Raw genomic sequence first — 43,922 nt, forward strand, 5'->3', positions numbered from 1 at the left:
ATCGCGTGTGCGCTAAGCTCTTTTCGTCCCCCATTGGGACCCCCTTTCAATTCTTAATTAACTCTTGCAGTTGCCAGACCACAAGACGTTTTTATCAAATTGAAAGGGGTTATATAACTGACTTATAGCTGTAAGCTTTACGGAACCCCCAGCCTAGCTGGGGGTTTTCTCGATACAACAAAAAGGGCCATTTCTGGCCCTTTTGAATGTAAATGTTTAGTCTTGATGAGCAATAATTTGGTCATTGCTAACAACTAGCTTAACTTTTTTATCCGGTAGGATTCTTCCTGCCAAGATTTCTTTCGCTAATGGATTTTCAACGCTTTGTTGAATAGCGCGTTTCAATGGTCTTGCTCCGTAAACAGGATCAAACCCAACTTGAGAAATCAGCTCTAACGCTTTTTCAGATACCTCAAGCTGATAACCTTTCTCTTCCATTCGTTTACCAAGACGGGCTAATTGAATAGAAGCGATCGATTTAATTTGTTCTTGCGCCAACGGATGGAATACTACACTTTCATCCACTCGGTTTAAGAACTCTGGTCTAAAATGTTTACCTACAATCTCCATTACCTCTTTTTTAATGCCTTCATAATCCAAGCTTGCGAATTTTTCTTGAATTTGCGAAGACCCTAAGTTTGAGGTCATAATTACCACTGTATTACGAAAATCAACTGTGCGTCCTTGTCCATCAGTTAAGCGCCCATCATCTAATACCTGTAGTAGGATATTAAAGACATCAGGGTGTGCTTTCTCAACTTCATCCAACAAGATAACCGAGTACGGTTTACGACGAATAGCCTCGGTCAAGTAGCCACCCTCTTCGTAGCCCACATAACCTGGAGGCGCGCCGACTAATCGCGCTACTGAGTGTTTTTCCATAAACTCAGACATGTCGATTCGCACCATGGCATCTTCACTATCAAACATAAAGTTTGCGAGTGTTTTACACAATTCAGTTTTACCCACACCAGTTGGCCCTAAGAATAAGAAGGAACCAATCGGTCTATTTGGATCAGATAACCCAGCTCGGCTACGGCGAATCGCATTTGATACCACTTCGACGGCTTCAACTTGTCCGATAACTCGTTGATGCAGCGCATCCTCCATTTGCAGCAGTTTTTCTTTCTCAGCTTCCAGCATTTTAGAAACTGGAATACCAGTTTGCTTTGAAAGCACTTCCGCAATTTCTACATCAGTTACTTTGTTGCGCAGCAAAGTCATCTCTTGCATTTCAGCTTGAGTTGCAAGGTCGAGCTGCTTTTCAAGTTCAGGAATTCGGCCATATTGAAGTTCTGACATACGGTTCAAGTCACCCGCTCTACGTGCGAAATCCATATCCATACGCGCTTGCTCTAATTCGGACTTAATATGCTGTGTACCCGAAAGAGCTGCTTTTTCCGCATTCCAAACTTCTTCCAGCTCGGCAAACTCGCGCTCTTTCACTTTTAACTCTTCGTTTAACACCTGTAAGCGTTTTTCACTCGCTTCATCGTGTTCATTCGTTAGCGCTTGTTGCTCAATTTTCAGCTGAATAATTTTGCGCTCAAGCTTATCTAAAGATTCTGGCTTTGAATCTATTTGCATTCGAATACTTGAAGCGGCTTCATCGATCAAGTCAATCGCTTTATCGGGCAACTGGCGATCAGAAATATAACGGTGCGATAAACTCGCAGCAGCAACAATAGCGGGATCGGTGATCTCCACATGGTGATGGAGCTCATAACGCTCTTTCAAACCACGCAAAATAGCTACTGTGTCTTCTACGCTAGGTTCATCAACCAGTACCTTTTGGAAACGTCGCTCAAGTGCCGGATCTTTCTCTATATATTGACGATATTCGTCTAAAGTGGTCGCACCGACGCAGTGTAGATCTCCTCGAGCCAGAGCGGGCTTAAGCATATTCCCCGCATCCATTGCGCCTTCGCCTCGACCTGCACCGACCATAGTGTGCAACTCATCAATAAAGAGGATGACATTACCCTCTTCTTTCGCTAGCTCGTTAAGCACCGATTTTAAGCGTTCTTCAAATTCACCACGATACTTAGCCCCTGCGACCAAAGACCCCATGTCTAATGACAATACTCGACGACCACGTAGACCTTCTGGTACTTCATTATTAATAATGCGCTGCGCTAACCCTTCCACAATCGCCGTTTTACCTACACCGGGCTCACCAATAATCACGGGGTTGTTTTTGGTCCGGCGTTGCAATACTTGAATGGTGCGACGAATTTCATCATCACGCCCGATGACAGGATCAAGTTTGCCTTGTTCCGCTCGTTCAGTTAGATCTATTGTGAATTTCTCAAGCGCTTGTCTTAGCTCTTCTGCATTTGGATCATTCACTTTCTGACCTCCACGCACTTTTTCTATTGCTTCAGAAACTTTTTTCTCGGTAAGCCCTATTTCTTTGAGTAATTGACCAAGCGCGCCCTTATCTTCTAGTGCGGCTAGCAAAAACACTTCCGAAGAAATGTAGGAATCTTGCCGTTTTTGCGCGAGTTTATCGCACAAATTGAACATAGTACCCATTGCGCTAGAAAGCTGAACATCACCACCGATACCGCTAACTTTTGGCAAACGGTCTAATATCTCACTGAGCTTCGAGCGCAATTGCATAACGTCCACACTTAACATAGTAAGAAGTGGACGAATTGGACTGCCATTTTGATCGAGCAATGCCACCATCAAATGAACAGGCTCGATATATTGATGATCACGGCCTAATGCCAATGATTGAGCATCAGAAATGGCAATTTGAAATTTGCTTGTAAATCGATCAAGACGCATACCAACTTTCCTCACCTTAATTGAGAAACTAATCTTACGTAGCTAAAGATGGCTACGCACTAGTGCTTTTTCAAGGGGCAAGTTAGGGAAGATTGATCTTGCGTAAGTTACTCTTCGATCCAAATAAATGAAGCTTGGCGACCTGTGATTCTGTCGCGTCGATAGGAATAAAACTGATGAGGATTATGGAAGGTACAAAGGCCGCTATCTGATATTTCTGAAACACCGCATTGATGCAACCTTAACGTGGCTAACTGTGCAATATTTGCTAGCCATTTTCCATTCTCTTGAAGAGAAAATGCGGCCTTTGCTTTGGTATTTTGATCAACAAAGGCATGGTATACATCATCACCGACTTCAAATGCCGTAGGACCGATAGCAGGACCGAGCCAAGCAAGGATATCACTAGAAAATTTGGCGAGCGTATTTTCGAGTATCCCATTAGCTAAACCGCGCCAACCAGCATGAACTGCAGCCACTTCGCAGCCTTGGTGATTAGTGAGTAGAACAGGTAAGCAATCAGCGGTCATTACAGAACAAACCACATTATGCTGACGGGTAAAAACACCATCGGCACTCAGAATCTGCTGAGTAGGTTGAGTAACCTCTAGCACTTGTGTTGAATGCGTTTGTTCAAGCCAAATAGGTTCAGAGGGCATCGCCGCTTGCTGCGTTAGCCATTGGCGATTTTTTTCAACGGATAAAGGATCATCCCCAACATGCATGCCTAAATTCAGCCCTTGATAAGGAGCTAACGAAAAGCCACCGACTCTAGTCGAGGAGAAAGCTTTTACATGTTTAGGTGCATTCCAGTTAGGGATGATCTTCTGCATTAGAACTCGTCTTTTTTATTCAACTTAGTATCTACGCGTAAAGCTTCCGCCATAATGATCATATCGTCAGGTACTGGCGCATGAAACTCTAGCATTTCACCAGTCACAGGATGCTCAAGTCGAAGCATAACGGCATGCAAAGCCTGACGATCAAAACCACGGATCATATCGGTCAGCTCTTGCGTTGCCCCTTTCGGAATCCTAGCGCGGCCACCATAGGCGGTATCCCCAAGCAAAGGATGCTGTAAATATGACATATGCACACGAATTTGGTGAGTACGGCCCGTTTCTAAACGCAACCGAAGGCGAGTATGTTCACGGAAATGCTCGGCCACACGATAGTGAGTTACCGCTGGTTTACCCATCGGGCTTACCGCCATCAATGTACGTTTTGTTGAGTGGCGGCCAATCGGCTTATCGATCATCCCACCAGCAGTCATAGTACCGATCACAATCGCTTCATATTCACGCGTAATCTTACGCTTTTGCAACGCTCGAACTAAGTGTGTTTGTGCAGGAACCGTTTTAGCGACCACCATTAGACCAGTCGTATCTTTATCCAAACGATGCACAATCCCCGCACGAGGTACTTCTGCAATAGCTGGATAGTGGAACAACAGTGCATTTAACACTGTGCCATCTGGAGTACCCGCGCCTGGATGAACGACAAAATCTCGTGGTTTGTTGATGACCATAATATCGTCATCTTCATACACGATATTTAAAGGTATATCTTGCGCTTCCCAACGCTCTTCATCTTCAAGCTCGGCTTGGACCGTAATGATTTCTCCCCCCATGACTTTCGTTCTTGGTTTAGTGATCACCTCACCATTGACCTGAACTTTGCCTTCTAAAAGCCACTCTTTTAGACGTGAACGAGAGAAATCTGCGAATAATTCAGCGACAGCTTGGTCTAAACGTTGACCTAACTGGCTATCTTTTACTGTATTTGTTAATTCAATCTGCTGAGCCATATCGAACTTTTTTAAAAACCGTGAGACTAATAGCGTCTAGTATGGATAAAATATGGCGTCATTGTATCTGTTACTGCTAAGAAAGTAACGAAACGATTTGTAAAGCGATTACGCACTCAATTAAGAAGCATTAATTCAAGGAAACGACTCCTGTCATGAAACACCACACTTTATCAGGCTTACTCGCATTATCACTGTTATTTGGCTGTTCAAGCAGCGAAGAGATTGTCCCTGATGTGCCGCCTTCTGAATTATACTCAGAAGCGCAAACCTCACTGCAAAGTGGTAACTGGTTAACGGCCATTCAAAAACTTGAGGCGTTAGATTCACGTTATCCCTTCGGCGCGTATTCAGAACAAGTTCAACTTGACCTTATTTACGCTTACTACAAAAACGATGATCTTGCGTTAGGTTTAGCGACCATTGAACGCTTTACCCGTTTGAATCCAACCCATGAAAAAATGGATTGGGTACTCTACATGCGTGGTTTGACGTATATGGCGCAAGATCGCAACTTCATGCATGACCTATTTAATGTCGATCGCGCGGATCGTGATCCAGAACCGGTAAAAGCTGCGTTTGCTGATTTTAAGAAACTGCTGCAACGCTACCCAACAAGCCCTTATGCAGAAGATGCTCATAAACGCTTATTCGCGTTAAAAAATAGGCTGGCTGAATATGACCTTGCCACAGCTGATTTTTACTTACGCCGTGAATCTTGGATTGCGGCCATCAACCGTGCTCAGGAGCTACAAAAAACGTATCCAGACACTGAAGCGGCTCGCAAATCATTACACATTCAGTTGGAAGCGTATAAACAGCTCAAACTGAACGATGCCATTGCCAGAACTCAAAAGTTAATTGCACTCAATCCACAATAGTTTGCAATAAGCTTAGGTACGCCATGAAAACCACTCACGCTTTGAGTGGTTTTTTTATTTGGAGTCGATGGGAATAATAACACGCCAGCAAAAGACGGCTGGAAAATGAGTGGTGCAGGGAAAACTGAAATAAAAAGGGAGGTGTTCAAAACATCGTTAGAATAAAGATCACAAAAAACACTTGAATAAGAAATGAGCAGCGCTCTTTTTAGGCCGCAAAAACACCCTAAAAATGGGAAATTCTTAGCTTGATCTTTTAACCAATCTATCCAGATTGATAGGAATCACAAGCTTTTTCTTTACTCTTTGTCAGCACTCTTTGCGTGAGATCACGTTTAAACTCGCCCTTTGAAATCACATTCAATAAAGTGATCTATATCACATTACTTTAGTATTAAATCAGTAATCTGAAGTTAACCCATGAGGGATGCAACAGAGGAAAACATCTATGAAAGTAACTATCACTGGTAAAAATATCGACATCACCTCTGCAATCCGCACTCACATTGAGAGCAAATTTAAAAAACTAGAAAAATGGCAAGTGGATATCATAGGATGCCAAGCTAGCTTTAGTGAAGAGCCCAATAAACAAAAAAGATTCGAAGCTATTATCACGGTACCCAAAGGACAATTAGTCGCTTCTGCAACCCATGAAGATCTTTACGCAGCTATCAATGAGGTAGAACAAAAATTAGAACGCCAACTCAACAAACTGCGCCATAAACCGGAAGCTCGTCGTACCGACAAACCGGAAGTAGAAGAAGAAGTTGAATAAAGTTTAATATGATGAAAAATAGCGCTTTCAAGCGCTATTTTTTTGCTTGACGCTCTACGGTTGCTTGCTTATTGTGTCTTTACATTCAAAGAGAAATCACCTTCTTATGCACTTAACCTCACTGTTCTTTTTTGACTTCTTTTTTCTCCAATAACCTTGGAGGCATGGTCGTTGACAGAAGATAAGTCAAAAACGAACAGGAAGCCTCCCACTGGGAGGCTTTTTTACAAGGACATTTTTATGACTGAAAAGCACTATTCACTTGAAGAGATCCGCTTGCGACTGAACGAGCTTGATGATCAACTGCTGAACCTACTGGCAGAGCGTCGAAAGTTCAGCATTGAAGTCGCTAAAAGCAAAGTGGAAACCGCAAAACCAGTGAGAGATGCAATACGTGAACAGCAACTTTTAGTCAAATTGATTAATACTGGTAAAGAAAAATACAATTTAGATGCTCAGTACATTACTAAACTATTTCATACCATCATTGAAGACTCCGTCTTGCTACAGCAAGCATACTTGCAGAATCTAGCCAATCCGCAACTAAGCCGTAAACCGCTGGCAAGGGTTGCTTTTTTAGGTGCTAAAGGTTCTTACTCCCATCTTGCAACCCGTGAGTACTTCAGTCGTAAAAATACAGAGTTGATCGAACTCAATTGCGATCAGTTTAAAGAAGTAACTAAAACAGTTGAATCGGGTCATGCCGACTATGGAGTATTGCCGATTGAAAATACCAGTTCAGGTTCAATTAACGAGGTGTATGATTTGCTACAACATACTACCTTGTACATTGTCGGTGAGCTCACTTTACCGATTGAGCACTGCTTGGTCGCCACCTCTGAATTACGTTTGGAAGAGCTCAAAATTCTTTATTCACACCCACAGCCCCACCAGCAGTGCAGCGAATTTTTAAGCCGCCTAAAAGGCGTTACACTTGAAACCTGTGTGAGCACCGCTGATGCGATGCAAAAAGTACAGCAGCTTAATCGCAACGATGTTGCCGCAATTGGCAATGCCTCCAGCGGTAAACTGTACGGCTTACAATCGATCAAATCTAATATCGCCAATCAAACAGAAAACCAGACTCGCTTTATTGTTGTTGCGCGAAAACCAGTGGAAGTCTCTACTCAAATTCCAGCGAAGACGACATTAATCATGTCGACATCGCAACAAGCTGGTTCACTTGTTGAAAGCTTGTTAGTGCTGCAACGCTACGGCATCAATATGACCAAATTGGAATCGAGACCTATTATGGGTAATCCTTGGGAAGAAATGTTCTATGTTGATCTTGAATCACATCTTGATTCCATTGAAATGCAGCAAGCATTGAATGAGCTAACAAAAATCACTAAGCATTTAAAAGTATTAGGTTGCTACCCAAGCGAAAATGTTAAACCGACCCAAGTAAAACTTCAATAATCACATTTAAGTCAAATATTTGACAGAAGTCAGCTGACAGACATCAACATAGTTCATATAATGCCCAATCATTTCACACATAATTAATCACTATGTTTTGGGCTGTCAGCCTACTTTGAATTCACGGAATATATTCCGCACGTCATAAGATATCTGTGACACTTTCATTGTGAACGATGCCCTTTTCCAATAAATAAGGTTCATCTACTTATATCATGATGAAAATCCATCCTTTGGCTTTAATGCTATTTCTGCTAGGCATTTCAGCGCACATTCGAAGCTCAGAGCTCAATATTTATTTGTGGGAAGACACTATGTCACCGCAAATCGTTGATCAATGGCGGCAAAGCAGCGGCATCGATATTAATCTATATCATTTTGATAATGACGATGAACGCAGTCTATTGATGGTCAAAAGTGTCCAGCTGCCTTTTGATATTGTAGTGTTAGATAACGTATCAGCTCTTATCTACTCTCGGCTCAACACCTTTGAAGATCTTCGTGCTCTACCGAATAGAAAGCATAATGATACGAAATGGAATCAAGCGTGCGGTAGCCACGCCGTTCCCTACTTTTGGGGAACCGTAGGCATCGTCTACAAAAAAAGTAAATTTCCAGCCAAACCCAAAAACTGGGCTGATCTCATCGACATGCCACCAGCACTCCAAGGCCATGTGGGTATGCTTCACGATACAGTTGAAACCCTGCTGCCAGCATTGTATGCCCAACAACAATCGCCAGTTACAAATCACGATAATGCACTGAAACAGGCTTATCAAAAGATGCTATCCGTGAATCGCAATATCTTAACCTATGAATATATATTGAGTTACGTCCGAAGCCATCCTGACAGTGATGGCTTAGATATGGCACTCGCATACAGCGGTGACCAATTTTCATTGAATAAGTATTTTGGCAGCAATGATTGGGATTTTGTCACCCCGCAAGGCCGACCCTATATTTGGGTTGATTGTTTAGCCATCAACAGCAATTCAAAAAATAAAGAACATGCAAAAGAGTTTATAAACCACTTATTGAGCCCAGAAGTTGCCGCAATAAATGCAAAAGATATTAAAGCTGCGACACCAAACTTAAGTGCCCTAAATTTAATGCCAGATAGTTACCGAAATGATGCATCATTATTTCCAAACCCAGCTTTGTTAGAGCAAGGCATTATTGATAGCGAATTGCTCCCTGCCGATATTAGTTTGAGAGCAAAAATCATTAACAGTATTTTGGAACAACATGAAGCTCAACAATAGAATTCTGTTGCTGATAACACCGGTTATTCTTCTCAGTGCAGTGGCATCTAGTTACATTATCTACTCCAATCAGAAAGATGCTTTGCTGAAAAGAGAAGAAAGCTATCTTCAACTGAGTATGGAAAAACTCGCGGGTCACTTTCGTCAGACCCAATACCTGGTGAATAGCTACGCTTACACCCTAACGAAAAGCGATATCATTCGTCACTACGTTGCACATGAGCGCAACCCTTATCGAGAGTTAGAACTGGTTGATAACTTTCAGCAAACATTGGAGATTCTCCAATCACAAGAGAATAATTTTATTGCGTTATCGATTTTGGATGGCAGCAAAAATGTTCTTTATTATGCCGAAAATAGTGGTGATCCCTTCGCCAAAATCGATACAAAAATTCTCAACCACATACAAGACACTTTCGATAGCACACAGAAAACCTCTTATGTTGACTATACGACAAATTCCAGCGGTGAAGGTATTCTAGTTCGGTATGATGTTTTAGATACTCAAACACTTACGACACCGCTTAGCTATAACCGCGATAAAATTTTCTTTGTTGTTGTTTTCGTCGTACTAGAACCCTTTAATCGACTGATGAAGAAAATAGAATTTGATAACCGAAGTACCATTTTTTTCACTGACGCAGCGGATATTAAAAAGGTAGGATTAACGCAAACTGTTGAATTGAAATCAGATCTTTATGCCACGCTTGATCCTGCACAGTATCTAATTAACGACAAACTTTATGCCATTAAAAAACGGTTAGCGTTGTCGTTTGGAATATCGACTCTAGTGACTGTGTTGCTGCTTTTGTATTTATTATACCGGCATGTAATCAAGCCCATATCCCAATTAGATCAACAATTGAAAGAAGTAGAGAATAAGCAGCGTGACAATATCGAAACTCTCAAGAGTAACGATGAAATTGGCCGGCTATCCTCTCGTTTTTACGATATGTATCAGGAACTTGATACCACATATAAGAAAACAAAAGCACTTGCCGAGTACGACCACTTAACAAAACTTGCCAATCGCCACCACTTTCAACAATCGGTAGAAAGAGTGCTAGCAAAAGCAAGACACACAGATAACATCTGGGTTTTGTATATTGATTTAGATAATTTCAAATACGTCAATGATAAATATGGACATCAGATTGGTGATGTATTGTTAGTCAATTTTGCACAGCATATTGGCTCATTGCGCAACTTTTCCTTTGAAAAGTATCAAGTTAAAAGTTTAGCTGCTCGACTCTCTGGGGATGAGTTCTCAATTTTTATCTCTGCCCCTAGTACGTTTAAACAAGCCGCAAGCGAATTTGCAAGCCAGTTACTGGCTCCACTACAAAATCAGCACAATTCACCACTCGGGAACTTCCCAATTACAGCAAGTATCGGCATAGCCACCTACCCAACCGATGGCTATACCTTAGAAAAATTATTATCTAATGCTGATACGGCCATGTATCAAGCAAAAAATGCTGGGAAGAACCAAATAGCTTACTACTCGCCAGAGCTCAATAAGGGTGTTCAGCGCAGAGCCAATATTGAGCAAGCATTACGCCGAGGTGATTTTGATCAGGAATTTAGCTTGGTCTATCAACCTTATTTAAATCGTGCTGGCAATACAGTCTCAGGATTTGAAGTTTTACTTCGTTGGGAATCCAACCTGCTCGGTACGATTTCACCAAAAGAATTTATTCCGATAGCCGAACAAACCGGGTTATTTGGCAACATTGATCGCTGGGTCGTCCGTTCAGCTTTCGAGGAGTTCCATGCACTGCAAGCGATGTTTGAACACCCTGTTCAGTTATCGATTAACCTTTCATCAGCAGAATTAAACTCTTTACAGTTAGCTCATTACATTCATAAACATGCGCAGGAGAATGCAGTTCCTCCCCATTTGATTGATTTTGAAATTACAGAAACTTTTTCTGCCAATTCAAAAGGTTTTCCACTGCTTCACGAACTATCGCATTTAGGCTACGGATTGGCGATTGATGATTTCGGTTCTGGTTACACCTCCATTACTCAATTGGTGCAATATCCAGTACAAAAAATTAAGTTCGATCGGCTTTTTTTAGATACACTCATCACCACTGACAATCACAAGATCATTAAGCCTTTGATCGAACTTTGCCACTCTCAATCAATGCAAGTCACAGCTGAAGGGATTGAAAGTAAAGAGATGCATAATTGGCTTGCTGATTACCAATGTGATTTCATGCAAGGCTATTATTTTGCCAAACCAATGCCATTAAATGCGTTGGTTTCATGGTATCAACAACAAAAAGAGTTAAACGCTGTTTATGAAAAATGTGATCATTGCCTCTCTTAACCCGGCCAAAATCAATGCAGTCAAAAGTGCATTTGAAAGTACCTTTCCGCTGGATACTTTCTCATTTAAAGGGGTGAGTGTGCCCAGTGGTGTCGCGGATCAACCGATGACAGATGAAGAAACCCATCAAGGCGCACTTAACCGAGTACGAAATGCGAAAGAGCAAGATCCCACGGCAGATTATTACGTCGGGTTAGAAGCGGGCATTGAGAATACAGTGACTTTTGCGTGGATGGTGATTGAATCCGCCACTCATCGAGGAGAATCGCGTTCAGCCAGCTTAATGCTACCACCTCAAGTATTGAAGCTGTTAAGCCATGAAAATGAGCTAGGCGATGTGATGGATAAACTGTTTGACTGCCAAAATATCAAACAGAAAGGTGGGGCGATCAGCCTGCTCACTCATAACCAACTCACTCGCAGCTCGGTCTACCATCAAGCATTGATCCTCGCGTTAATCCCTTTTATCAACTCAGAGCATTTCCCTGCTAATTTATAAAAGGTTGGCAAACTCAAGGAACCCTTAAGACACCTTGAGTAGCAGAGCGGCTAATTGCGACTTTTCTTGTTCTGATTTACTTTTGAGCTCATTTGAGCCACGCGTAATGGTCGCAATTCCCACTCCGAGCAATTGGCTAATCTGCCGCTGTGATAACTCCCCTTTAAGTAGCTCACATAAGATGTTCGCACGCGCCACGAGCACATCTCGCTCATCTGGGGTCATCATCATGGTGAGTAGCATTGCGTGCTGCTCTTGCTCTGTGGCTGATTTAACCAATTCCATTAGCTGCTGCCAATCAGTGTACTCAGGTTGGTGTGGCATGAATGTACTCGCAAAGTGATACGTTCCGCTATTGTAGAACTTTCACTTCGTATTGGAATTAATATTTTGTATTGAGCTCATCTTGGTTGAGAAATTCACCTTCAATCCCCATCAAATCTCGATAGTAAGTCTCAAACATCAAAATATTTTGCACATACCCGCGGGTTTCCCGAAAAGGGATCGCTTCAATAAAAGCGTAAGCATCTAACTTGCCTTGTGTTTTCTCTCGCCATTGATTGACGCGATTTGGCCCAGCGTTATAGGCAGCAAATGCAAAAATTCGATTGTCGCCGTATTGCTCTAATAATCCATTTAAGTAATGGCTGCCTATTTCGATATTTTTGCCCACCTCATATAACTCTTGCTCATCGTTATAGGTCAGCTGATATTTTTTAGCCGTATACTTAGCCGTGCTCGGCATAATCTGCATGATACCACGAGCGCCAACGGGCGATTGAGCCTCAACATCCATTCCACTTTCTTGACGAGCAAGTGACATCAGCATAATTGGGTCAATGTCGTGTTTTTGGCCATAGAAGTTAAACCACCATTGATGGGCTAATGGAAAACGCAATTGCATGTTGTCCCACATCCGCGCCGAAATAGAGGCTGTCACAGTTAAACTATACCAACGTTGGGAGTCGGCGTAGGCCGCTAGCATCTCTTTTTCTTTTGTATCTGCACGATCGAGTAACCATTTCCATTCACTTTTTGCAGCCGCGATTTTATCTCGTTCAATCAACTCTTGGATCCGTACTAAGGCTTTTTTATACGGCGTCAATAAATTGGGATTAAGCTTAATCGATGTACTGGGATAATTTACTGACTGTTTCACCATATTAGCGGCCGCGACACTGTAGAAATTACGTTGCCCAATCATCGCATTTAAACGTTGTAATCCTTTGGCTTCATCACCCAACGCAATATCAGCGCGCCCAAGCCAATATTGCCAACGTAAGCTGGCTTTTTCATCAGCGGGGAGCTGCTCTGTCCAGAATTTCACTTCATCCCAACGACCAACGGTCAGTGCCTTGCGGATCCTCTGCTCGAGCAAAAGACTGTTTGAGCTTTGCGCTATCACACTATCTCGCCAGTTTGCGAGTGCTTGCTCCTCGGTATCAAGCAATATTCTGGCTATATATTCTGCAATAGGACGCTGATAAGCATCCGACAGTATTTTCTGATCGAGAAGAGTTTGGTACACACTTTGCGCAAGCTTTGCATCTTGGCGTGCTAGCTTTTCTAACGCAAATTGAATCGACTGCTGATTAAACGTGCCATCGGTGTATTGTTTAGCAAAAGTCAGCACATTTTCTGGCGAGCGGTAGAGATCCATCATCGCTTGCGCTGTCGCCTGTGATTTTGGCTTAACTAATTTTTTCTGTAAGTATTTCATTAGCGTTAAATTACGCCCATCAAACGCCAATAACATTCGTTTAAGCAACCAGTCATCGGTTAACCCGCCTTGCTCACTCCATGCGGTGAAGAGTGGATCACAGGCGTCAGAAATGCTACTGCCACTGAGCCATAGTTTTTGTGCGCCTTTGAACGCAATATCTCGCTGGCCTGTTTGGTAATGCGCATTGTAGTAATGACAGCGATAAGGCTCATCATTCGGCTCCACTTTTTGAAAATCAAGCAAGGTGGCCCATTTTCCTTTCGCCGCCAACGCATCTAGATACGGTGCTCGAATGCGGTTTGAAAACGGGAAATCTTGATGTGTATCGATAAAAACCTGAACCGCTAATGGCGGTTTATTACCAATATCGACCAGCAGAGATCGATAATCCAGATAAGGCGTCAATGGATAGTTTTTGATCTTATTTCTAATTTTTTTAGCTTCATCAACTTTATCTTCATCAAGCCACCTCTGAGCTTGATCGTACAGCTCTCGTTGACTATCCAAATCCTCTATTGCGCCTGAAAACGCGGTGCCGCACACCAAGGAGCTCAACGCTAATATTGATGATAACAATCGCTGCGGTCTTATAAAATGCATGAGCGCCATGTGCTCTCGTCCTATCCAAAGCAAGGGAATTTCCGTTTCATTACGCTGATTCTAGATAAAAAAGTAAAGGCCATAGATGTAAATAATATTAAATTCATAAAAGTGCGACATATGAACTTAGTAACTTAATGTTTCGTTACTTTTTTATCGATGAAAAACACCATCTAAGCTCTAAAAATTAGGTACCTAGTAACAAATGCGATCGCTTTGGTATAAAATGACCACTTTCTTCTGTTACTAAGATTAGGAACAATCGGCAATGGCTGAATACGTATATACCATGTCGCGGGTGAGTAAAATTGTCCCGCCTAAGCGTCAAATTCTCAAAGACATCTCTCTGAGCTTTTTCCCTGGAGCTAAAATTGGTGTTTTAGGTCTCAATGGTTCAGGTAAATCCACCCTGTTACGTATCATGGCTGGCATCGATACTGATATTGATGGGGAAGCACGCCCGCAAGCAGGATTGAAAGTCGGCTACTTGCCTCAAGAACCAGTACTGGATGAATCAAAAACCGTGCGTGAAGTGGTGGAAGAGGCCGTTTCTGATGTGGCTGGCGCACTAACTCGCCTCGATGCTGTTTATGCGGCATATGCAGAACCCGACGCCGATTTTGATGCCTTAGCCAAAGAGCAAGGTGAGCTCGAGGCTCTGATTCAAGCCAAAGATGGCCATAATTTAGAGAACGCTTTAGAACGTGCGGCCAATGCACTTCGTCTACCAGAATGGGATGCTAAAATCGCCGTTTTGTCTGGTGGTGAGCGCCGCCGTGTGGCGATCTGCCGTTTGCTACTTGAAAAACCAGACATGCTGCTGCTTGACGAACCAACCAACCACTTAGACGCGGAATCTGTTGCTTGGCTAGAGCACTTCCTTGTCGACTATTCAGGCACAGTCGTCGCCATCACCCACGACCGTTACTTCCTTGATAATGCTGCTGGTTGGATTTTAGAACTTGACCGCGGTGAAGGCATTCCTTGGCAAGGTAACTATACCTCGTGGCTCGAACAGAAAGATGAACGCTTAAAACAAGAATCATCTCAAGAAAGTGCTCGTCAAAAAACGATTGAAAAAGAGCTGGAATGGGTTCGTAAAAACCCGAAAGGCCGCCAAGCAAAATCCAAAGCACGTATGGCACGCTTTGAAGAACTTAATAATACTGAACATCAAAAACGTAATGAAACCAACGAACTCTTCATACCGCCGGGCGAACGTTTAGGTGACAAAGTATTGGAAGTTCGTAACTTAACCAAATCGTTTGGTGATCGCGTACTGATTGATAATTTATCATTTAGCATGCCGAAAGGAGCGATTGTCGGCATCATCGGTGCTAACGGTGCGGGTAAATCAACGCTGTTTAAAATGCTAAGTGGCGTAGAGCAACCAGATTCTGGTGAAATTGAATTGGGCGCAACCGTGAAATTAGCCTCGGTTGATCAGTTCCGTGACAGCATGAACGACAAAAATACCGTCTTCCAAGAGATCTCTGAAGGGGCGGATATTATCAAGATCAACAATTTTGAAATTCCTGCGCGTGCTTACTGCTCTCGCTTTAACTTCAAAGGCGTCGATCAACAAAAAGTGCTCGGTCAGCTATCGGGCGGTGAGCGCAACCGTGTTCACTTAGCCAAATTGCTTAAAGCTGGCGGCAACGTCCTATTACTCGACGAACCAACCAACGATCTGGATGTTGAAACGCTACGCGCATTGGAAGAGGCGCTGCTGGAATTCCCAGGTTGCGCCATGGTTATCTCGCACGACCGTTGGTTCCTAGACCGTATTGCGACCCACATTCTGGACTACCGTGATGAAGGTGAAGTGAAATTCTATGAAGGCAACTACAGCGAATACACTGAGTGGTTAAAACAGACGTTGGGCGCTCAAGCGGCTGAACCACACCGCATTAAATACAAGCGTATGACCAAATAACTCTGTATTTGAAGTCTTTGGCCGCAATCTATTGCGGCCTTTTTGTTACTTGTACATCACGCATCACACAACAAGATGCAGGATTCGCGACACTGCCTTCAATTAGGTCTAAACTTAATGGGTATAATTTTTCAATGATCGATACAGAGCCGAAGCTGGCACAGGTCAACGCTCAACAAGAGAGAGTACCATGATTGAAAGACGTCGCTTTTCACGCATCATCTATCAGATGCCTGCCACCTTATTGCAAGGTAAACATACCGTCACCACAACGATTCAAGATTTGTCGCTGCATGGGCTATTGCTCTCATGCCCTGACGCGGACAAATTAGTGCTCAATGAAATGGCACAAGTCCATTTCACACTACCAGACAGCGATGTCACTATTAATCTAGTCGCCAAGTTGATCCACATTCAAAACAACATTATTCGTGTCAGCATCAATCACATTGATATTGAAAGTATTGGCCATTTGAAACGTTTAGTTGAATTGAACATGGGTGATGAAAGTTTGCTCCATCGCGAACTGGAATACTTGTCTGATTTAGGGGATGAACCGGAAGAATGAGCGGCGGCCGTATTCACAACAACCGCACTCGCCGTTCAGACAGCCTTAAACACGATGAATGGCATCGTTCGCTTGTTTTAACAAGTTTTGACTTTCAAGCATAAATTGTTGTGAATAACTGCCAAACCAATCACTCACTTTGCTAAAGTTTTCCACAAAAGCTTGCTTCTCACGCCCGTCAAGTAAGGTTAACGCCTCACCAAAACAAGTATGAAAACGTTTTATCATCTCAACGTTCTCTTCCGATGAGAAAATGATATCGCCATACAAGTGAGGGTCTTGACCAAAAAGCCGTCCAACCATCGCCAGTTCTAAACGATAAATCGGTGAACTCAGCTGCAGTAATTTTTGGATATTCGGATTTTCTTTAGAAAGGTGTAAACCGTATACAAATGAAGTGAAGTGACGCAGTGCTTGGATCAAGGTCATGCCGTGATCGTGTTCTGCGGCATCAATCTGGCACAAACTCGCTCCCCATATCGAAAACTGTTTTAGCAACCACTGATAACTCTCTTCTCCTCGCCCATCGCAATAGACGATCACTTGCTTGGCCATACTAGGGACATCTGGGCCAAACATTGGGTGCAATCCAACCACTGGGCCAGAGTGTGTTTTAAGCATCGCCTGTAGCGGCTTAGACTTAATCGATGTGAGGTCGCACAAAATACAATCGGCAGGCAAATGAGCAAGTTTTTCAATCACACCGACGGTTAAGTGAATAGGAACCGTCACTACAACCAAACCGGCATCATGCAGTATCTCATCGGCTTGATGCCAATCTTTACTGCCTAATACTTTCACCTGATAGCCCGACAGTTTGAACATACGGCCAAATAAGCCACCAAGTTGACCATGACCGCCAATAATCACCACAGAGCGCAGCTCTGGGTTTAAGCACTTAAAGCCAGAATCCTTTTCACTGGCATAAGATTCACGCATAGTACGGCGCAAAATATCTTCAATCAGTTGCGGCGGGACGCCTTTTCTTTCCGCTTCAGCGCGGCGAGAAGCCAGCATCGCCGCTTCTCGATCAGGAGCATAAATCGGTAGACCATGTCGGCTCTTGACCTCCCCCACCTTTTCAACCAAAGCTAATCGGCGTGCAAGCAGCTCGACCATTTGTTTATCGACAGCATCAATTTGATCACGTAATTCGTTAAGTTCAACAGCCATGGCACTTCCCTTTATTCACCTTTTTTTAGGCGATTTTCTAAGAACGGAACGAGCTCTTGATGAGCATGTCGTAATAGTGCCTCAGTTGATGACCAATTAATACAGGCATCCGTAATCGATACACCGTATTCCATTTCGTTGCGAGGAAGGTCAGAAGATTGATTACCTTCATTGAGGTGACTTTCAATCATCAAGCCAATAATAGACTGATTTCCTTCACGAATTTGATGAATCACATCTTCAGCGACTAACGGCTGACGACGGTAATCTTTACGTGAATTAGCATGGCTGCAATCCACCATTAACGACGCATCCAATTTATGTTTTGCCATCTCTTGCTCACACTCGGTGACCGACACTGAATCGTAGTTGGTTTGCTTACCGCCACGTAAAATGACATGTCCATTTGGGTTGCCTTGAGTGGTAAGTAAGGCCACTTGCCCTTCACTATTAATGCCCATAAAGCGGTGGCTGGATGACGCCGCCTGCATCGCATTGATTGCCGTTGCTAAATTGCCATCGGTGCCGTTTTTAAACCCAATCGGCATCGACAAACCACTGGCCATTTCCCGGTGTGTTTGGGATTCCGTAGTGCGTGCACCAATCGCCGCCCAACTGAATGTATCAGCTAAATATTGAGGGCTGATCGGATCAAGCGCTTCGGTCGCCAGAGGGATCTCCATCTCCGCTAGCTCAACTAACAATTGACGACCAACGTGTAAACCATGTTCGATATCAAAACTGCCATCAAGATGAGGATCGTTAATCAGCCCTTTCCAGCCAACCGTTGTACGCGGCTTTTCAAAGTAAACACGCATGACAATGTACAGTTGATCACTCAACTGCTCTGAGAGTGATTTCAAGCGCTTTGCGTACTCTTTTGCCGCATCAATATCATGAATAGAGCAAGGACCGCACACCACCAGTAAACGGTGATCTTTTTTATGGATAATATTGGCAATTGTCTGACGAGAGTGTTGAATGAACTGGCGAGCTTGATGACTGAGCGGCAGCTTAGCTTTTAATTGTTCCGGAGTGATCAACACTTGCTCATCACTGATGTTAATATTACTTAGTTCACTTTTTTGCATCTCATCACCTGTAATTATTTGTTTACACAAAATCTTATTGCATACCTAAACACCAATGAAAGACAAATTAACAGGCTTTAAAAACATTTCAAGTGTAAATTTAAAAAAACATTATGTGTAAAAATAAAATTACATACGTATTTATCTTCTATTAAAGCAAAAAATATAAGCTGACGCGTATTTTATTCTCTCTATCTCACCTAAAATAGTGAGGATGAATCGTAAATCATACCCAAAGAGATTGGTGTTACAGTCTGGCCATCCGTACATAAATCCTAATGTATATAGAAAACTCTACGCTTAGGAAAATGAACAAAGCCAATACCACTGTAGCTTCAAGTGAAAAGGGGATCACCAAACCAACGGGTTTTTGACATGGATTTAATTCTTTCCTTACTGCAACAGATGTGTGTTTACCTCGTTCTCGCTTATATGTTGAGCAAAACACCCATTTTCTTGCCGCTGCTTAACATTTCCAGTCGAATTAGCCACAAAATCAGTACCTATGTTTTGTTTTCCCTCTTTTGCATCATGGGCACCTATTTTGGTTTGCAGATCAACGATGCGATTGCCAATACGAGGGCGATAGGTGCCGTTATGGGTGGGTTATTTGGTGGCCCCATTGTGGGGTTTGCGGTTGGATTTACTGGCGGTATGCATCGCTACACTTTAGGCGGTTTTACCGATGTGGCATGCGCTATTTCAACCACTGCAGAAGGGTTGATTGGTGGATTGCTGCACACCTATTTACTGAGAAAGGGCAAAGGGCGACTCCTGTTTAGCCCCAGCATTGTCTTTGCCGTAACACTGTTTGCTGAGATAGTGCAAATGTTGGTAATTTTGTTAGTCGCTAAACCGTTTGTTGATGCATACGCCTTAGTCTCGACCATCGCCGCGCCCATGATCATCGCTAACTCAGTCGGCGCGGCGCTATTCATGAGCATTTTACAAGACAGAAAAACCATTTTTGAAGAGTATTCCGCCACCTTTTCTCGTCGCGCACTGAATATTGCTGAGCGTTCAGTTGGCATTTTGGCCAACGGTTTTAATCCACACAATGCAGGTAAAGTCGCTCGAATTGTTTACGAAATGACCAATGTTGGCGCGGTATCCATCACCGATAGAGAAAAAATACTCGCGTTTATCGGTATCGGTGATGACCACCACAAACCCAATACGCCTATCTCTTCACAAAGTACACTGGATGCGATCACCAAAAACCGTATTATTTACCTCGACGGAAAAGATTCCCCTTATCAATGCTCACTCTCTAAAAACTGCAAACTCGGTTCAGCGTTAATCATTCCACTTCGAGCAGGTGATCGCGTAATTGGAACCATAAAGCTGTACGAGCCGAAGCGTAAACTTTTTTCAACCATTAACATGTCAATGGCGGAAGGGATTGCACAATTACTGTCGAGCCAAATTCTGTACGGCGAATACCAACAAAAGCAGATGCTGCTTTCTCGCGCCGAGATCAAACTGCTGCATGCTCAAGTCAACCCCCACTTTCTGTTTAATGCGCTCAATACCATTAGTGCCATCACCCGCCGTGATCCCGACAAAGCGCGAGAACTTATCCAGCATCTTTCGCACTTCTTTCGTAGTAACCTCAAACAAAATATTGAGACAGTGACTCTTAAAGAAGAATTAGCACATGTCAAAGCCTACTTAACCATAGAACAAGCGCGTTTTGCCGATCGCCTTGAAGTGGATATTGCCATCGATGATGCATTACTGCTTGAGCGCAATGTACCCAGTTTTACTCTACAGCCACTGGTAGAAAATGCGATAAAGCACGGCACCTCTAACTTGTTAGAAGGCGGACGGGTACGAATCTACAGCCAAGCGCAAACGGAAGGATACAAAATTGTAGTGGAAGATAATGCGGGCAGTTACCAAGCTCCGAATGAAGATTACGATGGTTTAGGCATGCAAATTGTCAATAAACGCTTAACTAATAAATTTGGCGAACAAGCCGCACTAAAAACGGAAGTATTGGCTAATCAATACACACGAATGAGCTTTCTCATTCCTCATCAAGGATTTAACTAAGGGAATAACATGCTATCGGCACTGGTTATTGATGACGAACTGCTCGCTCGGGAAGAACTGACTGAGCTACTAGAAGAGACGGGCGATGTTGATGTGATTGGTCACGCCAGTAATGCGATCGAAGGGTTAAAAAAAATCAATCAGCTAAAGCCAGACGTGGTGTTTCTCGACATCCAAATGCCACAAGTTACTGGCATTGAGCTGCTAGGGATGCTTGACCCAGATACGATGCCCAATGTGGTGTTTGTCACCGCTTATGATCAGTATGCGCTGCAAGCGTTTGAGGAAAATGCGTTTGATTATCTACTCAAGCCAGTTGACCCTGAGCGCTTAAAGAAAACGCTGCAACGTTTAGTTCGCCAAGGGCACAAAAAGCAGGATTTTCCGATTTTATCACCAGCAGGGTTAGATCAAGTTCCCTGCATTGGATTAAATCGAATTGTGATCATTGCCACCAAAGATGTCGAGTTTGCTTTGAGCGACATCAGTGGTGTTCATGTGCAAACCCATTTACAACGAGCCACCAGCCAATTAACGCTCAAAATTTTGGAAGAAAGAACGCCACTGGTTCGTTGTCACCGCCAGTATTTAATCAATACTAGGGCGATTAAAGAGATCAAATTATTGGACAATGGGCTGGCGGAAATCATCACCCTTAGTGATCACAAAGTGCCCGTCAGCCGACGTTATCTAAAAAATTTAAAAGAAGTTCTGGGTTTTCACTAACCGCAACGAATAGAAAATAACGGCGCTGAAGCTTTCACGCACAGCGCCATTTTTTTACTCACCAAGCAGTCGTTTCATCGCTTCTGAAGCTTGCTTCCACTGTTCAGTACTTTGCAGTTGAGGAAGATTAAAAGCACGACGTTTGAGTAGAGACTCAGCCGCTGGCACATCCAAAATCGGCAAATTATCCAACACTTCAATTTGATCTGCGCGTTGATTGCACACTAAAATCATGTCACATCCAGCGGCTAGCGATTGATGCGCGCGCTCGGCAGGACCGCCCATGACAGATGCCCCTTCCATTGTTAAATCATCAGAAAAGACTAATCCTTTGAACCCTAACTGCTGGCGAAGTACTTGCTTCAACCAAAACCCAGAACCGCTGGCAGGTTGATCATCATAGTGAGGATAAATCACATGTGCAGGCATCATGGCATCGAGCACTCCAGCTTCAATCTGCGCTTTGAATATTGCCATGTCCTCTTCCATCACCGTGCTGCGCTCATCATAGGGCGTCTCAAGATGCGAGTCAGCGATTACCCCGCCGTGACCGGGAAAGTGTTTACCTGTTGTTGCCATGCCAGCCTCTTTCATGCCTTGCATATAGGCTGAACTGTGGCGAATGATGCTCTGTACATCATCACCAAAAGCACGATTACCAATCGCTTTACATGCATGACCTTTATCCAATACAGGAGCAAAGCTGAGATCAATATCATGAGCAATCAACTCCGCCGCCATCAGCCAGCCACCTTGGCGAGCTAATGCTTCACCATTATTCTGCTTGGCATACTGCTGCGCGGCAGGGATCAGCGAAAACCCATCACGAAAACGTTGTACTCGCCCACCTTCTTGATCGACACCAATCAAAATCGGACGTTTTGCTGCGTGGCGAATCGCTTTATTAAGCGCAAGCAACTGCGCGTTATCGTGATAATTACGCGCAAAAAGAATGACCCCGCCGACAGTGGGATGCTCAAGAATATCTTTGTCTTCAGCGCTCAATTCACAGCCTGCCACATCTAGCCACAACGGTCCCATGCTCACTCCAAAAATTTACTTAAACAGTTAATTTAACGAGGTTATTCGCTTTGAATTTCTATTACAATGATTTTGTTTTCGAGTTGAAGGAGAAGCGAATGAAGAGCATTGAACGCTACATTGGTGTGATGTCTGGCACAAGCATGGATGGTGTCGATACAGCACTGGTCGAAATGGATGGCAACCAAATTCGTTTATTGGCTCACGCTGATTTCCCAATGCCAGAAGATCTCAAACAGCGTTTGCTGAATGTCTGTATTGGGCAATCAACCAATGTGCAAGAGATTGGCGAGTTAGACCACTTGCTCGGCCATCTGTTTGCTGATGCAGTCATCGCTTTACTGGCTCAATCAGGCTATCAAGCGTGCGATATTCGCGCGATTGGCTGCCATGGCCAAACGGTTTTTCATCAACCCAACGGTAATACGCCTTTTACGATGCAACTCGGTGATGCCAATATCATCAGCAACAAAACTGGCATCGACACGGTGGCTGATTTTCGTCGCAAAGATATGGCGCTCGGCGGCCAAGGAGCTCCATTAGTCCCTGCATTTCACGACACCATTTTCAAATCAACCGATTCGAGCGTTGTAGTACTCAATATTGGCGGCATCGCTAATATTTCGGTACTGCGGCCGCAGCAAAAAGTATTAGGCTACGATACGGGCCCGGGCAATATATTGATGGATGCGTGGTGCTTTGAACAGACAGGCCATAAATTTGATGATAATGGCATGTGGGCGAGATCGGGAAAGGTACACCAACCACTACTCGAACGTCTCAATCAAGAGCCGTACCTTGCGTTGAATGCACCGAAAAGTACAGGTCGCGAGCTGTTTAATCTCCCTTGGCTTCAGCAGATATTGGCTGAGTTTTCGTTAGCAGCAGAAGATGTGCAACGTACACTCTGTGAATACACAGCACTCACCATCGCCACGCAAGTCGCACACTACCAATGTGGGCCAGCGCCGGAATTGCTGCTGTGTGGGGGCGGTGCCCGTAACCCGCTATTGGTTGAACGTTTGCAGGCCCATTTAGCACACTGGCGCATCATGCCCACCAGCGATAAAGGGGTGGATAGTGACTACATGGAAGCAATGGCTTTTGCTTGGCTTGCTCAACGTCGTCTGCATAATTTACCCAGCAATCTACCAGAAGTAACCGGAGCAAGCGCTCTCGCTTCGTTGGGTGTGGTCTATTTTACTCATTAATAAGTAAGGAATGGTATGACTAATGACGCGCTGCTCTCTGCGCTTTCTCACCTTATTTCCGAAGGTCGCAACCCTGACACAATGGATATTGACCTACTATCAGCACAAGAAATTGTAGAACGGCTCAATCAACAAGATAAGCACGTTCCGCTAGCCGTCGAAAAAGTCCTTCCGGAGATCGCCTTAGCCGTGGATCGAATTACCTATGCATTCAAACATGGTGGTCGATTAATCTACATTGGCGCAGGAACCAGTGGTCGATTAGGCGTTCTTGATGCATCAGAGTGCCCTCCAACATTTGGAGTTAGCGATCAGATGGTGATTGGTTTGATTGCCGGTGGGAAAGAGGCCATGTTCAGTGCTAAAGAAGGGGCGGAAGATTGCGCAGAACTCGGCATTCAAGATCTCAAAAGTATTCATTTTACGGATCAAGATGTGGTTGTTGGCATTGCCGCTAGTGGGCGCACACCTTATGTCATCGGTGCCTTGGAGTATGCTAATGATTTGGGCGCGACAACCATTGCCCTATCATGTAACCCGGATTCCCCGATTGCAGAATTGGCTCAAATAGCCATTAGCCCTGTCGTTGGGCCAGAAGCTCTTACCGGTTCAACGCGCTTAAAATCCGGTACAGCGCAGAAGCTGGTACTCAACATGCTCACCACCGCTAGCATGATCCGTCTTGGTAAGAGTTACCAAAATTTAATGGTCGATGTTAAGGCCACTAACCGAAAACTCATCGCCAGAGCGGTGCGAATTGTGATGCAAGCAACCGACTGTGAACGCGCTGAGGCTGAATACTTATTAGCCCAAAGCAACAACAATGTAAAAGTAGCGATATTGATGCACTTGACGGGGTTAAGTTATGCAGAAGCTATGGATAAATTGACTGAGTCTGATGGTTTTCTTCGCCGGGCAATGGAAAGTGAACACGAGAGCCACTAGTGGCTCTCAATCAAAAAGTCAGTTAGAAAACTCATTCCAACCCCGTTGCCATTCCATGCGAAAGCGCTGTGCTTGCTCGGTTCCTTCGCACGCACCTTCATAATATAGTCCTGACAATCCAATTTGATAGGCAAAATTGGGGTTACAATACTCGCTTAGCCCTTTAACGTATCCCGCTTCGTAATCGGCTTGTTGCACCGAACCCAGCTCAGAAAGCTTTTTATAGCTGCGCTGAGTATGACCTGTGACTCCATCTTGATAACCAATTTGTTGCCAATCTCCGTTTTGTGCTAATTCAGCATCAGAGGCCGCACACCCAACCATCAATATAGCAGCGCACAATACACTTAATTTTTTCATTGTTGTCCTTAAGTTCTTATTTTCATTCAATTAGCCTAGCAGATTGCTTGTAAGATGCCACTCATTGCCTCCCAGCAACAAAGCATTATTGATCCAGATGATGAGACGAGCCCTAAACCACTTATTGTGTGAAATAGCCACTTAACTGGCTATAGTGCCGCTCACTGGAAAAGCAGATGTTTCTCGTCACAGAGCCCTTTATTATCCACAGTGAGCTTAATTCATTCATAAAGGACAATTGCTATGATGTGGTTTCTTACCTGTGTCGCAGCCCTACTGGCCGGATACTTTATCTACGGCGCTTTTGTAGAAAAAGTATTTGGTATTAACGAGAACCGTAAAACACCGGCCCACACCATGAGTGATGGCGTGGACTATGTTCCTATGTCGACCAAAAAAGTCTACTTGGTACAATTGCTTAATATTGCTGGCGTAGGCCCAATTTTCGGCCCAATCATGGGCGCACTCTATGGTCCTGCAGCAATGTTGTGGATTGTCGTCGGCTGTATTTTTGCAGGTGCGGTACATGACTACTTTTCAGGCATGTTGTCGGTACGCAATGGCGGCGCTTCAGTGCCCACCATTACCGGCCGCTACCTAGGCAATGGCGCAAAACATTTTATGAACATTTTTGCCATTGTACTATTACTGCTTGTGGGGGTTGTTTTCGTTTCTGCGCCTGCGGGGATGATCACCAATCTGATTAACGAGCAAACGAGTCTAACGGTGAGCATGACCTCAATGGTGGTGATTATTTTCGCTTACTACATTCTCGCCACCATCGTTCCTGTCGATAAAATCATCGGCCGTTTCTACCCACTGTTCGGCGCATTGTTGATCTTTATGTCGGTTGGCTTAATGACCGCGATTGCACTTTCCAGTGAACACACTGTGATGGGCGGTTTTGAAATGAGCGACATGTTCAGCAACATGAACCCGAACGACCTACCACTTTGGCCAGCGCTCTTTATCACGATTGCTTGCGGTGCTATCTCTGGTTTCCATGCAACTCAGTCGCCATTGATGGCTCGCTGTATGGAAAATGAAAAAAATGGCCGCTTCGTGTTTTACGGTGCCATGATTGGTGAAGGCATTATCGCACTTATCTGGTGTGCGATTGCACTCTCTTTCTTTGGCTCATTGGAAGGATTATCAGAAGCAGTGAAAAACGGTGGCCCAGGTAACGTTGTGTACAGCGCATCCTTTGGCTTATTAGGTGTGTTTGGCGGCATCATCGCCTTCTTGGGTGTGGTTATCCTACCGATCACCTCAGGCGACACTGCATTTCGCTCTAGCCGTTTGATCTTGGCTGAATATTTCAATATGGAACAAAAAACGCTGCGTAATCGCTTGTTCATGGCACTGCCGCTGTTTGTTTTGGGTGCCATTCTCACTCAAGTGGATTTCGCTATTATTTGGCGCTACTTCGGTTTTGCCAACCAAACCACAGCAGTAATGATGCTTTGGACCGCTTCCGCCTATTTACTACGTCACAACAAACTGCATTGGATTGCGACTATCCCCGCGATGTTTATGACCACGGTTTGTGCCACCTTCATTCTTAATAACAGTGCATTAGGCTTCGGCTTACCGATGCAAACATCAACCATTGCCGGTATTTTGTTCTCACTGTCCGTAACCATATATGTAATTAGAATCTCCAAAGGTAAAGGCGACATCGAACTTACCGATGAAGAAAAACCGAAAGCAGTCACAGAAACTGCATAGTGTGAATGACGCTTCGCTTGCGTTATAGAAAAGGGCTTCCATTTGGAAGCCCCTCTTCTTTTATTGGTACGTCTAATTCAACTACTTTTTTATTGACTAGTCGATTTGCTTGATTTGCAGCTCTTTGGGCACTTCAAAAAACATGTTCTCTTCTCGTCCAAGCACTTCTTCAACCGATTGAGCACCAAGCTCTTTAATTCGATCTAGGATCTGATTCACTAATGCTTCGGGTGCCGATGCGCCGGCCGTGACGCCAACGGTTTTCTTACCATCGAACCACGTTGGATCAATATCTTCAGGGCAATCAATCAAGTAACCCGGCGTTCCGAGCTTTTCCGCCAATTCTTTTAAACGCGTAGAGTTTGATGAGTTTTTCGAGCCCACCACCACCACCAAATCAACATCCAATGCAAGTTGACGCACCGCATCTTGGCGGTTTTGTGTCGCGTAACAGATATCATCTTTACGTGGTCCCTGAATATCAGGAAACACTTCACGCAATTTATCAATCACATCGGCTGTTTCATCCACCGACAAGGTGGTTTGGCTAACATAATGTAAATTAGTCGGATCTTTAACGATAGCTTTTAGCGATTCAACATCTTCCGGTTTTTCAACCAAGTACATGCCGCCTTTTTTACTGGCGTATTGGCCCATGGTTCCTTCTACTTCAGGATGACCTGCATGGCCAATCAGCACTACTTCCATACTGCGGCGACTGGCTCGAGCCACTTCCATATGCACTTTAGTCACCAAAGGGCAAGTGGCATCAAACACGGTTAATGCACGCGCTTTCGCTTCAAGTCTCACCGCTTGCGAAACGCCATGAGCAGAAAAGATCACAATATTGTCATCAGGTACTTCGTGTAAGTCCTCAACAAAGATGGCCCCGCGCTGCTTCAGCCCTTCCACCACAAAGCGGTTATGCACCACTTCATGTCGTACATAAATCGGAGGCTGATACAGCTCAAGTGCGCGTTCAACGATGCTGATCGCACGATCAACACCGGCGCAAAAACCACGAGGGTTGGCTAACAATATTTTCATTTCATTGCTCATTGAATAGGGTTATCGCAAGTTGCCAATTATTCTACAGACAAAATTTCAACATCAAAAATGACATCTTGTCCTGCAAGTGGGTGGTTAAAATCAACCGTTACCGAATCGCCCGCAATAGCGGTGATAATACCAGGAATTTCTAAGCCATCACGGCCACTAAACGCCATAATCGTGCCAACTTCCACCTCAGTATTACCAGCAAATTTGGCGCGATCCATATGGTGGATGTTATCTGGGTTAGACAAACCAAACGCGTCATCGGCTTTTAACTCAATGGTTTTGGATTCTCCGGCACTCAGACCGATTAAGCACAACTCAAAATTGTCGCTTAGGCTGCCATCACCAATAACCAATTTCGCGGGTTTGCCCATATTATGAGTGCTATCCGCAATAGAGCCATCTTTTAATTTAATGGTGAAGTGTAGGGTTACCGCACTGTTTGCTTTTATTGTCGTCACGTGATTTCTCTTTATTTATTTTAGTGTGGAGACAAGGCATCCATAACGACATAAAAATGCCCGTTTTTAGTACGCCTATCGCCACCGTATTTTTAGAGATGAAGAGTAAACAAAAAGCGCCACCTGAATCAACAGACAGCGCTTAGGGTTATTCAACTATTTTAGCCATTATGAGTGCGCATCGTCTTTTTTACGAAAGCCATCAAGGATAATCATTGCTGCACCAAGGCAAATGGCACTGTCAGCCAAGTTAAACGCTGGCCAGTGATAATTGCCCCAGTAGAAATCAAGATAATCAACCACAAAACCGTGCACGATACGATCAAACACGTTGCCGATTGCACCACCAATAATCATGGCATAAGCGATATTATGCCACTTCTCTTGCGCAGGCAGCTTATTCATCCAGTAAGTGAGGAGCCCCGTCACCGCAAAGGCGATGACGGTAAACAACCAACGTTGCCAACCCGCTTGATCGCCTAAAAAGCTAAATGCCGCACCATAGTTATGTACATAAAGTAGGTTAAAAAAAGGCATTACTTCGATGCGATTTGCCCAACCATACCCCATGTTATCCATGACCATCAGCTTTATACCGACATCAAGGGTAAAGACCAGAAGCGCTAGCCATAGCCAGCGAACTCCTGATTGTTTCCAAGTAAGCGTCTGCTCTGCCATATTGAATCCCAATATTATTAAGCGAACTTACGAACTTCGCCTTCACCATCCACGTTCGACACACAACGGCCACAAATAGTTTCATGACCAGTGATAGTGCCTACGTCAGGAGTATGATGCCAACAACGATCGCACTTCTCTGCTTCGGTTGCGCTCACCAACACAAACAAACCTGCAGTTTCCGTTGCTTGTGCCGCATCGTTTTTCTCAGCCAGAGGCTTCACTATCGCTTTTGATGTCAGCAGTACAAAACGCAGTTCATCTTCAAGCTTGTTTAACTGAGCCACTAAAGCATCATCAGCAAACAGCACCACTTCAGCTTGTAATGAGCCACCAATGATTTTTTCACTACGAGCAGTTTCAAGCAACTTGTTCACCGAGCTACGAACTTTTTGCATCTCTGCCCAAAATTCATTGTTCAACTCTTCGCCTTCAGTTAACCCAAACAGACCTTCAAACCACTCACCCGTGAAGACAAATTTTTCACGCGGCTCGCCATTAGCTTGCATCGCTGGCATTTCGTTCCAAATTTCATCAGCCGTAAATGACATGATCGGTGCCATCCAACGAACCAAAGCCTCAACGATGTAATACAGAGCCGTTTGACAGCTACGCTGTGCATGTGCACCTTGTTTAGCGGTGTATTGGCGATCTTTAATCACATCAAGGTAGAACGAACCCATTTCAATTGAGCAGAAGTGCATCAAACGTTGGATCACGCCATGCGTATTATACTCTTCATATGCTTTGACAATTTCTTGTTGCGCCGCAAAGGCACGGCCTACGGCCCAGCGATCCAGCGACACCATCTCATCAGCTGCAACCATATCCGTTGCTGGGTTAAACCCATTGAGGTTGGCTAAGAAGAAACGTGCTGTATTACGGATACGGCGATAAGCATCCGCCGAACGTTTTAGAATTTCGTCAGAAACCGCCACTTCACCAGTGTAATCAGTCGATGCAACCCATAGACGCAGGATGTCTGCCCCCAGTTTATTGGTGACATCTTTTGGCGCAACCACGTTGCCGATTGATTTTGACATCTTGCGGCCATGACCATCGACCACAAAGCCATGCGTCAATACTTGTTTGTAAGGCGCAGCACCTTTCATTGCTACCGATGAAATCAATGAAGATTGGAACCAACCACGATGCTGATCTGAACCTTCAAGGTACAGATCTGCACCGTGGCCATTGAACTCTTCACGCTTATCAACAACGGCGTAGTGAGTCACACCAGAGTCGAACCACACATCCAGTGTATCGAGTACTTTTTCGTAATGCTTGGCATCTTCCTCGCCCAAGATCTCAGCAGTGTCGACATCCCACCACGCTTGAATCCCTTTTTGTTCTACCAATTGCGCCACTGTTTCAATCAGCGCAGGGCTATTAGGATGAAGTTCTGCCGTCTCTTTATGCACAAATAGCGCAATCGGTACACCCCAAGTACGCTGACGAGAAATACACCATTCAGGACGACCTTCAATCATTGCTTCGATGCGGCTTTGACCCCATTCCGGCATCCATTGTACGCCTTTGATCGATTCTAGAGCTTGGGCGCGTAGACCGGCTTGCTCCATAGAAACAAACCATTGTGGTGTTGCACGGAAAATGATTGGGGTTTTATGACGCCAGCAGTGAGGATAGCTATGCTCGTAGGCATGGTGGTGCAACAAAGCACCTTTTTCTTTCAGTACTTCAAGTACAGAGTCATTCGCTTTAAACACATGTTGACCAGCAAATAGCTCGGTGTCTGCTAGATATACGCCGTTTGAACCGACAGGGTTGGCTACTTCAAGGCCGTATTGCTGACCGACCACGAAGTCTTCTTGACCATGACCAGGTGCAGTATGAACGACACCAGTACCCGATTCAGTAGTTACGTGCTCACCCAAAATCGCAGGCACAGTAAATGCGTAAAATGGATGATTAAAAGACATTAGTTCAAGGTCTGCGCCTCGGCAAAAACCAAGATTGTGGTAATGACTGATACCAGCACGATCCATGACACTTTTTGCAAGTTCTGACGCAACGATAATGCGTTCAGCAGAGCGTTCACCGTCTGCTTCAATTTGCAGCAAAACATATTCAAGATCATCACGTAAGCAGACTGCGCGGTTAGCTGGCAAGGTCCAAGGTGTGGTTGTCCAAATGACAATCGACACTTCACCGTGGCCGGCGTGATCAGCCGCGAGCGTGAACTTTTCAAGCAGCGCCGCTTCATCGGCTGCTTTGAATCGTACGTCAATCGAAGGTGACACTTTATCTTTGTATTCAACTTCCGCTTCAGCCAGTGCTGAACCACAATCAGTACACCAGTGAACAGGTTTGAAACCTTTCAGCAGGTGGCTTTTATCGGCAATTTTACCCAATGCGCGAATAATGTTCGCTTCGGTGGCGAAATCCATGGTGCGATAAGGTTTATCCCACTCACCCATGATGCCCAAACGCTTAAAGCTCTCTTTCTGGCCTTCCACTTGACCTGCTGCATATTCACGGCATTTTTCACGAAACTCAGCCGCGGTCACTTTCTGGCCCGGTTTGCCGACTTTTTTCTCTACCATCAATTCGATAGGTAGCCCGTGACAGTCCCAACCTGGGATGTAAGGCGCGTCAAAACCAGATAAGGTTTTCGATTTGATAATAATGTCTTTAAGAATCTTATTCAGTGCGTGACCAATATGAATATCACCGTTGGCATAAGGAGGGCCATCGTGCAATACGAAAGATTTTTTGCCTTTTTTGGCTTTACGGATTTCGCCGTAAAGATCTTCTTGATACCAACGCTTTAACATTTCTGGCTCACGTTTAGCCAGATCGCCACGCATTGGAAACCCTGTTTCAGGTAGGTTCAGGGTATCTTTATAATCACTCATCGATTCTTAATTCCGTTATATTGGGCGACGTTAGACATGATATTAATCGGTGGAATAATCCGACTAATTCTTTAGCTGATGCAACCACACCCTTGCCGCATCAGCATCCAATTCAATTTGTTGCTTTAACGCTCCAAAAGATTCAAATTTCTTTTCATCTCGAAGCTTATGTAAAAGTGCCACTTCTAGCTGTTTGCCATATAAATTGGCATGAAAGTCAAACAAGTGTACTTCAAGTTGTTGGCGAACCCCGTTGACTGTTGGCCTATTACCAATATTGGCAATTCCTCCGATGGGCGAGTTATCAAGGCCATAGACATTGACGACGTAAACACCAGAGACCGGTGAAACACAGCGCTTAAGCGGAATGTTCGCTGTAGGGAAACCAATGGTTCGCCCTAACTTTTGACCATGCGACACTCGACCACTGATACCGTAATCACGACCGAGCATCTGCTTAGCTAACACTAAGTCATCGCTTGCTAAAGCGTTACGAATAGCAGTACTACTCACCCGCTGTTGTTGCAAGCAAAAACTGTGGGTACTTACCACCTCAAAACCAAACTGTTGTCCAGCTTGCTGCAGCATACTGAAATTACCTTGGCGATTTTTACCAAAACAAAAATCATCACCAATCACCAGAAACTTAACACCCAACTGAGCGACCAACAAGTCACGAATAAAAGCTTCTGCCGTTAAATTAGCAAAGTGCTGGTTAAAATTCACACATAACAATCTGTCAACCGACTGCTTGTTCAATTGCACAAATTTATCACGTAATCGAGTTAACCGAGCTGGTGCATTGTGCTTGGCAAATAATTCTAATGGCTGCGGTTCAAACGTCATGACCACCGAAGGTAAACCCAATAATTGCGCTTTCTTGGATACTTGCTTCAAAACTTGCTGATGTCCTAAATGAACACCATCAAAGTTTCCGATGGTTAATACACAGCCATGATGCTGTGGCTTGATATTGTGAATGCCGCGAATCAATTCCATTAGAAAATGCTTAAAACCTATAGTTCTCAATTAGCAAGGTGCGAAACCGACGGATTATATACTAATCACCATTAATCTGTCGCCGCTTTTAAGTCTTTTAAACGCACGCCAAGCACGGCTAGGCAAAGCAAATAACTGACCGCACCGATACTGATCAACATCACCAATGATGTAGCCCTCTGTGTCAGACTCCACTCTAGCCACGTTGACATTTCTTCCAATTGCCAAACAATGACCACAACCATCGCACTGCTGGCCACCATTAAGCGAATAATAAAACCAATAGTTTTACGGGTGATCTGATACACCCCTTGCACATGTAACCCTCGGTAAAGCAGTGCCATGTTGATAAAAGCAGATAATGACGTAGCTAACGCCAAACCAACATAACTTAAATGCCACGCTAAAAGCGCATTGAAGACCATATTAGAGATCATGGCGATAATGCCATAACGAACTGGCGTTTTGGTGTCTTGCCGAGAGTAGTACCCTGGTGCAAGCACTTTGATCAGCATAAAACTGATCAAGCCCAAACCAAATGCATAGAGTGACAACGCCGTTTGATTGACATCATTCGGGGTAAACTCACCTCGCATAAATAGCACCATAAGCATCGGTTTTGCCAACACAATCAGGCCTAACATCGCAGGAAAACCGAGCAGACAAACCATACGAATACCCCAATCCATGGTTTGCGAAAATCCTTCGCTGTGGGCATCAACATGTTTACGGGATAATGCAGGCAAAATAACGGTAGCGATCGCAATACCAAATAAGCCTAACGGAAATTCTAGCAAACGGTCTGAATAGTAAAGCCAGCTGATGGAGCCCGTTTGTAAGAAGCTGGCAATGAAGGTGTCCAGCAATAAGTTAATTTGACTGACCGATACCCCAAAAAGAGCGGGCAACATCAAGGTGCGAATTTTCACAACCCCCGGTTCATTCCAACCCCATTGAGGCCAAACCAATAAACCTGCTTTGAGCAAAAATGGAATTTGAAATAGAAACTGGACCAATCCCCCAAGAAGGACGCCAATCGCCAAGCCAATTTCCGGTTGCTGTAAGTGCGGCGACAAAAACCAAGCGCAACCGATGATCATCACATTCAAAAATACAGGGGTAAAAGAAGAGACGGCAAACTTGCCCAAGGTATTGAGAATCGCTCCTGATAAAGCAACAAAAGTGATGAACCATAAGTAAGGAAAAGTGATTTTTAATAATAAACTCGCAAGCTCAAACTTATGCGCATCAGGACCATCATTAAGCCAATCTAAAAACCAACCAGCCCCAAACAGTGCCGTGACCGCACCAGAGCATAAGATCCCCACAACAGTCACCAAAGTGACAATAACCCCCAATGTGCCAGATGCTTTAGCAATCAGTTCGCGTGTTTTATTGATATCTCCGGATGAATGGTATTCGGTCAGTACTGGAACAAACGCTTGAGAAAACGCCCCTTCGGCAAATAGCCGACGTAAAAAGTTAGGAATTTTATTAGCAAAGAAAAAAACATCGGCACTCGCACCTGCCCCCATCAAATTCGCAACAACTACGTCACGAACTAGGCCCAACACACGAGAAATCAACGTCATAGCACTGACAATCAAGCCAGATTTGAGTAGGCGTTTGCTCACTATTACCTCGAAAAACAAGCCAAAACGTCATTATCCACAGCAACACATAAGGAATGTCAGTGCGAGATCAGATAAGTATTAGCATTGGAAAAAAAATACTGTTAGAATCCCCGCATCTTAACCGCGATGACCTTCCTATACCAAAATTTGTTTGGCCTAGAACGGTTTTTGCACAAATCATTTGACAATTGAGAGCAAATAAGGGATATTCCCCGCCCTTAAATTGTCACCGAACTAAGTTTTTGGGAGTTAGACCCTTGGCAAATAGTAAATCTGCTAAGAAGCGCGCTATCCAAGCTGAGAAACGTCGTCAGCATAATGCTAGCCGTCGTTCTATGATGCGCACTTACATGAAGAAAACCATCGCAGCTATCGCAGCTGGCGATAAAGAAGCTGCAACTGCTGCATTTGCTGCAGTTACACCAATCCTTGACCGTATGTCGACTAAAGGTCTTGTTCACAAGAACAAAGCTGCTCGCCATAAGTCTCGTTTCGCAGCAGCAATCAAAGCTCTATAATTTAGGCTTGCTTGTCAGCGAAAATAAAAACCGGCTAAGGCCGGTTTTTTTATATCTGCAGCGTCAAGTAAAGTATTTACTCTAATTTCAATATAAAAAAATCCGAACTATGTTACTGAAACATAATTTCGGATTGTGTATTTTTCAAAACACTAGCGGCAGTATAAACCGTGTAACAACTCAATCATCGCCTTGATCTCATGGCTGCTGAGTGTGTAGTAAACCGTCTGAGCTTCTTTTCTTGTATCCACTAACCCATCTCTTCTTAACCAAGCAAGATGCTGCGAAAGTGCCGATTGACTCAATTCTAATTTCCCACATAGCTCACCAACCGACAGTTCTTGATTGTGTAATAAACACAATATTTGTAGGCGTCTTTCGTTAGCCATAGCCTTTAACAACACCACTGCTTTAGCGGAATTTTTTTCCATTTCTTGTAGGTTCATGAATAAGCTCCCTTGGAACAACTTCTTACATCAAACGCATCACAAGTTTGCATCTTCCTTAACCCAACAGGTTATGAGTTTATAAGTAAGGTTAGTACCTTTTTCTACGTAGTTTAATTGTTATACCGTTTATGACGGCAACCATTCAATAGAGCGTCAATAACGGCATCAGAAGGCGTATAACCAGTTTAGATTAGTATTACTTGGCAAGCGATAATTAATAATATTGCTAGATAATGAGATAGTAATCTATTTATCGTTAGTAGTGAAAGCATCATACAAACAAATTATTAAAATCTGCATCGCAAACATTTTTCACTGCTGGGTGTTGGATCATCCTCTCAGCAAAAATGACGTAGTACTCTTCTTTTAAATCATCAATCTGACCGATAAGTTGCAAAGGAAGATCATCACCAACTTCAGCCACATAAATTGAGGGCGCTAAAAAAATTGCATCATGATGATAACGCGCAAAAGCTTTCATCAATGCCGCATCATCAAACTCCCCCAGAATATTCGGCTTCAGGCCTTGACGGTCAAACCATTGCAATAGATTACGCCCCATCGCGGTTCGGCTTCCCGGTATCAACAACTTTCTCTGCTCTAAAATGGCGGGAAAAGAGACATTTTCAACCTTGCCTGAACAAAAAAAACTCATGTGACTCTCACCCAGTTTTTTGCTGAACAGGCCCGGGCTTTGGCTGGAATCGACGGGATAATCAGAGAGAATCATATCCAATTTGTGTTGTGAAAGTTGCTCTAACAACATTTCATGGGTCGATTCAAAACAACGCAAGTGGATACTGCTATCGGCCGGGACCGTCGTCATCAGTATTTTACTGACAAGCCGTTTAGAGAGGGCATCCGCCACTCCTACATCAAACAGCAGATTAGAGCGCTGACTATAATTGACAATATCGAGCATCTCATAACTTAAGCCGAACATCCGGTCAGCATATTTAAAAACCAGTTGCCCAAGTTCTGTCGGTTCAATGCTACGACCATTACGCTTAGTAAGCTTACCATCCATGCGCTCTTCAAAAGCCTTAATTTGCCCAGTGACGGTTTGCGGAGTCAAGAAGAGTGCTTCTGCAGCTTTAGTGACCGATCCCTGCTTGCATACCATCCAGAAGTAGTAAAGATGATTGTAGTTGAGGTGAAACATGATAAGGACACTCAATTTTATCTGGTCGTTGTTTATAACAAACCCAAGCCAAATGAGCAATTAACTCGGAAAAACCGAACTTAAGAACGTTAGCTAATCTTAATACCGAGCAGTTAGAGTTCAAAAATGACAACTTCGTCATAAAATATCTAAAACTAGCGTCCATCGCTCTCCTCCTCCACGTTGTTAACGTCGCATAACATCATGAAAATTCAATAAATAAAGAATTAAAAGTCACCGTGAAACTTGTTTTTATCAGAGTTATCAATGAGAAACCCACTGTCATATAAATGAAATAATTATTCTCTACTATCTCGCTCAGATTCAACAACAGACCGAACAACATTCAAAAGGTCAATGGAGAAAAGAAAATGAACCAAGCGACAACTACTGCTGCACCCATTGCGAGTACCACTCGTTGGCTGCGTTGGGCGAACTTGGCATTCATGCTCTACCTACTGCTACTTGCAGTGGCGATGGTAGGTAGTGGATTTAAATGGGCAACAGGTGATCAAGCTAAGGTACTGTTTGAGTTTGCCTCACACCCAATAGCGGGGTTGATGATAGGGTTAGTCGCCACAGCATTGATTCAATCTTCAAGCACCGTAACCTCTATCATTGTCGGTCTTGTGGCTGGCGGATTACCTGTTGAAATGGCGATCCCAATGGTCATGGGTGCCAATATTGGCACCACAGTAACCAACACGCTTGTTAGCCTTGGACACGTTCGTTGCCAAGTCGAATTTAAACGCGCTTTTGCAAGTGCAACAATTCACGACTTCTTTAATCTTTTGGCGGTACTGATTTTCCTACCGTTAGAGATGATGTTTGGTATTTTAGAGAAAATTTCTCATTGGCTTGTGTCACCTTTGCTCTCTACTGGTGATATGAGCATGAAAGGACTCGATTTTATCAAACCTATCACGAGCCCAATTATCACGGCACTAAAAGGCCAGCTGATCACTTTTGGTGAAGTTGTAGGTGGCATGATGTTGATTGTTCTTGGTATTGCGACCATTTTTGTGGCTATCACTGTCATGGGTAAGCTCATGAAGAGTTTGATGGTGGGTCGTGCGAAAGAAATACTCAAAGATGCCATTGGGCGCGGACCGCTGCACGGTATCCTTTCAGGTTCAATCGTCACTGTATTGGTTCAATCTTCTTCAACTACCACCAGTTTAATGGTTCCGCTGGTCGGCACTGGTGTATTGAAAGTACGCGATGTTTACCCATTCACTTTAGGGGCTAATATTGGCACTTGCATTACCGCCCTACTCGCGGCAACGGCCGTTTCTGGTGAGTTTGCGGTATTTGCCTTGCAAATTGCTTTAGTCCACTTAACCTTTAATGTATTAGCCACTGTGTTGATCTATGGTGTTCCGTTTTTACGTGAACTGCCAATTAAAGGCGCAGAAATGATCGCTGAGATGGCAACAAAGAATAAAGCGGTCGTTGCGGGTTATTTACTATCGGTCTTTATCATTATGCCTGGCGGTATACTGGCACTAACGGCTTAAGTAACGAACAAACCACACGACAGATCAAAAAAATCCCCGAGCAACGCTTCGGGGATTTTTTACAACTAGAAAACAGTACTTTTTAATAATGCGAGAGGGCAACTAAACCGAAAACGGGTACTGAATCGCATCATGGCATTGGTAGCCTTCAATCCAGAAATCATCCAAGGTAACCCACGTTTCAAGATCTTCTAGCGTTTTAATTTTCGGGTTGATATGAAACTTCGCCATAGGGAGCGGTTCACGCTTAAGTTGTACATCTTTCATCAACGCCAGTTGGTCTTCATAGATATGCGCATTGACGATCTTATGGTAGGCCACGCCCGCTTTTTTGCCGGTAATTTGCGCCATAATTGCGAGGAACACGTAGACCTGAACCATATTAAAATTCAAGCCAAGCGGGACATCACACGAGCGTTGCGTACTATTGAGATACAAAGTATCGCCCAACAACGAAAAGTGATGACTGTACATGCAGGGGCGCAAGCAGCCCATATGAAACTCACCTGGGTTGTAAAAGTTTAGGATTTCGCCTCTATCATCAACGCCACGTGAAAGATCATCAACAATCTTACGCAGTTGATCAATCTGCCCACCATCCGCCTTGGCCCACGCACGTCCTTGAACGCCGTACACGCGGCCCATATCATCTTCACCTTTGCGGTATGGATTGTTAAGCCAAGCTGCATTTAAATTTGCATTCGCATCCCACGTTTTGGTTCCTAAAGCGCGAAAATCGGCTGCATTATCGTAGCCACGAATATAACCAAGTAGCTCAGCAACTGCGGCTTTCCAGAAGCTTTTACGCGTTGTCACTAACGGGAATTGATTCTGACCTACATCGTAGGTGAGATCAGCGTTAACCACCGTTAGGCAGCGTTTGGCTGTACGTTCATTTTCGATCCAAACGCCCTCATCAACAATTCGCTGACAAAGTTCAAGATACTGTTTCACAAACTATCCTTAACACTATTGAGTTACTTTATGGTTAACCTTGTACGCCCATACCATCATCAGTGCACCGACAATGATCATCGGTAGCGACAGGATTTGCCCCATGGAGATAAATCCAGCGAACAATCCTAATTGTGCATCAGGTTCACGAACATATTCGACAAGGAAACGGAATGTTCCGTAGCCTATCAAAAATAGCCCTGAGACTGAACCAATTGGCCGATTTTTGCGGATAAACAGGTTCAATATAATAAACAGCACAATCCCTTCTAAGAAAAACTCATAAAGCTGTGATGGATGGCGAGGCAAAGGCCCGCCGTTCGGAAAAATGATCGCCCATGGAACATCGGTTACTCGCCCCCACAATTCACTGTTCATGAAGTTGCCTAGTCGTCCCATGCCTAAACCAAATGGAACCAAAGGAGCCACAAAATCGGCGACACCAAAAAACGTTCGGTTATTTTTCCGTGCATACCAACACATTGCGCTGATCACGCCAAGTAGACCACCATGGAAAGACATCCCGCCTGTCCACACTTTAAAAAGATAGAGCGGGTCTTGGAGAAACAGATCAAAATTGTAAAACAACACATAACCGACACGACCACCAATGACCACCCCTAAAAATCCAGCAAACAGCAAATCCGAGACTTGCTCACGAGTCCAGCCACTATTTGGTTTGTCCGCTCTGCGATTGGCAAGCCACATCGCAAAAACAAAACCAACTAAATACATTAAGCCGTACCAGCGAATGGATATAGGGCCAATCGCAATCAGCACGGGATCAATATTTGGGAACTGTATAAAACCCTGAGACATAAACGTGTTCTCTTACTAAAAATGAGGTGAAGATAATAAGTGATTAAAACAGCATAGTTGCCGCTATAACCATCAGAAAAACGGAGAATATTTTTTTCAATACCGCCGTCGGTAACTGAGTCGCGTAACGCGCTCCTAATCGAGTAGTGAGAATTGAGGTCGAAGCAATGGCGACTAACGCAGGTAAATAGACATAGCCAATGCTGTAAGGTGGTAAATTCTCCACTTGATAACCGTGCAAAATAAAACCAATCATGCCAGAGATTGCGATCACACACCCACAGACAGAAGAAGAACCGACGGCTTTACGCATTTCAACGCCATGACGATTCAAAAAAGGAACGGAGAGCGAACCGCCACCAATTCCCGCTAAACTAGAGACAATACCAATACCACTGCCACATAGCATGGTCACCCACGCACCGGGCATCGATCTTTGCATTTGTGCTTTTATCGATAAAAACATTTGAATCGCCAGGCAAAAAACAATCACGCCAAATACTTTCGGTAGATATTGAGTCGGAATCACATCTGCGATCATTGAGCCAACAAACCCACCGACGATAACGCCGGGCATGAGCCACTTGACGACAAACATATCCACATTACCCAATTTAAGGTGATTTAATGCCGAAGAAGCCGAAGTAACAATGATGGTCGCTAGCGATGTCGCTAATGCTAAATGCATACTAAGTTCGGCGGAAATACCCGCCTTGGGAAGCAAAAGAAGCAACGCCGGAACGACAATTAAACCACCACCAATGCCCAGTAAACCAGCCATAAAACCAACGACTGAGCCCAATAACACCAGCAAAACCATCAACTCAAAATTCACATTAGTTCCTATTTTTTGCCTGCGCGGATAAAGCCAGCAAAGCCTTTATCTTCAAAGTATGAGTGCATCATATTATAAATGTCTTTGCCGTAAGGTTGCATCAACGCTTTGTCAGCAAGTTGCCGTAACTGTCCTAATTGAGAGTGCCTCACCAAATATTTGACCTTGGCTACGTTGGAGGTATTCATACTTAGCATGCGATAACCCAAACCAATTAATAACAGTGAACCGATAGGGTCCCCGGCCAACTCACCACACACACAAACAGGTATACGATGAGACTGGCAAGTCTCTAAAATCTGTTTAAGCGCCATCACCACCGCTGGATGCATGGAGTCATAGACATCAGCAACATGTGCATTGTTCCGATCAACGGCCAACAAATATTGGGTTAAATCGTTGGTTCCAACCGAAACAAAGTCCACTTTGCTCGCAATCAATGGTAGAAGATAAATCATCGATGGTACTTCAATCATAATGCCAATCTTGGGCATTATGATCCGATCATCAACGCTAGAAACTTCTCGATACGCTTGCTCAATCAACCGCATTGCGTCGTCCAACTCTTTCGTTCCTGAAATCATTGGCAATAAAATGCTGAGATTTTGGTTATCGCCGCTGGCACGCATCATCGCCCGCAGTTGAATCAAAAAAATATCGGGATGATCGAGCGTAAAACGAATGCCTCGCCAGCCAAGAAAGGGATTGTCTTCTTCAATGGGTAGATAAGGCAGTGCTTTATCGCCACCAATGTCTAACGTTCTCATCACCACCCGTTTATCAGGATAAGCGTTCAAAACGCTGCGATACTGCTGCACTTGTTCTTCTTCTGATGGAAAGCGATGTTGCAGCAAAAAGGAAATTTCGGTTCGATACAGCCCGACACCATCAACCCCTTGGTTAATTGCGATGTTGGTATCCGCACTTAATCCAGCATTGAGCATCACTTCAATACGTGTGCCATCTTGCGTAAAAGGAGCTTCTGCAATGGTTTCATTAACCATTTGAGAAAGTTCGCTTTCTTCATAAGCTAAAGCACGATATTCCGCTAGAATTTGTCTATTTGGTGAGATAAAAACCTTGCCGCTATAACCATCGACAATGCCCTTTTTACCGTTGATCTCCTTGAGATTAAGTGAAATTCCCATCACTGCGGGAATGCCCAACGCCCGTGACAATATTGCTGCGTGGGAATTGGCAGCCCCTTCTAAAGAGACCACCGCCAGTAATTTATCTTTAGGAATAGCGGCGAGAATTGAAGCAGTAAGTTCGCGTACCACCAAAATAATCGGTTTATCAAGTTGCTGCTGCTCATGCTCAGTGTTGTGCAAAAAAAATAGCAGTCGCTGACCTAGCTCACGAATATCCTGTGCACGCTCACGTAAGTAAACATCTGACATCTTCGCAAAACGGTTGGAATAACTCTCCACAACTTGCCGTAATGCCCAATCTGCACGATCACCTTTTTGGATCTGGCTTTTCAGATCGTTGCGTAGCATCGGATCATTGAGTAGATGAGTAAAGAGATCGAAGATGGCTAACGCATCTTTATTAATATCACTATCGAGTTTTTTTCTTAAACGACGAAAATCGTTCAAGGCGCTTTCTACCGCCAGCACTAGCCACTCTTGTTCTCGTTCAATATCGAGCGTTGAGGCGGGATAAACATCAGACAGTTGAGGCTGGGTGTCATCCCACCAAAACTCACCAATCGCGATGCCAGATGACGCAGCAATGCCACTGGTGGATAACTGCTTTTTCGAAAGCAGCCACTGCCCTTGTGTTTGAGCATGAGCAATAATCACGGCCACTTGCGCCGCCAGAGTGACAATAAAAGACTCTTCCATCTCACTAAATAAGCGAGGTGTTTTTTGCTGCACGACCAACACACCCAATACTCGCTTGCGATGAATAATCGGCGTACCAAGAAAGCTTTGATACACCTCTTCGCCAAGCTGTTTGAAGTATTTAAAATTAGGATGTTTCGACGCTTCAGCAATGTTGATTGGCTCAGCTGAACGTTTCACTAAGCCCACTAAACCTTCGTCAAAACCGATGTGGATTTTGTCGCCTTTGAACTTTAAGCCTTGCGTTGCCATCAGTTCTAGGCGATGTTTTTCTTCGTTAGCAAGATAGACAGTGCAACACTCGGTACTCATCGCATTGCACGTTTGCTTAACCAAAATATCCAAGGCTTGGTGTACATCTTCTACCTTGGATACTTGTTCAACTATTTCCCTTAGCTGAGAGAGCATGTCTATCCTCTTTTATTTTTGCGCTTACCTTTGTTATTACGTTCTTTAAATGGCATCGCGAATGATGCAAACTCTTTCATGGCGCGACGATAAACATCTCGCTTGAAAGAGACTACTTGTCTCACTGGATACCAATAACTGACCCAACGCCAACCATCAAATTCAGGGGTACTGCCGCGCTGCATGTTGATTCTTGATTCATCACACTCTAAGCGCAGAAGAAACCATTTCTGTTTTTGCCCAATACAGACAGGTTGAGAATCCCAACGAACGAGCCGTTTTGGTAATTTATATCTTAACCAATGACGGCTTGTTGCTATGATTTTCACATCTTTCTTTGTAAGCCCAACCTCTTCGTAAAGCTCTCTAAACATCGCTTGTTCAGGAGTTTCATCGTCGTCAATTCCACCTTGTGGAAACTGCCAAGAGTGTTGTCCGTATCGTTTCGCCCAGAATACCTGACCATGGTTGTTACAAATCACAATACCAACATTGAGTCGGTAACCATCGCCATCGATCACTGGCCAACCTCTAGTAAAATCTTAATTGCTTTGATTTTTCCACATATCCCCAATAGGAGCAAACTTACTAGTGTGATTAACACGAGATTTATGTGTTCCTAATCATTAATTGGATAACTTTTCATCAAATTTAAAGTTATCAACAAAATAATGCGACACCAGCCACATTTATTCACCTTTTCTGTGAGTAACTATGTGAAGAATCTCTAGATAGCGACTTACTTCCCCAAAAAGCAAAAGAATACGGGCCAATACAAAAA

Annotated in this window: 37 protein-coding genes and 1 other annotated feature; of the genes, 15 read left to right on the forward strand and 22 right to left on the reverse strand. The window is 44.0% G+C overall.

From position 1 onward, the window contains the following. Positions 1–216: 216 nt before the first annotated feature. From clpB to rluD, 3 genes are all read right to left on the reverse strand, one after another. Positions 217–2,793 (reverse strand): ATP-dependent chaperone ClpB, encoded by a 2,577-nt coding sequence (gene clpB / locus AACT18_RS08245; RefSeq protein ID WP_026027339.1) that lies wholly within the window; start codon positions 2,791–2,793, stop codon positions 217–219. A 107-nt stretch (positions 2,794–2,900) separates the two neighbouring features. Continuing rightward, the gene (pgeF, locus tag AACT18_RS08250) at positions 2,901–3,626 is read right to left on the reverse strand and encodes a peptidoglycan editing factor PgeF (protein ID WP_094124812.1); all 726 of its coding nucleotides are present in this window, start codon (positions 3,624–3,626) and stop codon (positions 2,901–2,903) included. Continuing rightward, positions 3,626–4,600, reverse strand: coding sequence for a 23S rRNA pseudouridine(1911/1915/1917) synthase RluD (gene rluD, locus AACT18_RS08255; RefSeq protein ID WP_013857530.1), 975 nt, complete (start codon positions 4,598–4,600; stop codon positions 3,626–3,628). Before rluD ends, pgeF begins: the two co-directional genes overlap by 1 nt. Positions 4,601–4,755: 155 nt before the next feature. Here rluD and bamD point away from each other — a divergent pair, with 155 nt between their 5' ends. The 6 genes from bamD (at position 4,756) to yjjX (ending at position 11,771) form a co-directional block, all read left to right on the forward strand. Beyond that, positions 4,756–5,481 carry an outer membrane protein assembly factor BamD gene (gene bamD / locus AACT18_RS08260; RefSeq protein WP_094124813.1) on the forward strand — a complete coding sequence of 242 codons (726 nt, stop codon included), beginning with the start codon at positions 4,756–4,758 and terminating at the stop codon, positions 5,479–5,481. Positions 5,482–5,929: 448 nt separating this feature from the next. Beyond that, positions 5,930–6,256, forward strand: a complete 327-nt coding sequence (gene hpf / locus AACT18_RS08265; protein ID WP_026027341.1) for a ribosome hibernation-promoting factor, HPF/YfiA family — start codon at positions 5,930–5,932, stop codon at positions 6,254–6,256. Positions 6,257–6,365: 109 nt separating this feature from the next. Further along, positions 6,366–6,484: a sequence feature (Phe leader region), on the forward strand. Between the two features lie 12 nt (positions 6,485–6,496). Beyond that, the gene (gene pheA / locus AACT18_RS08270; protein ID WP_094124814.1) at positions 6,497–7,675 is read left to right on the forward strand and encodes a prephenate dehydratase; all 1,179 of its coding nucleotides are present in this window, start codon (positions 6,497–6,499) and stop codon (positions 7,673–7,675) included. Between the two features lie 215 nt (positions 7,676–7,890). Next, entirely contained in the window at positions 7,891–8,937 is a 1,047-nt protein-coding gene (locus AACT18_RS08275) for a polyamine ABC transporter substrate-binding protein (RefSeq protein WP_094124815.1), read from the forward strand. Then, positions 8,921–11,272 carry a putative bifunctional diguanylate cyclase/phosphodiesterase gene (locus AACT18_RS08280; protein ID WP_094124816.1) on the forward strand — a complete coding sequence of 784 codons (2,352 nt, stop codon included), beginning with the start codon at positions 8,921–8,923 and terminating at the stop codon, positions 11,270–11,272. Before AACT18_RS08275 ends, AACT18_RS08280 begins: the two co-directional genes overlap by 17 nt. Continuing rightward, positions 11,244–11,771, forward strand: coding sequence for an inosine/xanthosine triphosphatase (gene yjjX, locus AACT18_RS08285; protein WP_094124817.1), 528 nt, complete (start codon positions 11,244–11,246; stop codon positions 11,769–11,771). Before AACT18_RS08280 ends, yjjX begins: the two co-directional genes overlap by 29 nt. 24 nt (positions 11,772–11,795) lie before the next feature. On the opposite strand, the gene trpR is transcribed toward yjjX, so the two are convergent. Together trpR and AACT18_RS08295 are read right to left on the reverse strand one after the other, a co-directional pair. Further along, a complete protein-coding gene (gene trpR, locus AACT18_RS08290; RefSeq protein ID WP_094124818.1) occupies positions 11,796–12,095 on the reverse strand; it encodes a trp operon repressor in 300 nt (99 codons plus the stop codon). 58 nt (positions 12,096–12,153) lie between these two features. Beyond that, positions 12,154–14,103: a transglycosylase SLT domain-containing protein gene (locus tag AACT18_RS08295; RefSeq protein WP_141138032.1), complete on the reverse strand. Its 1,950-nt coding sequence runs from the start codon at positions 14,101–14,103 to the stop codon at positions 12,154–12,156. 259 nt (positions 14,104–14,362) lie between these two features. On the opposite strand from AACT18_RS08295, the gene ettA reads away from it, so the two are divergent. Both ettA and AACT18_RS08305 read left to right on the forward strand, forming a co-directional pair. Further along, the gene (gene ettA / locus AACT18_RS08300) at positions 14,363–16,030 is read left to right on the forward strand and encodes an energy-dependent translational throttle protein EttA (protein ID WP_010319161.1); all 1,668 of its coding nucleotides are present in this window, start codon (positions 14,363–14,365) and stop codon (positions 16,028–16,030) included. 190 nt (positions 16,031–16,220) lie between these two features. After that, a complete protein-coding gene (locus AACT18_RS08305; RefSeq protein WP_013857542.1) occupies positions 16,221–16,598 on the forward strand; it encodes a PilZ domain-containing protein in 378 nt (125 codons plus the stop codon). Between the two features lie 45 nt (positions 16,599–16,643). Here AACT18_RS08305 and tyrA read toward each other — a convergent pair whose 3' ends face one another. Both tyrA and AACT18_RS08315 read right to left on the reverse strand, forming a co-directional pair. Next, positions 16,644–17,771: a bifunctional chorismate mutase/prephenate dehydrogenase gene (gene tyrA / locus AACT18_RS08310; RefSeq protein WP_094124820.1), complete on the reverse strand. Its 1,128-nt coding sequence runs from the start codon at positions 17,769–17,771 to the stop codon at positions 16,644–16,646. A gap of 11 nt (positions 17,772–17,782) precedes the next feature. Next, positions 17,783–18,862: a 3-deoxy-7-phosphoheptulonate synthase gene (locus AACT18_RS08315; protein ID WP_010319158.1), complete on the reverse strand. Its 1,080-nt coding sequence runs from the start codon at positions 18,860–18,862 to the stop codon at positions 17,783–17,785. Between the two features lie 375 nt (positions 18,863–19,237). Between AACT18_RS08315 and AACT18_RS08320 the strand changes: the two genes are divergently transcribed. Both AACT18_RS08320 and btsR read left to right on the forward strand, forming a co-directional pair. Continuing rightward, complete coding sequence (locus AACT18_RS08320) at positions 19,238–20,917, forward strand: sensor histidine kinase (protein ID WP_026027451.1); 1,680 nt, start codon at positions 19,238–19,240, stop codon at positions 20,915–20,917. A gap of 9 nt (positions 20,918–20,926) precedes the next feature. Then, positions 20,927–21,643: a two-component system response regulator BtsR gene (btsR, locus tag AACT18_RS08325; RefSeq protein ID WP_094124821.1), complete on the forward strand. Its 717-nt coding sequence runs from the start codon at positions 20,927–20,929 to the stop codon at positions 21,641–21,643. Positions 21,644–21,697: 54 nt separating this feature from the next. Here btsR and nagZ read toward each other — a convergent pair whose 3' ends face one another. Beyond that, positions 21,698–22,684 carry a beta-N-acetylhexosaminidase gene (nagZ, locus tag AACT18_RS08330; protein WP_094124822.1) on the reverse strand — a complete coding sequence of 329 codons (987 nt, stop codon included), beginning with the start codon at positions 22,682–22,684 and terminating at the stop codon, positions 21,698–21,700. A 98-nt stretch (positions 22,685–22,782) separates the two neighbouring features. Between nagZ and AACT18_RS08335 the strand changes: the two genes are divergently transcribed. Together AACT18_RS08335 and murQ are read left to right on the forward strand one after the other, a co-directional pair. Further along, the gene (locus tag AACT18_RS08335; protein ID WP_047690203.1) at positions 22,783–23,895 is read left to right on the forward strand and encodes an anhydro-N-acetylmuramic acid kinase; all 1,113 of its coding nucleotides are present in this window, start codon (positions 22,783–22,785) and stop codon (positions 23,893–23,895) included. 15 nt (positions 23,896–23,910) lie between these two features. Beyond that, positions 23,911–24,840: an N-acetylmuramic acid 6-phosphate etherase gene (gene murQ / locus AACT18_RS08340; protein ID WP_017048824.1), complete on the forward strand. Its 930-nt coding sequence runs from the start codon at positions 23,911–23,913 to the stop codon at positions 24,838–24,840. A gap of 18 nt (positions 24,841–24,858) precedes the next feature. Here murQ and AACT18_RS08345 read toward each other — a convergent pair whose 3' ends face one another. After that, positions 24,859–25,200, reverse strand: coding sequence for a DUF2799 domain-containing protein (locus tag AACT18_RS08345; protein WP_026027448.1), 342 nt, complete (start codon positions 25,198–25,200; stop codon positions 24,859–24,861). Between the two features lie 243 nt (positions 25,201–25,443). Between AACT18_RS08345 and AACT18_RS08350 the strand changes: the two genes are divergently transcribed. After that, on the forward strand, positions 25,444–26,928 hold the full coding sequence (locus tag AACT18_RS08350; protein ID WP_094124823.1) for a carbon starvation CstA family protein: 1,485 nt from the start codon (positions 25,444–25,446) through the stop codon (positions 26,926–26,928). 96 nt (positions 26,929–27,024) lie between these two features. Here AACT18_RS08350 and ispH read toward each other — a convergent pair whose 3' ends face one another. The 6 genes from ispH to murJ form a co-directional block, all read right to left on the reverse strand. After that, on the reverse strand, positions 27,025–27,987 hold the full coding sequence (gene ispH, locus AACT18_RS08355; RefSeq protein ID WP_013857553.1) for a 4-hydroxy-3-methylbut-2-enyl diphosphate reductase: 963 nt from the start codon (positions 27,985–27,987) through the stop codon (positions 27,025–27,027). A gap of 26 nt (positions 27,988–28,013) precedes the next feature. Further along, a complete protein-coding gene (gene fkpB, locus AACT18_RS08360; protein WP_094124824.1) occupies positions 28,014–28,445 on the reverse strand; it encodes an FKBP-type peptidyl-prolyl cis-trans isomerase in 432 nt (143 codons plus the stop codon). Positions 28,446–28,613: 168 nt separating this feature from the next. Then, positions 28,614–29,123, reverse strand: coding sequence for a signal peptidase II (lspA, locus tag AACT18_RS08365; RefSeq protein WP_029189949.1), 510 nt, complete (start codon positions 29,121–29,123; stop codon positions 28,614–28,616). A gap of 17 nt (positions 29,124–29,140) precedes the next feature. Beyond that, complete coding sequence (gene ileS / locus AACT18_RS08370; RefSeq protein ID WP_094124825.1) at positions 29,141–31,999, reverse strand: isoleucine--tRNA ligase; 2,859 nt, start codon at positions 31,997–31,999, stop codon at positions 29,141–29,143. A gap of 63 nt (positions 32,000–32,062) precedes the next feature. Beyond that, positions 32,063–32,998, reverse strand: coding sequence for a bifunctional riboflavin kinase/FAD synthetase (gene ribF, locus AACT18_RS08375; RefSeq protein WP_026028079.1), 936 nt, complete (start codon positions 32,996–32,998; stop codon positions 32,063–32,065). Between the two features lie 71 nt (positions 32,999–33,069). Further along, entirely contained in the window at positions 33,070–34,632 is a 1,563-nt protein-coding gene (gene murJ / locus AACT18_RS08380; RefSeq protein ID WP_026028080.1) for a murein biosynthesis integral membrane protein MurJ, read from the reverse strand. A gap of 257 nt (positions 34,633–34,889) precedes the next feature. Here murJ and rpsT point away from each other — a divergent pair, with 257 nt between their 5' ends. Then, positions 34,890–35,150, forward strand: coding sequence for a 30S ribosomal protein S20 (gene rpsT / locus AACT18_RS08385; RefSeq protein WP_026027444.1), 261 nt, complete (start codon positions 34,890–34,892; stop codon positions 35,148–35,150). A gap of 152 nt (positions 35,151–35,302) precedes the next feature. Here rpsT and AACT18_RS08390 read toward each other — a convergent pair whose 3' ends face one another. Together AACT18_RS08390 and nhaR are read right to left on the reverse strand one after the other, a co-directional pair. Next, the gene (locus tag AACT18_RS08390) at positions 35,303–35,596 is read right to left on the reverse strand and encodes an ArsR/SmtB family transcription factor (RefSeq protein WP_026028082.1); all 294 of its coding nucleotides are present in this window, start codon (positions 35,594–35,596) and stop codon (positions 35,303–35,305) included. Between the two features lie 274 nt (positions 35,597–35,870). Continuing rightward, a complete protein-coding gene (gene nhaR, locus AACT18_RS08395; RefSeq protein ID WP_064624493.1) occupies positions 35,871–36,761 on the reverse strand; it encodes a transcriptional activator NhaR in 891 nt (296 codons plus the stop codon). A 371-nt stretch (positions 36,762–37,132) separates the two neighbouring features. Between nhaR and AACT18_RS08400 the strand changes: the two genes are divergently transcribed. Beyond that, on the forward strand, positions 37,133–38,278 hold the full coding sequence (locus tag AACT18_RS08400; protein WP_094125180.1) for a Na/Pi symporter: 1,146 nt from the start codon (positions 37,133–37,135) through the stop codon (positions 38,276–38,278). A 102-nt stretch (positions 38,279–38,380) separates the two neighbouring features. Here AACT18_RS08400 and AACT18_RS08405 read toward each other — a convergent pair whose 3' ends face one another. Genes AACT18_RS08405 through rppH form a run of 5 tightly spaced genes read right to left on the reverse strand, consistent with a single transcriptional unit; the run spans position 38,381 to position 43,662 of the window. Further along, entirely contained in the window at positions 38,381–39,232 is an 852-nt protein-coding gene (locus AACT18_RS08405; RefSeq protein ID WP_017043268.1) for a thymidylate synthase, read from the reverse strand. Between the two features lie 15 nt (positions 39,233–39,247). Further along, on the reverse strand, positions 39,248–40,051 hold the full coding sequence (lgt, locus tag AACT18_RS08410; RefSeq protein WP_094125179.1) for a prolipoprotein diacylglyceryl transferase: 804 nt from the start codon (positions 40,049–40,051) through the stop codon (positions 39,248–39,250). Positions 40,052–40,094: 43 nt separating this feature from the next. Further along, positions 40,095–40,886 carry a sulfite exporter TauE/SafE family protein gene (locus AACT18_RS08415; protein WP_047690145.1) on the reverse strand — a complete coding sequence of 264 codons (792 nt, stop codon included), beginning with the start codon at positions 40,884–40,886 and terminating at the stop codon, positions 40,095–40,097. Between the two features lie 8 nt (positions 40,887–40,894). Further along, positions 40,895–43,141: a phosphoenolpyruvate--protein phosphotransferase gene (gene ptsP, locus AACT18_RS08420; protein WP_094125178.1), complete on the reverse strand. Its 2,247-nt coding sequence runs from the start codon at positions 43,139–43,141 to the stop codon at positions 40,895–40,897. 2 nt (positions 43,142–43,143) lie between these two features. Then, complete coding sequence (gene rppH / locus AACT18_RS08425) at positions 43,144–43,662, reverse strand: RNA pyrophosphohydrolase (RefSeq protein WP_010319133.1); 519 nt, start codon at positions 43,660–43,662, stop codon at positions 43,144–43,146. Between the last annotated feature and the right edge of the window lie 260 nt (positions 43,663–43,922).

It is taken from the genome of Vibrio sp. V04_P4A5T148 (genome assembly GCF_963875605.1).
Taxonomy (GTDB): Bacteria; Pseudomonadota; Gammaproteobacteria; order Enterobacterales; family Vibrionaceae; genus Vibrio; species Vibrio anguillarum.

Excerpts from the sequence above, each read along its gene's own strand:
- trpR (WP_094124818.1), bottom strand. The coding sequence starts at position 12,095 with ATGCCACACCAACCTGAGTACACTGATTGGCAGCAGCTAATGGAATTG.
- lgt (WP_094125179.1), bottom strand. The coding sequence starts at position 40,051 with ATGTCTCAGGGTTTTATACAGTTCCCAAATATTGATCCCGTGCTGATT.
- AACT18_RS08315 (WP_010319158.1), bottom strand. The coding sequence starts at position 18,862 with ATGCAAAAAAGTGAACTAAGTAATATTAACATCAGTGATGAGCAAGTG.
- AACT18_RS08345 (WP_026027448.1), bottom strand. The coding sequence starts at position 25,200 with ATGAAAAAATTAAGTGTATTGTGCGCTGCTATATTGATGGTTGGGTGT.
- yjjX (WP_094124817.1), top strand. The coding sequence starts at position 11,244 with ATGAAAAATGTGATCATTGCCTCTCTTAACCCGGCCAAAATCAATGCA.
- murQ (WP_017048824.1), top strand. The coding sequence starts at position 23,911 with ATGACTAATGACGCGCTGCTCTCTGCGCTTTCTCACCTTATTTCCGAA.
- clpB (WP_026027339.1), bottom strand. The coding sequence starts at position 2,793 with ATGCGTCTTGATCGATTTACAAGCAAATTTCAAATTGCCATTTCTGAT.
- pgeF (WP_094124812.1), bottom strand. The coding sequence starts at position 3,626 with ATGCAGAAGATCATCCCTAACTGGAATGCACCTAAACATGTAAAAGCT.
- ribF (WP_026028079.1), bottom strand. The coding sequence starts at position 32,998 with ATGGAATTGATTCGCGGCATTCACAATATCAAGCCACAGCATCATGGC.
- ettA (WP_010319161.1), top strand. The coding sequence starts at position 14,363 with ATGGCTGAATACGTATATACCATGTCGCGGGTGAGTAAAATTGTCCCG.
- AACT18_RS08305 (WP_013857542.1), top strand. The coding sequence starts at position 16,221 with ATGATTGAAAGACGTCGCTTTTCACGCATCATCTATCAGATGCCTGCC.
- AACT18_RS08320 (WP_026027451.1), top strand. The coding sequence starts at position 19,238 with ATGGATTTAATTCTTTCCTTACTGCAACAGATGTGTGTTTACCTCGTT.
- AACT18_RS08390 (WP_026028082.1), bottom strand. The coding sequence starts at position 35,596 with ATGAACCTACAAGAAATGGAAAAAAATTCCGCTAAAGCAGTGGTGTTG.
- hpf (WP_026027341.1), top strand. The coding sequence starts at position 5,930 with ATGAAAGTAACTATCACTGGTAAAAATATCGACATCACCTCTGCAATC.
- tyrA (WP_094124820.1), bottom strand. The coding sequence starts at position 17,771 with ATGGCTGTTGAACTTAACGAATTACGTGATCAAATTGATGCTGTCGAT.
- ileS (WP_094124825.1), bottom strand. The coding sequence starts at position 31,999 with ATGAGTGATTATAAAGATACCCTGAACCTACCTGAAACAGGGTTTCCA.
- bamD (WP_094124813.1), top strand. The coding sequence starts at position 4,756 with ATGAAACACCACACTTTATCAGGCTTACTCGCATTATCACTGTTATTT.
- AACT18_RS08280 (WP_094124816.1), top strand. The coding sequence starts at position 8,921 with ATGAAGCTCAACAATAGAATTCTGTTGCTGATAACACCGGTTATTCTT.
- pheA (WP_094124814.1), top strand. The coding sequence starts at position 6,497 with ATGACTGAAAAGCACTATTCACTTGAAGAGATCCGCTTGCGACTGAAC.
- lspA (WP_029189949.1), bottom strand. The coding sequence starts at position 29,123 with ATGGCAGAGCAGACGCTTACTTGGAAACAATCAGGAGTTCGCTGGCTA.
- btsR (WP_094124821.1), top strand. The coding sequence starts at position 20,927 with ATGCTATCGGCACTGGTTATTGATGACGAACTGCTCGCTCGGGAAGAA.
- nhaR (WP_064624493.1), bottom strand. The coding sequence starts at position 36,761 with ATGTTTCACCTCAACTACAATCATCTTTACTACTTCTGGATGGTATGC.
- AACT18_RS08400 (WP_094125180.1), top strand. The coding sequence starts at position 37,133 with ATGAACCAAGCGACAACTACTGCTGCACCCATTGCGAGTACCACTCGT.
- AACT18_RS08275 (WP_094124815.1), top strand. The coding sequence starts at position 7,891 with ATGATGAAAATCCATCCTTTGGCTTTAATGCTATTTCTGCTAGGCATT.
- rluD (WP_013857530.1), bottom strand. The coding sequence starts at position 4,600 with ATGGCTCAGCAGATTGAATTAACAAATACAGTAAAAGATAGCCAGTTA.
- AACT18_RS08350 (WP_094124823.1), top strand. The coding sequence starts at position 25,444 with ATGATGTGGTTTCTTACCTGTGTCGCAGCCCTACTGGCCGGATACTTT.
- nagZ (WP_094124822.1), bottom strand. The coding sequence starts at position 22,684 with ATGGGACCGTTGTGGCTAGATGTGGCAGGCTGTGAATTGAGCGCTGAA.
- AACT18_RS08335 (WP_047690203.1), top strand. The coding sequence starts at position 22,783 with ATGAAGAGCATTGAACGCTACATTGGTGTGATGTCTGGCACAAGCATG.
- AACT18_RS08295 (WP_141138032.1), bottom strand. The coding sequence starts at position 14,103 with ATGGCGCTCATGCATTTTATAAGACCGCAGCGATTGTTATCATCAATA.
- ispH (WP_013857553.1), bottom strand. The coding sequence starts at position 27,987 with ATGAGCAATGAAATGAAAATATTGTTAGCCAACCCTCGTGGTTTTTGC.
- ptsP (WP_094125178.1), bottom strand. The coding sequence starts at position 43,141 with ATGCTCTCTCAGCTAAGGGAAATAGTTGAACAAGTATCCAAGGTAGAA.